General features: G+C 63.2%; 46 protein-coding genes and 3 pseudogenes (1 of these 49 cut by a window edge). 24 read left to right on the top strand and 25 right to left on the bottom strand.

What is annotated here, in order from left to right; translation table 11 throughout:
- Nucleotides 1-715 carry the 5' portion of a hypothetical protein gene (locus VGG89_13785; GenBank protein ID HEY1977618.1) on the bottom strand. The gene continues 353 nt to the left of window position 1, outside the view, so only the first 715 of its 1,068 coding nucleotides appear in the window; the start codon lies at nt 713-715; its stop codon lies off the left edge, out of view.
- Between the two features lie 5 nt (nt 716-720).
- Entirely contained in the window at nt 721-2,106 is a 1,386-nt protein-coding gene (locus tag VGG89_13780; protein ID HEY1977617.1) for an amidohydrolase family protein, read from the bottom strand.
- A gap of 111 nt (nt 2,107-2,217) precedes the next feature.
- Here VGG89_13780 and VGG89_13775 point away from each other — a divergent pair, with 111 nt between their 5' ends.
- Nucleotides 2,218-3,453, top strand: coding sequence for a hypothetical protein (locus tag VGG89_13775; protein HEY1977616.1), 1,236 nt, complete (start codon nt 2,218-2,220; stop codon nt 3,451-3,453).
- Here VGG89_13775 and VGG89_13770 read toward each other — a convergent pair.
- Nucleotides 3,446-3,790, bottom strand: a pseudogene (locus VGG89_13770) (DUF427 domain-containing protein). The gene VGG89_13775 and the pseudogene VGG89_13770 overlap by 8 nt on opposite strands.
- 52 nt (nt 3,791-3,842) lie before the next feature.
- On the opposite strand from VGG89_13770, the gene VGG89_13765 reads away from it, so the two are divergent.
- From VGG89_13765 to VGG89_13755, 3 genes are all read left to right on the top strand, one after another.
- A complete protein-coding gene (locus VGG89_13765) occupies nt 3,843-5,315 on the top strand; it encodes an alpha/beta hydrolase (GenBank protein ID HEY1977615.1) in 1,473 nt (490 codons plus the stop codon).
- Between the two features lie 199 nt (nt 5,316-5,514).
- Nucleotides 5,515-6,900 (top strand): hypothetical protein, encoded by a 1,386-nt coding sequence (locus VGG89_13760; protein HEY1977614.1) that lies wholly within the window; start codon nt 5,515-5,517, stop codon nt 6,898-6,900.
- 14 nt (nt 6,901-6,914) lie between these two features.
- The gene (locus VGG89_13755; protein ID HEY1977613.1) at nt 6,915-8,228 is read left to right on the top strand and encodes a beta-1,3-glucanase family protein; all 1,314 of its coding nucleotides are present in this window, start codon (nt 6,915-6,917) and stop codon (nt 8,226-8,228) included.
- Between the two features lie 105 nt (nt 8,229-8,333).
- Here VGG89_13755 and VGG89_13750 read toward each other — a convergent pair whose 3' ends face one another.
- The gene (locus VGG89_13750; GenBank protein HEY1977612.1) at nt 8,334-9,626 is read right to left on the bottom strand and encodes a GAF domain-containing SpoIIE family protein phosphatase; all 1,293 of its coding nucleotides are present in this window, start codon (nt 9,624-9,626) and stop codon (nt 8,334-8,336) included.
- 91 nt (nt 9,627-9,717) lie between these two features.
- Between VGG89_13750 and VGG89_13745 the strand changes: the two genes are divergently transcribed.
- On the top strand, nt 9,718-11,085 hold the full coding sequence (locus tag VGG89_13745; protein HEY1977611.1) for an FAD-dependent oxidoreductase: 1,368 nt from the start codon (nt 9,718-9,720) through the stop codon (nt 11,083-11,085).
- Here the strand turns inward: VGG89_13745 and selD (VGG89_13740) are convergent.
- The 4 genes and pseudogenes from selD (VGG89_13740) to senA form a co-directional block, all read right to left on the bottom strand.
- A pseudogene (gene selD, locus VGG89_13740) lies at nt 11,069-12,049 on the bottom strand (selenide, water dikinase SelD). The gene VGG89_13745 and the pseudogene selD (VGG89_13740) sit on opposite strands and share 17 nt — an antisense overlap.
- A gap of 82 nt (nt 12,050-12,131) precedes the next feature.
- Nucleotides 12,132-12,803 (bottom strand): annotated as a pseudogene (locus tag VGG89_13735) (permease).
- A 15-nt stretch (nt 12,804-12,818) separates the two neighbouring features.
- Nucleotides 12,819-13,211: a hypothetical protein gene (locus VGG89_13730; protein ID HEY1977610.1), complete on the bottom strand. Its 393-nt coding sequence runs from the start codon at nt 13,209-13,211 to the stop codon at nt 12,819-12,821.
- A gap of 19 nt (nt 13,212-13,230) precedes the next feature.
- Nucleotides 13,231-14,583: a selenoneine synthase SenA gene (gene senA / locus VGG89_13725; GenBank protein HEY1977609.1), complete on the bottom strand. Its 1,353-nt coding sequence runs from the start codon at nt 14,581-14,583 to the stop codon at nt 13,231-13,233.
- Here senA and VGG89_13720 point away from each other — a divergent pair.
- Nucleotides 14,555-15,451 (top strand): glycosyltransferase, encoded by an 897-nt coding sequence (locus tag VGG89_13720; GenBank protein ID HEY1977608.1) that lies wholly within the window; start codon nt 14,555-14,557, stop codon nt 15,449-15,451. The genes senA and VGG89_13720 overlap by 29 nt on opposite strands.
- On the opposite strand, the gene VGG89_13715 is transcribed toward VGG89_13720, so the two are convergent.
- A complete protein-coding gene (locus VGG89_13715) occupies nt 15,432-16,040 on the bottom strand; it encodes a hypothetical protein (GenBank protein HEY1977607.1) in 609 nt (202 codons plus the stop codon). The two genes, VGG89_13720 and VGG89_13715, sit on opposite strands and share 20 nt — an antisense overlap.
- 158 nt (nt 16,041-16,198) lie before the next feature.
- On the opposite strand from VGG89_13715, the gene VGG89_13710 reads away from it, so the two are divergent.
- A complete protein-coding gene (locus VGG89_13710; protein HEY1977606.1) occupies nt 16,199-16,522 on the top strand; it encodes a carboxypeptidase-like regulatory domain-containing protein in 324 nt (107 codons plus the stop codon).
- Here the strand turns inward: VGG89_13710 and VGG89_13705 are convergent.
- Nucleotides 16,519-17,460: a hypothetical protein gene (locus VGG89_13705; protein ID HEY1977605.1), complete on the bottom strand. Its 942-nt coding sequence runs from the start codon at nt 17,458-17,460 to the stop codon at nt 16,519-16,521. The genes VGG89_13710 and VGG89_13705 overlap by 4 nt on opposite strands.
- An 87-nt stretch (nt 17,461-17,547) precedes the next feature.
- Between VGG89_13705 and VGG89_13700 the strand changes: the two genes are divergently transcribed.
- Nucleotides 17,548-18,267 (top strand): hypothetical protein, encoded by a 720-nt coding sequence (locus VGG89_13700; protein HEY1977604.1) that lies wholly within the window; start codon nt 17,548-17,550, stop codon nt 18,265-18,267.
- Here the strand turns inward: VGG89_13700 and VGG89_13695 are convergent.
- From VGG89_13695 to VGG89_13675, 5 genes are read right to left on the bottom strand one after another with little or no spacing between them, the layout of a single operon-like run.
- Nucleotides 18,197-19,747 carry a glycosyltransferase family 39 protein gene (locus tag VGG89_13695; GenBank protein ID HEY1977603.1) on the bottom strand — a complete coding sequence of 517 codons (1,551 nt, stop codon included), beginning with the start codon at nt 19,745-19,747 and terminating at the stop codon, nt 18,197-18,199. The genes VGG89_13700 and VGG89_13695 overlap by 71 nt on opposite strands.
- Nucleotides 19,748-19,792: 45 nt before the next feature.
- Nucleotides 19,793-22,624, bottom strand: a complete 2,832-nt coding sequence (locus VGG89_13690) for a prolyl oligopeptidase family serine peptidase (protein ID HEY1977602.1) — start codon at nt 22,622-22,624, stop codon at nt 19,793-19,795.
- 7 nt (nt 22,625-22,631) lie between these two features.
- Entirely contained in the window at nt 22,632-24,713 is a 2,082-nt protein-coding gene (locus VGG89_13685; protein ID HEY1977601.1) for a S9 family peptidase, read from the bottom strand.
- Nucleotides 24,714-24,748: 35 nt separating this feature from the next.
- Nucleotides 24,749-26,305: a hypothetical protein gene (locus VGG89_13680; protein ID HEY1977600.1), complete on the bottom strand. Its 1,557-nt coding sequence runs from the start codon at nt 26,303-26,305 to the stop codon at nt 24,749-24,751.
- Nucleotides 26,302-27,024 carry an ABC transporter ATP-binding protein gene (locus tag VGG89_13675; GenBank protein ID HEY1977599.1) on the bottom strand — a complete coding sequence of 241 codons (723 nt, stop codon included), beginning with the start codon at nt 27,022-27,024 and terminating at the stop codon, nt 26,302-26,304. The genes VGG89_13680 and VGG89_13675 overlap by 4 nt, the downstream gene beginning before the upstream one ends.
- Before the next feature lie 50 nt (nt 27,025-27,074).
- On the opposite strand from VGG89_13675, the gene VGG89_13670 reads away from it, so the two are divergent.
- On the top strand, nt 27,075-28,028 hold the full coding sequence (locus VGG89_13670; GenBank protein HEY1977598.1) for a nitronate monooxygenase: 954 nt from the start codon (nt 27,075-27,077) through the stop codon (nt 28,026-28,028).
- A gap of 69 nt (nt 28,029-28,097) precedes the next feature.
- Nucleotides 28,098-28,892, top strand: coding sequence for an ABC transporter substrate-binding protein (locus VGG89_13665; protein ID HEY1977597.1), 795 nt, complete (start codon nt 28,098-28,100; stop codon nt 28,890-28,892).
- Here VGG89_13665 and VGG89_13660 read toward each other — a convergent pair.
- Together VGG89_13660 and VGG89_13655 are read right to left on the bottom strand one after the other, a co-directional pair.
- Entirely contained in the window at nt 28,861-30,630 is a 1,770-nt protein-coding gene (locus VGG89_13660) for a GAF domain-containing protein (protein ID HEY1977596.1), read from the bottom strand. The genes VGG89_13665 and VGG89_13660 overlap by 32 nt on opposite strands.
- A gap of 96 nt (nt 30,631-30,726) precedes the next feature.
- Nucleotides 30,727-32,022: a hypothetical protein gene (locus tag VGG89_13655; protein HEY1977595.1), complete on the bottom strand. Its 1,296-nt coding sequence runs from the start codon at nt 32,020-32,022 to the stop codon at nt 30,727-30,729.
- A gap of 1 nt (nt 32,023) precedes the next feature.
- On the opposite strand from VGG89_13655, the gene VGG89_13650 reads away from it, so the two are divergent.
- Nucleotides 32,024-33,778 carry a gamma-glutamyltransferase family protein gene (locus VGG89_13650; GenBank protein HEY1977594.1) on the top strand — a complete coding sequence of 585 codons (1,755 nt, stop codon included), beginning with the start codon at nt 32,024-32,026 and terminating at the stop codon, nt 33,776-33,778.
- A gap of 2 nt (nt 33,779-33,780) precedes the next feature.
- Complete coding sequence (locus tag VGG89_13645) at nt 33,781-35,529, top strand: amidohydrolase (protein ID HEY1977593.1); 1,749 nt, start codon at nt 33,781-33,783, stop codon at nt 35,527-35,529.
- Nucleotides 35,530-35,534: 5 nt separating this feature from the next.
- Here the strand turns inward: VGG89_13645 and VGG89_13640 are convergent, their stop codons facing one another.
- Nucleotides 35,535-36,314: a hypothetical protein gene (locus tag VGG89_13640; protein HEY1977592.1), complete on the bottom strand. Its 780-nt coding sequence runs from the start codon at nt 36,312-36,314 to the stop codon at nt 35,535-35,537.
- A 150-nt stretch (nt 36,315-36,464) separates the two neighbouring features.
- On the opposite strand from VGG89_13640, the gene VGG89_13635 reads away from it, so the two are divergent.
- Both VGG89_13635 and VGG89_13630 read left to right on the top strand, forming a co-directional pair.
- On the top strand, nt 36,465-37,052 hold the full coding sequence (locus VGG89_13635; GenBank protein ID HEY1977591.1) for a lysozyme inhibitor LprI family protein: 588 nt from the start codon (nt 36,465-36,467) through the stop codon (nt 37,050-37,052).
- Between the two features lie 73 nt (nt 37,053-37,125).
- The gene (locus VGG89_13630) at nt 37,126-37,884 is read left to right on the top strand and encodes a cache domain-containing protein (GenBank protein ID HEY1977590.1); all 759 of its coding nucleotides are present in this window, start codon (nt 37,126-37,128) and stop codon (nt 37,882-37,884) included.
- On the opposite strand, the gene VGG89_13625 is transcribed toward VGG89_13630, so the two are convergent.
- Complete coding sequence (locus VGG89_13625) at nt 37,854-39,140, bottom strand: hypothetical protein (GenBank protein ID HEY1977589.1); 1,287 nt, start codon at nt 39,138-39,140, stop codon at nt 37,854-37,856. The two genes, VGG89_13630 and VGG89_13625, sit on opposite strands and share 31 nt — an antisense overlap.
- A gap of 132 nt (nt 39,141-39,272) precedes the next feature.
- Nucleotides 39,273-40,460, bottom strand: a complete 1,188-nt coding sequence (locus VGG89_13620) for an inner membrane CreD family protein (GenBank protein HEY1977588.1) — start codon at nt 40,458-40,460, stop codon at nt 39,273-39,275.
- A gap of 90 nt (nt 40,461-40,550) precedes the next feature.
- Here VGG89_13620 and VGG89_13615 point away from each other — a divergent pair, with 90 nt between their 5' ends.
- Nucleotides 40,551-41,042, top strand: coding sequence for a hypothetical protein (locus VGG89_13615; protein HEY1977587.1), 492 nt, complete (start codon nt 40,551-40,553; stop codon nt 41,040-41,042).
- A 1-nt stretch (nt 41,043) separates the two neighbouring features.
- Here the strand turns inward: VGG89_13615 and VGG89_13610 are convergent, their stop codons facing one another.
- Complete coding sequence (locus VGG89_13610; protein HEY1977586.1) at nt 41,044-44,136, bottom strand: hypothetical protein; 3,093 nt, start codon at nt 44,134-44,136, stop codon at nt 41,044-41,046.
- A 44-nt stretch (nt 44,137-44,180) separates the two neighbouring features.
- Here VGG89_13610 and VGG89_13605 point away from each other — a divergent pair, with 44 nt between their 5' ends.
- Genes VGG89_13605 through VGG89_13595 form a run of 3 tightly spaced genes read left to right on the top strand, consistent with a single transcriptional unit; the run spans nt 44,181 to nt 46,837 of the window.
- Nucleotides 44,181-45,077 carry a YegS/Rv2252/BmrU family lipid kinase gene (locus tag VGG89_13605; protein HEY1977585.1) on the top strand — a complete coding sequence of 299 codons (897 nt, stop codon included), beginning with the start codon at nt 44,181-44,183 and terminating at the stop codon, nt 45,075-45,077.
- Complete coding sequence (locus VGG89_13600; protein ID HEY1977584.1) at nt 45,074-45,694, top strand: phosphatase PAP2 family protein; 621 nt, start codon at nt 45,074-45,076, stop codon at nt 45,692-45,694. The genes VGG89_13605 and VGG89_13600 overlap by 4 nt, the downstream gene beginning before the upstream one ends.
- 6 nt (nt 45,695-45,700) lie before the next feature.
- Nucleotides 45,701-46,837: an alpha-hydroxy acid oxidase gene (locus tag VGG89_13595; GenBank protein ID HEY1977583.1), complete on the top strand. Its 1,137-nt coding sequence runs from the start codon at nt 45,701-45,703 to the stop codon at nt 46,835-46,837.
- On the opposite strand, the gene VGG89_13590 is transcribed toward VGG89_13595, so the two are convergent.
- Nucleotides 46,834-49,380: a SpoIIE family protein phosphatase gene (locus tag VGG89_13590; GenBank protein HEY1977582.1), complete on the bottom strand. Its 2,547-nt coding sequence runs from the start codon at nt 49,378-49,380 to the stop codon at nt 46,834-46,836. The two genes, VGG89_13595 and VGG89_13590, sit on opposite strands and share 4 nt — an antisense overlap.
- A 168-nt stretch (nt 49,381-49,548) precedes the next feature.
- Here VGG89_13590 and VGG89_13585 point away from each other — a divergent pair, with 168 nt between their 5' ends.
- Genes VGG89_13585 through VGG89_13575 form a run of 3 tightly spaced genes read left to right on the top strand, consistent with a single transcriptional unit; the run spans nt 49,549 to nt 53,026 of the window.
- Entirely contained in the window at nt 49,549-51,111 is a 1,563-nt protein-coding gene (locus tag VGG89_13585; GenBank protein ID HEY1977581.1) for an efflux RND transporter periplasmic adaptor subunit, read from the top strand.
- Complete coding sequence (locus VGG89_13580) at nt 51,111-51,812, top strand: ABC transporter ATP-binding protein (GenBank protein HEY1977580.1); 702 nt, start codon at nt 51,111-51,113, stop codon at nt 51,810-51,812. Before VGG89_13585 ends, VGG89_13580 begins: the two co-directional genes overlap by 1 nt.
- Nucleotides 51,809-53,026 (top strand): ABC transporter permease, encoded by a 1,218-nt coding sequence (locus tag VGG89_13575; protein HEY1977579.1) that lies wholly within the window; start codon nt 51,809-51,811, stop codon nt 53,024-53,026. Before VGG89_13580 ends, VGG89_13575 begins: the two co-directional genes overlap by 4 nt.
- Before the next feature lie 5 nt (nt 53,027-53,031).
- Here the strand turns inward: VGG89_13575 and VGG89_13570 are convergent, their stop codons facing one another.
- The gene (locus VGG89_13570) at nt 53,032-53,598 is read right to left on the bottom strand and encodes an inorganic diphosphatase (GenBank protein ID HEY1977578.1); all 567 of its coding nucleotides are present in this window, start codon (nt 53,596-53,598) and stop codon (nt 53,032-53,034) included.
- Nucleotides 53,599-53,649: 51 nt separating this feature from the next.
- Between VGG89_13570 and VGG89_13565 the strand changes: the two genes are divergently transcribed.
- Genes VGG89_13565 through VGG89_13555 form a run of 3 tightly spaced genes read left to right on the top strand, consistent with a single transcriptional unit; the run spans nt 53,650 to nt 55,738 of the window.
- Entirely contained in the window at nt 53,650-53,910 is a 261-nt protein-coding gene (locus tag VGG89_13565) for a hypothetical protein (GenBank protein HEY1977577.1), read from the top strand.
- A gap of 17 nt (nt 53,911-53,927) precedes the next feature.
- A complete protein-coding gene (locus VGG89_13560) occupies nt 53,928-55,385 on the top strand; it encodes a hypothetical protein (GenBank protein HEY1977576.1) in 1,458 nt (485 codons plus the stop codon).
- Nucleotides 55,379-55,738, top strand: a complete 360-nt coding sequence (locus VGG89_13555; GenBank protein ID HEY1977575.1) for a VOC family protein — start codon at nt 55,379-55,381, stop codon at nt 55,736-55,738. The genes VGG89_13560 and VGG89_13555 overlap by 7 nt, the downstream gene beginning before the upstream one ends.
- Here VGG89_13555 and VGG89_13550 read toward each other — a convergent pair.
- Nucleotides 55,638-56,576, bottom strand: coding sequence for a YihY/virulence factor BrkB family protein (locus VGG89_13550; protein HEY1977574.1), 939 nt, complete (start codon nt 56,574-56,576; stop codon nt 55,638-55,640). The genes VGG89_13555 and VGG89_13550 overlap by 101 nt on opposite strands.
- A 22-nt stretch (nt 56,577-56,598) precedes the next feature.
- On the bottom strand, nt 56,599-57,516 hold the full coding sequence (selD, locus tag VGG89_13545) for a selenide, water dikinase SelD (GenBank protein ID HEY1977573.1): 918 nt from the start codon (nt 57,514-57,516) through the stop codon (nt 56,599-56,601).
- Between the last annotated feature and the right edge of the window lie 155 nt (nt 57,517-57,671).

The raw sequence follows: 57,671 nt of genomic DNA, 5'->3' as shown, positions 1-57,671 counted from the left end.
CGTCGGAGGTATGGTCGAACTTCCGATTCAAGACGAACAGCGTGCCGTCGGGCATGACGGCAAGTCCTTCGGGAAATCCGATGCCGTCGCGCACCAGTCGTGACGGCGTGCTTTCTCCGGGCGCGTAAACGGCTATCCACCCTGGAAAGACGGCGAAGTTCTGCACGTATAACCGTCCGGACGCGTCGTAGGCTGGTGCGCCTGCCAAGGCTCCGAGGTCCCGCAGCTCGCGCACCGGCCTTGACGATCCGGCCGCATAGCTCGCGACGCGGCTGCGAAGCTGACAGCACTGGAACACGTACTGGCTTGCCACGTAGGCGTCGCCGGTGCGATAGATCGAAATGGCGTGAGGATCGCCTTTAATATGCGGGATCGTACTTTGCGGCCGTACCCGTCCGGGTGCATAAATCGTCACCGACCCGAACGCTTTGGTGAGATTGTTTCCGACGTACAGTTCCGCGGTCGCGGGGTTCACCGCAATCGAAACCGGATTTTGGATCCCGTTCGTGATGGTCGCGCCGCCGAGAATCTGAACGAAGCCGCCGGCTTTCGGGCAGGTGGTTGAGCGGCGAAAGCACCTTTCGAGCACGTACGCAAGATCGGGCCGCGCTTGCGCCGCGAATGCTCGCGCGGGCACGGTCGGCGAAACGGGACCGCTGCAGGCCACGAGCAACGCCAGAGCAGCGCTCGAGGCGACGGAGAACCGCTCGGCCATAGGTTTTATACCATTGCGCTTGCGGCGACTTTTCGTCCGCCGACCATCACGAGCGCCGGAGCGCTCTCCATCGCCGACATCTGCCGCGTCGGATCGCCCTTGAAAGCCACCACGTCGGCAAACTTGCCGGGCGCCAAAACGCCGCGGTCCGCCGTGCCGAGCAACTCGGCTGCGTTTGCCGTCGCGGAACGCAAGACGTCGATCGGACGCATTCCAAGGCCGGCCATCAACGCAAAGTCCTTGTTGTTCTCGTGATGCGGGAACACGCCGGCATCGGTGCCGTAGGCAATCGTTACGGTCGATGCAATCGCGCGGTGCATACCCTCGTTACGCAACGTTGCGGCGTACTCGGCCTTTTGCACCGACGACGGCGGAATGTGATTCGGATTGCCCGGCTGCAGAATCGAATCCAGCGCCCAAATCGTCGGTACCAAATGCGTGCCGCGCTGCTGCATCTTCACGAGCGTTTTTTCGCTGACCCCGGTTCCGTGTTCGATCGAATGCACGCCGCCTTCGACCGCGATCGCGATGCCGGGATCGCCGTGCGCGTGAGCGGCAACTTTGCGCCCGAACTTCGTCGCCTCTTCAACGACGGCTTGGACTTCGTCGAGATTGAACTGCGGAATGTCCCATGTGTCGCCGTACGACAGCACGCCGCCGGTCGAAAGAATCTTGATGAGATCGGCGTGCAGCTTGACGTTCTCCCGGACTTTTTCACGGAACGCGTATGGGCCGTATGCGATCGCGCCGCCTTTCACGCTGGGATCCTCTTCCACCCAGCCCGGCACGTCGTTGGAATCGCCGTGGCCGCCGGTAATCGAAAGAGCCTGCGCGGCGGCTAAGACGCGCGGACCCACGATCGCGCCGTTGGCGATCGTGTCGCGCACGGCCAAGTCGATGCCGGCACCGCCGCCGACGTCACGGATCGTCGTGAATCCGTTGCGAAGCATCGCCTGCGCGTTGCGTACGGCGTAGATCGTCGCTTCGGGAACGTTGTCGGCAGTCCGGTACTTCGGAAACATCAACGTCATGTAATACGACGGCATGATGAACGGCGACACGTGCGTATGACAGTCGATAAGTCCGGGCATAATCGTCGCGTCGCCCAACTCGATCGTCGTCGCGCCGCTGCCGGCGTCGCCTTCGCTCATCGACGCGATGCGATCGCCTTTGATCACGAGCACGCCCGGCGTTTGGAGCGTCGTGCCCGTAAACAAGCGAGCCGCCTTGAGAACGACGACGTTCGACGCCGCCGACGCTTTCCACGGTACCATCAGTGCTGCGCCGGTCGCGGCCAATGCGGCGAGAAACGCTCGCCGCTCGAGCGAATGTTTGGCCTCGCGATAAACGCGGTGCGAGTACGGCGCGTGAGGACAACGGCAATCGATCATAGTGGGAACTACGTACGCCGAAGCGCGGGCGTCTCCCGCGGACGATCCGTCGCGGGGCGGGAATGTCTACGTCGCCGGCGACAAGAACGTCCGGATCGTGAGGATCGTGCCGTGATTCCGGCCGCCGCAGCCATGGCCGTGCTCCTGCGGGCAAACGCGCTGTGCGCCGCGGATAACGGACGCCTGTGGGGCGTGTCGCTCTGTGTGCCGATCATGCTTGCGGATCCCAACACGCTGCAAGCCGTCGCAAACCGCGACGTCGCTGGAGCGACGCGCGACGGCAAGCTCTTTGGCCTCACGTTACCGGCCGGGACGCAAGTCGCCAACGCGCCGTTTACCTATGCCGGCAGGCATTGGGCACAGATTCAATGGCCGATGTTCGGCGACGCCGACACGCAGGCCGTGACCTTGATGCACGAGTCGTTTCATATCGTGCAGCCCAAGCTCGGTTTTAACGGTAACGCCGATACCGGCAGCATTTCCGGCGACGAGTTCCTCGACACGAAGCCCGGACGAATCTGGCTGCGCGGCGAGCTGCACGCGCTGCGCGCCGCGTTGCAGAGCAGTGGAGAAGCTCGGACGCAGGCTCTGCGCGATGCACTAACGATGCGCCTGTATCGTCACATGCTTTCGGCCACCACGGGATCGCGCGAGCGGCAGCTCGACGTGCTCGAAGGCTTAGCCGAAGGCACGGGCATAGATGCCGGCCTCCCGCCCAATCGCCGCATCCGGTACGCGCTCTACGACATGACCTTTGTCGAAAAACAGCCGAGTTATGCGCGCGCGTTTGCGTACGCAACGGGGCCCGCATATACCGAACTGCTCGACGCCGCGCGATCGGATTGGCGGCGGGGCATCACGCCCGCAAGCGACGTCGCCCTTCTAACGATGCGCGACTACGGACTGGACGTCGAGACGCTGAGCGCCGTACAAGCGCAAGCGGCGCTCGCGCGCTACGGCGGAAAGGCGATCGAGGCGCAAGAAGCGGCGCGCGCCGCGCGCAAGGCCGCGCTCGACAAAACCTACACGCGCGAGCTCGTGGAAGGTGCGACGCTGTCGCTGCCGCTCGTGAAGTTCCACATTCGTTTTGACCCGCGCGATATCGAAACGCTCGATCGCTTCGGCACCGTTTATCACACGGTGAGCGTGGCGGCGCCGTGGGGCTCGCTCGACGTCACCGGCGGCAACGCCCTCGTCACGACCGACTTCAAAACGGTGCGGGTTGCCGTGCCGAACCTGCCCGGCGGTCGCGTCATCGGCGGTACGGGGTGGAGGCTCAAGCTCGCGCCCGGTTATAGAATCGTTGCCGATCCGCGCCGCAGCGGCTCGTATACGGTTCTTAAGTAACGTCGATTGCGTCGACGCGGTCGGGATAGAAAGCCAGGTAATCTTTGATCTCGGCGACCGCCGAGTAGGGGTTCTCGTACGACCAAACGGCGTTCTCGGAGCGTTTGCCGCCGCCTCGAATGCTGTAATACGAGGCTTCGCCCTTATAGGGTCAATACGTCGAGTGGGTAGTACGCTCCAGCTGCGACATGTCGACGTCACCGCGTGGAACGTATTGAACGATCGGATAGTCCATCTCGCGCATTGCGATCGCATTACGCGAATCGGCGATCGTCTGGTCGCCGTGCCGCACGACGACGCGCCCTGCCGCGGGCGTGAGCCTAATCGGGTGATCCATGCGTCTCACGACCGCGCGCGCTCAGCGAAGGTTTCAGTGATACAATCCCGCCATGAGAGCGTCAAGCCTAGCGATTCTGGCAGCTTCCTTTCTCGTCGGCGCGGCGGCTTCACCGTTGCCGCAGGGCGCTGTGGGACTGCATCTTGCCCCGTGCACGATCGGAAAAACGAAGGTGCCCTCGCGCTGCGGCACGTTCGTGGTCTACGAAGACCGCGCCGCACGGTCGGGTCGAACGATCGCGCTGCCGGTGGTGATTCTCAACGCGCGTCATCCCAACGGTCGCGCATTAGTGTGGAACCCGGGCGGTCCGGGTGCAGGCTCGACGCAGTTCGCCTCGTTCATCGCCGACGGTCAGTTCCTCAAGGAAATCGACCGCCTGCGCGACCGTTACGACATCGCGTTTCTCGATAATCGCGGCACGAGCGGACCGCATTACCAGCAGTGCGATCTCGCGCCGCGCGCGCATCCGGATTTGTATTTCCGGCAGACCTGGCCCGATTCGCTGTTGACTGCGTGTCGTGCCCGTTTAGCGCGCAACGCCGACCTCAGCCTCTACACCACGAACGTGGCCGCCGACGATCTCGACGATTTCCGCGCGGCCATGGGCTACCCGAAGCTCGTGCTCGACGGGAACTCGTACGGTACGTATTTCTACTTGGTGTATATCCGCCGTCATCGAGGCTACGTGGAAAGCGCGATCCTCGACGGCGTCGCCCCGCCGCACATCTTGATTATTCCGCTGGAAGACGCCTACGGCGCGCAGCTCGCGATGAACTCATTGGCGGAGTCGTGCAAAAGCGACCTGAAGTGCAACCGAAACTTTCCGGCCTTCGCAGCACATTTTGCGGCGCTCGCACGGCGTTTCGACGACGGCCCCCTCGAGATCACGATTCAAAACCCGGTCACGAAACGGTCGCAAAAGGTTGCGCTTTCAAAGGAAGTCTTTGCCGATCGGCTGCGCCAGACGCTCTATACCGCCGGGCCGGCCGCGTACGTTCCGTATATCGTCGAACGCGCGTATCGCGGCGACTACGTTCCGTTGGGCCGTATGATCGACCAAACCACGCAAGGCCTGGCGTCGATCTTGGGTACGGGCCTCAATCTCTCCGTGACCTGCGCCGAGGATATCCCGTTCATCACCGACGACGAGATCGCGCGCACCAGCGCCGGTTCGTTCGAAGGGGATGCGCGCGTGCGCGCGCAGCAGCGCGCGTGTAAGATTTGGAACGTCGAGCCGGTCTCGGCCGATTTCAATCAGCCGGTTCGCAGCGACGTGTCGGTGCTAATGGTCTCGGGCACCGACGATCCAACCAGCCCGCAACGATACGGCAAGGTGGAGCTGCAATATCTTCCCAACGGCCGGCGCGCCCTGGTGAAGGGAGCGTCACACGGGTTCGAAACGCCGTGCATCGATAAGCTCAAGGTCGACTTCGTGTTGGCCGGCACCGCGAAACATCTCAACGTCGACGCGTGCGGCGGTTCCTTCGCGCGGCCGCCGTTCGCGACGTCGATGAACGGGTTTTAGTACCCGGCCTCCGAAGCATGCAACTTGGCGGGTGAGTGCTTTCGTCTGTGTTGAAGAGGAGCCAAGCGTGCGAGCGGTTTTGAAGCTTTGGTCTGCTTGTATTGCCGTAGCCACGGTGTTCTGCGCCTGCGTGAACCACGGCGGCTCGGTTTTACCGCCGCCCGCTAACGCTTGGAAAGTAGCCCGATCGCAAGCGGCGGTGCCGGCCTACTGCAAAGGCTTCGCGGCAGGCAAAGGCAACAAAAACAGCGCGCCGCAGAACGTTCAGTTTTTCGATCGCAACGCGAGTTTGGGCGCGCAACTCTATCTATATCTCGTCACGGGATTCGATAATGGAGCCGGCGGCCATCAATACCTGACGAAAGCAGGCACGCTCGCGACCTTCCAAAACGGCGTGAGCGCGCCCGCCATTCCCCTCGTGTGCTTTCCCGGCAGCATTGGAGCGGGAAAGGGCTTGACGTTCGCGCTTCCGCCGCCGACGACGGCCAATACGAGCGGTAACTTATACCTCGTGTACGCCACGCCGGCTCCCGGCGGCGGCATCCCCAACCCGTTGCCGTTTAAAGGTACGGGCACGGGCTCGTACGCGGGACCGGTAACGGATTGGAACTCGTCGTTCTTCGTCGCGCTGCCCTACGATTACATCGAATACACGCTTCCACACGGCATTACGGACGTAACGCAAGTCAACAAAGTCGGACTGCCCTTGCAGCTGCAGCAAGGGACGGCGAACATCGGCTTCGCGTCCGGCGCGCAATACAAAGCGCTGCTCGACGGCGTACTCGCCGCCAAACCCTACTGGAGCAGACTGGCGTTTCCGGCCGTCGTCAACAAACATAAAGTGCTTGGCGGCATTCTTGCCACCCAGAACGGCGGCGTGTGGGGATTCCCGCAAGACTACATGTACGCCGCCAAATACACCGGCACCGCCGGCCCGTCGGGTTACGTCGGTTACGTCCTGGCGCAGTACAAGGCCAAGCCGCGGCCGTATACCACGGCACACCTCATCGACGTACCGACCAAAACATTCTGCGCGAGTTCGGACGGCACGGCAAATGTACTGTTCTATACGGTCGCGGGCCCCGCAGCCTGCAAAAAACCGCTCAAGAATCCGACGTACTCCATGCCCATCTGGAATACGCTCAAAGGCACCGGCGTCGTCGATAGCGGCATTTGCCAGAGCGCGATATTCGCGATGCCCTACGGCGGCCCGGGCACGATCTTCAAGGATCAAACAGAGTTCTATCTCTGGAAAGCGATGGTCATCGATTTCAACCGCGGCACGATCCTCTCCGACGCGGTACATCCCATCGGGACGTGGCAAACGGATTTTCCGGCCGGTAAACGTCCGCCGTTCAAGCTCTTCTACCAAGAGAAAGAGGACAGCAAGTATTCCCAGCTCGTGCACGCCTCTATGATCGAGCATTTGTCGTACGCGCTGGCATACGACGAGCCCGGCGGTTACGGCCCGACCTTCACGTCACAACCGTCGCAGGTGCTCAAAGTCACGATTCAGCAGATACCGCCGTTCGCCGGGGCCATCCCCAAGGCGGTGCCGACACCGCTGCCCTGTCCCAAGTCGTAAAGAGGAGTCAACGGATGCTTTTTGATCGCCGTATTATCGTCGCTTCCCTAATCGCGGCCCTGGCTGCCTGTGGCGGGGGAAATCACGTGCTTCCCGGTTCGCCAGCCGGATTTAGCCCGACGTTGCGAGAGCGCGCGGCAGGGTCGTCGACTACGCTGACGTTCGTCGACCAGAACAGCACGCCGCTGACAAAAATCTGGTTTTGCTATTATGGCTTGGACCCGGTAAACGGAACGCCGCTGTATCTGGCCGATGCGAAAGGCGCGCTAAAAAAGAGCGTCCAGTCGAGCAAGCCGTCGAGCGCCATGTGTTTGAACGCCGGCTCTGCCGCGTCGTTCGTCATCCCGGAACTCAACGGCGGACGCCTGTACGTTTCGTTTGCGAAACCGCTGCTCTTGACCGTTGGCGCCGACAAACGGATCATTCCGCCGAATCCTGCCGTTCCGAAGGACGCAAACTACGGAACCAAATGGGATTTCTACGAGCTCACTTACGTTCCCGAAACGGGAGCAACGAGCGGACGGTTCAACCTTAACGTCTCGACCTTGCAGAGCGCAAATCTTCCCATGGATTTTGCCGTCAGCGGCGTGATTCCGGGGACCAAGACCGCCGCGAGCTACAAGCGGGGCTGGAAACCCGGCGGTGCCGCGCAGTTCGTGAAGCAAATTCAGGCGAACGACGCATATAAAAATCTGGTCCTGCCCGGTACGAACCGCGTACTTGCGCCGGGAACCGGAATTGCCGCCTACACTTCAAAGAACATTCCGAAGCCGATTTTCGCGGCAAATTACTACGACAAGTACGTAAACGCCGTCTGGGACAAGTACCAAACTGCGACCCTGACGTTTATCGCCGACCCCCCGCCGAACTCGCAGAAGAAGGTCGCGTGGACCGGTAAGGTCGTCAACGGGCAGTTCATCTTCACACCCGAGAAAAATACCCTCGGTCTCGTCCCGATGGCCTGGAAAAAGCCGGTAACGGTCGACGTCTTCGAAAACAACTTCAAGTTCTGCGTCAAGGGATGCGGCACCGACGGTAGTCTACAGCAGAACTATGCCCTGCAGATCTTCGGCACGCTCATTGCCGCTTTCAACCGATCCGTGATGCTCACGGATACGACGTTCACGACCAATCCGGACGGCGCGTGGTGCAAGAACATGAAGAACTGGTACAAGGATCCGACGACCAACCTATTCTCGAGCTACATGCACGCAAATTCGCTTCAGGGTCTTGCGTATGCGTTCCAAAGCGACGACCACTGCGACGTGAGCAGTTTCGTCGCGGTCTGGAATCCGAGGAACTTTAAGATTACGTTCCTCGCCAACTAACTTTCAGTCCACCATCCCGATTTCGCCACTTCGAGAGACTGACGTTGATTTTGCTTGAGCTCGGTAAACTCGGGAACGATCGTGGATTCGGCCGTAAAGTCGAGGTTAGGTGGAGCGCAGCGTCAGGAGAGCGAGATCGTCGGGATGGGGACCGGGCGTAAGAAGGGCGCGAATCTCGCGCGCTGGATGCGCGGCCTCGCGAACCGAACGGCAACCAATCGCTTCGACGAGTTGCTCTTGTCCGCGCAGATAGTCGTGTTCGGCTTCCACTAGGCCGTCGGTGAAGAATACCGCGAACGTCCCTGGCTCTAAGCCGATCGTTTGAACCGATTGCTGCGACGCGCACAGGTCGCGGTAACCTAACGGCAATCCACGCTCGATAAACGGATCCGTCACAACTTGCTCCCGTTGGTTCCAGCACAGCGGTCCGGGATGACCCGCCGCTACGCAGCTCAACGTGCGCCGGCGCTTGTCGACGACCGCGATGAGGGCGGTTGCAAAGATGCCCTTCTCGGTTTCTTGCGTGATGAGCACGTCGGCGGCGTCGAGCACCTTGAGCAGATCGTGTTCCATGAGCATCGCGATCCGAAGCGCATCGCGCAGGCTTCCCGTAAAGGCCGCCGCATTGACGCCGTGACCCGAGATGTCGCCGATCGAAATGCCCAAGCGATCGTTGGGAAGCTCGAACGCATCGAACCAGTCGCCTCCGACCAGCATCTCATGCGAAGCCGGTTCGTACAACGAATCGAACTCGAAACCCGGCACTTGCGGCACGGATTTCGGAAGGGCCGCCAGTTGAAATCGCGTCGAGACGTTCATCGCGGTCTCGTGCACCTTTGCCGTCGCGATGGCGGCGCCGCAGCGCCGTCCAAGATCTTCGGCCAGATCGAGTGCGTCGGAGTTGTAGTGCAGGTTGCTGTAGTCGGTGTACACCAACGCGATGGCACCGAGCACTTCGTCTTGCGCGGTGAGCGGGACGATGATGAACGACCGAACGCCGGTGTCGAGGATGAACTGAACGTACTGCGCGCCGCCGCCCGCGGATTTCACGGTATCCGCGTCGATGTGTGGTATCAGCAGGCTTTTGGCGCGGCGCACGGCGGCCTCAAACCACGTACGAGGCCCCTGCGGATCGTTCATGAGGGCGACGGTACGGTGGCGCAAACGCTCCGAGCGCTCGGGAAGGACGTGTGCCGCCGCAACCACCTGCAGCTCGTCGTTGTCGTCGAAAAGATACATCGTCGCGGTATCGGCAACGGTCTGGGCGGCCGCTTCGCAAATGCGCTGCAAGGTCGCGTCGTACGGCAGCGCCTCGCCGAAGATCGAGCCCACTTCGGCGAAAAACGTGAGATAACGCCGCTCAAGCGGCGTCTCGTCCGGCCCCGGGGGCGAGTGCATCGTATGAAGTCTTCCTAAGCAGGGGGCGCGGCGCCTTCGACGATTCGGCTCCGGGAGGCCAAGCAAGCGTGGGTTGAGGTATTATTCTTGTATGAAAAAAGCGGATGCGATCGTTATCGGCAGCGGGCAAGGCGGAGTTCCGCTTGCGGTCGAGCTCGCCAAGGGCGGCCGGCACGTGCTGCTTTTCGAGCGCGACGAACTGGGCGGGAGCTGCATCAACTACGGATGCACGCCGTCTAAATCGTTTCTGGCCGCGGCACACAATGCCGGGCGAGCGCGCCGCGCAAAGAATCTCGGCGTACACGCGACCGTCAGCGTCGACTTTCCGTTCGTCATGAACCGCTTGCGCGATATCCGGCAGTCCTTCCGTGACGAGATCAAAAAGAAACTGTCCGATGCCGGCGTGGAAATCGTGCACGCCGAGGCAGCCTTCACCGCGCAACGCACGGTCAAGGGCGGCGACGTCGAAGTGACCGCGCCGCTGATCGTGATCAACACCGGAACTTCAGCTGCCATCCCTAACGTCACGGGCCTCGCGGATACCCCATATCTGACCAACGTGAGCTTCTTTGGCCAGACGGAGCTTCCAAAGCGTTTTCTCGTGCTCGGCGGCGGATACATCGGTCTGGAGCTCGGGCAAGGCATGGCGCGCGTAGGCAGCAAGGTCACGATTCTTCACAACGGCGATCGCGTGCTCAACAATGAAGAAAGCGACGTCAGTGCGTGCTTGGAAGAGTCGCTACACGCTGACGGTATCGATCTGCAGCTCAACGCTGCGGTGTCGAGCGTGACGTTCAAGGACGGCGTCTTTACGGTCGAGCTCGCCGGCGGTAAGCGCTTCGAGGGCGATCGGTTTCTCGTCGCGACCGGTCGAACGCCGAACACCGCCGCGCTCGACTGCCAGCGAGGGGGCATCGCGTTAGATTCCCGCGGATACGTCAATATAGACGAGCAGTTCCATACGTCTTGCAAGGGCGTGTACGCCATCGGCGACGTCAGCGGCCAGCCGGCATTTACCCACGTGTCGTGGGAAGACTATCGCCGGATGGTCGATATCATTGCCGGCGGAAAACGCACGCGCAGCGACCGCGTTCTGGGATACGCGGTCTTCACCGAGCCGCAAGTTGGTCGCGCCGGCCTCACCTACGATCAAGCGATCAAGAAAGGCATCCGTGCCCGGCGGGAGGAGATACCGCTGAGCGACGTCGCACGCGCTATCGAATGGGGTGAAGAGCGCGGATTTTATCGGATGGTCGTCGACGAAGCGACCGATAAGATCGTCGGCGCGAGCCTCGTCGGCTATGAAGCCTCGGAGATCGTGCACGTCTTTATCGCGCACATGCAAGCCGGCTCGACGTGGAAGACGCTCGACGATTCGGTGCACATCCACCCGACGTATTGTGAGGGCTTACCGACCCTCGCGCGAATGTTCGAGTCGTCGATCAAGCGGCCCATGTAACGTCGATCGACCCGGAATCGGTAAGGCTGCCGATGATGGACGCGTCCCGCACTCCGCCTGCGCGCAAAGCATCGAGCAATGCTTGAGCCTGCGAGCCGTCGACGGCGATCAGCAGACCGCCCGACGTCTGCGCGTCGCACAGAACGGTCGCGAGTCCGGCGGGCAGCCGGGCGCCGAAACGAGCGCCGTTTTCTAGCGCTGCGGCGAAGTTTTTGCGCGTGCCGCCCGGCATGACGTCGCGCGCGGCCAAACTCAGGGCGTGCGGCAGCAGCGGAACCGACGCGCCGTCGATCCGCGCGCCCAGCCGGCCGCCGAGCATTTCGCGCAGATGTCCGATCAGCCCAAAGCCCGTGACGTCGGTCATCGCCGTAATCTCGAACGGCAGCGCGATTTCGCTCGCCGCGCGATTGAGCGTCACCATTGACTCGACCGCCGGAGCAAGCGCGGTGTCGTCGACGACGTCGCTGCGGCGCGCGGTCGTAACGATGCCGGTACCCAGCGGTTTGGTAAGAATCAGCGCGTTGCCGGCACGTCCGGTATCGTTACGCAAAACCCGATCGGGATGAACGATGCCCGTGACGGAGAGTCCGTACTTCGGTTCGGCGTCTTTGATCGTGTGACCGCCGACGATCGCGATTCCGGCCGATGCGGCGACGTCGATACCGCCGCGTAAAATCGCTGCGATGACGCTGGGATCGAGGTCTTCCGGAAATGCCGCAATCGCGAGCGCGCATAGCGGCCGCGCTCCCATCGCGTAGACGTCGGACAGCGAGTTCGCCGCGGCGATGCGGCCGTAATCATACGGGTCGTCAACGATCGGCGTGAAGAAATCCACCGTGACGACGAGAGCGCGCTGGTCGTCCAAGCGATACACCGCAGCATCGTCGGCGCTCGCGTTTCCGACGATGACGTTGGGATCCGAGATCGGAGGCAGCCCGCGCAGGACCTGCGCGAGGACGCTAGCGTCTACTTTCGACGCTCAACCCGCGCAGTCGCTGAGGTGCGTTAGCCTCGTGATGTCTGCTTTCGTCACGAACTAAGACGCCTTAGCGGTCGACGAGCTGGGCGATGGTTCCGGCGATCAACCCGCCGGCGAAGATCACGCCGAACGTCATCGCCAGCACATTGGCCGGAAACGCCTTGCGGACGATGAAGAGCGACGGCAAGCTGATCGCGGGAAGCGTGATGATGAGCGCCACGGCGGCGCCGATGCTCATTCCGTGTGCGAGCAGCGTTTGCACGATCGGCACCTCGCCCGCCGTCGGAATCACGAACAACGTTCCGACCAGCGATACGAGCGTCATTCCGGCGACGCCCGAGGCGTGAATGGTAAAATCCGGCGGAAAGAACCACGCGCGCAATCCACCAAGAATGAAGACGATCAGCACGTAGCCCGGTATGATGGCGACGATCTCGTTCCAGAGTTCCTTGAGCCAGGCGATAGCCAGCGTTCCAAACGATCGGTCGGGGCGCTCGATCGCAGCGAGTTCGGGTGCCGGCGCTTCGCCGGACGCTTCGTCGGTCGTCATTCGGTTGGCGATAGCAACCACGATCGCGATGAGCAGCAGGCCCACGACCAGGCGAATCGCGCTGAACTGCCAGCCCAGGATGAAGCCCATGAAGACGAGCGTGGCCGGATTGAGAACCGGATTGCCGAGGAAGAAGGCAAGCCCGCTGCCGACGGCGGCATGCTGTTTGCGAAGGCCGATGACCACCGGCCCGGTGCAGCAGGTTCACATCATCCCGCCGAGCGAGAGCGCTCCGGCGATCGCGGCGGACTTCGCGTTTCGCGCACCCAGCATGCGCAGCAGCCAGCGGCGCGGAACGAAGATTTGAACGCTGCTTCCGAGCAGTAGTGCGAGGACGACGGCCATCCATACGGAGTTGAAGTAGGCGACGGTGTACTGCCACGCCGCGGCGAGCCCGGCGGCGGGAGGCGCGATACTCTTGCCGCTGACGATCGACGACCCGATGGCGTGCGTTGCGGCCGCTACGTGCGCCTTATTCCAATACGGAAACCACTTGACGATGAAGAGGCCGATGACGGCCATAGCCAGGAACGCCAAAGTTCCGTAGAGCAAGCCCGAGTCGGTCGTGCGTTTGCCTTCGATCTCTCGAACGGACACCGGTACCTCCTTCGTTAGGCTAGCGAGCGCAGGTGCGAAAACCCGTGATAATGTCGACGCGTTGCGGGCGATAAAAGTTGCGCCAGCGGTTGGACACCATGCGAGCCCGCGTCGACCACGCGCCACCCCGCAGCGACCGGTGCGTGGCAAACCAGGGCTCTGAATATTCCTTATAAGAATCCGGCGAGAAGCCTGGGTAGGGGAGAAACGTAGTCGCGGTCCATTCCCAGACGTTGCCTATCATTTGAACGCAGCCGAACGGGCCGGCCGAACTCGCGAAGGCGTCGACCTCACAGACGCCGCCGTAGTGCGCGTCGAGGTTGGCGCGCTCCGGCGTCCATGACGTGTCACCCCACGGAAAGCGAAGGTGCGCGGGCCCCGATGCCGCCGCTTCCCACTCCGCTTCGGTTGGCAAGCGGCGACCGGCCCATTTGCAATACGCCTCCGCCTCGAACGCGTTGACGTTGACGACCGGTTCGCGCTCGCGCAGCGCAACGTAGCGATCGAACTGCCGGCGTTCCCACAGGCCGCCGTTTTCGCGCCAGTACGCCGGATGTTGCGCCCGCGCTTGGTTGCGCCACGCTAAACCTTCGTGGCTCCACAGGTCGTCGCGCGCGTATCCTCCGGCTTCGACGAAGGCGGCGAACTCGGCGTTGGTTACGGTGCGCTTTGCGATAGAAAAGGAGTCGACGTAAACTTCGTGCGCCCACTTCTCGTTATCGAAGATGAAACCGTCACCCGGTCGCGCGCCGATCGTGTAGTTGCCGGCGGGCACGTGCGCGTCGCCTTCGATCCGTTCGGCGCTGTGAGGAAGCGGCGCGAAGCCGAACTGCGGTTGCGGGTACGAAAGGATGTGACGCGTGTAGATGAGCGCCTCGTCGTGCATGTCTTCGTGCAATAAAGATAACGTGTTGAAGTATCCGGCCCGCGCGTCGTCGCACGGATGATTGAGCGTGTCGTCGAGTTGGCGCGCCATGAAGTCCATCGTTCGAGCGCGCGACGGTAACGGCAGCGACCAGCGTGCGTCGTGCGCGACCTTCGCCGAATCGTAGAGTTTGTCGGCACCGGCGATCATGGGATCGCGACCGTGCAAGTGGCGCAGCGTCCAGAACTCGGTAAAAGAGGCGACGTGCCCGATTTCCCACAAAATGGGGTTGATGGTATCGAGCATCGGCACGAGCAGGAGATCGTCGCGCAAGTCGTCGACGAGCGCGAGCGTTCGCGCGCGCGCGTCGAGCAGCGCTTCCGCGGGCGGGACCGTTACGTCGGTCGTCATCGCATCTCCCACAAGTCCCAGTTCTCGGTCCGGCAATTCCGTCACCGCGCAGCGGTATTCCCGCATATTGCGTTCGTTGGGATACAAGACGCGCATTGCGGCGTCATCGCAAGCGGTCCCCGATGCCGGCATCCTGGTTGCTTTGCACGCGGATAAGAGCGCGCCGTTCGTTGCTGCCTTTCGCAAGCGCTTCCCGGATCGCCCAATCGTCGTCGTACTGACCGGGACCGACGTATACGGGAAGCTTCCGCACGGCCGGCGGGCGATGCGCGCACTCGAGGCTGCCAACGCCATCGTCACGCTGCAGCCGCTGGCCATCGAGCGGCTTCCCAAACGGCTGCGAAAACGCGCGATCGCGGTGGTACAGTCGGCGCAGCGCGCGAGCGTCAGACGAAGAAGCGTAAAAGGGCGACCGGCGCGCCTCTGCGTGCTCGGTCATTTGCGTCGCGAGAAGGATCCGCTGCGGGCCGCTTATGCATTACGCTATCTCGAAGGTGTCGACGTCGAAGTGCGGCAGGCCGGCGGCACGCTCGATTCCCACTACGCGGCGCGCGTCAAAGCGGTAGAGGCGCGCGATCCGCGCTATCGTTACCTCGGTGAAGTTTCACGATCGCGCGCGCTGCGTCTGCTCGCGGGTTGCGACGCGCTCGTGCTTTCGTCGCGCTCGGAGGGTGGCGCCAACGTCGCAAGCGAGGCGATCGCCAACGGCGTTCCGGTGCTCGCTTCGCGCATCGACGGAAACGCCGGTGTGTTCGGACCCGGGTATGCCGGCTATTATGCGGTCGGATCGAGTGCGGCGCTCGCGGCGCTCATTGACCGTTTCGTGAACGATCCGCGTTTTGCGCGGCTGCTGCGGCGGCAGATTCGTGCACTGGCGCCAAAGGTGAAGCTCGGTAGCGAGCGAGCGGGGCTCGCGCGCGCCATTGCGTTAGCGTCCCGCGGGGTTAGCGGATCGAAAGGGTAAACGCGTAGGCTGCGTCGCGATCGTCGTCCGTGTAGCCGAGATCGACGTCGATCGTGTACGTGCCAGCTGCCGGCAGGATGAAGGAACGTCCCGGCGTCAGCGTTTGATTGACGTCGTTACCCATCAGCCGGATAAGCGTTGGCCGTTTGCCCGCAACCGCGGAGACTTCCAAAGTTTGCCCTTTGGCGGCGACGACGGTGTAGTCGTCGGTCCAGCCGAGACCGATCGTGCCGTGCAATCGCGCGCTCGATGTCCCCGGCGCGAAGCGCACCGGAACGCTGATCGGCTTGCGGTCGTCGCCTCGCAACTTCCACGACTCGGCCTCCACGTACGTGCCGTTGCGGTAGGCGAACCGAACGACGTCCGATACGGCTGCGCTATCGTGAGAGGTTCCGACGACGTCGGGCACACCGCCGTCGGCCGGGACGACCCTTACGTCGTAGGCCCACGACGTCGCAAGCCGCTGGTCCTCGGTTCCGCGCACGCGGTAGATCCAGAACGGGCAGTTGTGCGCTCCGCAGACGCACGTGTCGTCGTACATCTCCACTAAGACCAGCTCAGGGCCGCGGGAAAGGAGCGTCAATTTCACGTTTTCCGGGCGCAGCGAACCAGGTCGCTCCGATGTGCAGGCCGCCACGGTCTCGTCGTCGCGAGCAAGTACCACGAGGGCCCGGTCTGCGTTAAAATTGGGGATAATCACTGCCGCCAACAGGATGCCGATCATTGCGCTACGAGAATTCGACTCCGATGAGGAGTTTCCGCCGCCTGCTTGCCCAAACCGCCGCCCTAGCGCTAGCCGTGCTCGCCGGCCACGTGACCGACGCAACGACGGGGCAGCCGTTGCCCGGCGTCGCGATCGCGATCGGTTCGCATCACACGACCACCGACGCGCACGGTGCGTATCGTCTGACGGGTCTTTTGCCCGGACACTACATACTCAAGGCGAACTCCGACGACGTGCCCCCGCAAAAGCGTGACGTCGTCGTGAAGCAGAGCGCGCAGACGACGCTCGACCTCGTGCTGTGCAGCACGACGCTCGACTACGGCTGCGGCGGTACGGGCCCGGGTTAGCGGATGCTCGCTCGGGAGACCGCGGCATCGTTATAGCGCGTAAACCACAGCGCGCCATCGGGGCCGGTTGCGAGTCCGAACGGATTGTCGTGCATGTCGTCGTGGCGTTTGCGTAAGTAGAAAGTCGTGACGCCGTGGGTCGTGATGCGCCCAAACTCTTGATCGTCGTACGTCGTAAACCACAGCGCACCATCCGATCCGGCGGTAATGGCTTCGGGTGGCGAGTGTTCGCCGACCGTGTAGTACGTGCGCGCTCCGTGCGTCGTAATCCGGCCGATTTCGCCGAGGGTCGTATCGGTAAACCATAGCGCGCCGTCGGGGCCGGCCGCGATCGCAAAAGGATCGCGGTCGCGGGCCTCGAGCGAACCGGTGGGATAGTCGCTGATCTTTCCATCGGTACCGATACGTCCGATGCCGTGATGGCGTTCGGTAAACCATAAGGCTCCGTCGGAACCCGGCGCAATCGCGTACGGCTCGCCGTCGGCGCCGATCGGATATTCGGCAATTTTACCGTCGACGCTTATCCGCCCGATTTTGCTACGCTCGTACTGCGTGAACCACAGCGCACCGTCGCTGCCGACGGCAATGCCGGTCGGGGAAGCCGAGCCGGCATCGTCGGGAATTGCGTATTCCGTATAGCTCCCGCTAGTGGTCATCCGTCCGATCGCGCCGGCGACGTACTCGGTGAACCATAACGCACCGTCGGGACCCGCCACGATCGACTGCAGGCCGAAGAATCGGTCCTTCGGCAACGGAAACTCCGTGAGTTTCCCGTCGGTCGTGACCCGCCCGATGGCGCCGGCCTCGTACTCGACGAACCACAACGCCCGGTCCGGTCCGACCGCGATGCCTTGCAGATCCGGATTGGTGTCGCCCGCGACGGGAATCAGGGTGGCCGAGAAACTCAAGGCGGCAACCAGCACTGCGCAGGCCAACATGGGCTCGTCTTTTCACGCAAAATGCGCGGCGCCCCTCGCCCGATTCGATGCGGTCACAGATTTTAGCCCACGCGCGTTACGGTTTCCATGCAAACGGCGTTGTACGGGCGTATCGTCTTCGGCGCGTCGGCGGTGCTGTTCGGCGTTATCGGCCTGATCTGGCACGACGCCGACACGTGGCAGGCTTTGCCGTACTTCAAACAGCCGATTCTCGCGGACGTTCTCGCGATCGCTCAAATTGCCGGTGGCCTCGGGATCCTTTTCCCGAGCGCAGCGCGTTCCGGAGCAACCCTTCTAGGCGTCACGTACGCGGTGCTTACGTTAGGATGCGTTCCCAGCATCGTCGCCCATCCGGGTACGTACGGTTCGTACGTCCTGTTTTTCGAAATTCTCGCGCTCGTGTGCGGCGCGTTTGCGGCGTACGAGCCGGATCCCTCGCGCATCGGCATGGGCATATGCACGGTCTCGTTTGCCTGGGCGCAGATCGCCTACTTGAAGTTCACGGCGAGTCTGGTACCGTCGTGGATCTTGCCGAACCAGATGTTCTGGGCGATACTCACGACCATCGCGTTCGCGCTCGCGGCAATCGCCATTCTCATCAACGTTCAGGCGCGGCTCGCCTTACGCTTGATGGCGTTGATGCTCGCGCTGTTCGGCTTACTGGTCTGGGTGCCCGCGCTGGTTACTCACGGCGAGCTGCACGGGAACTGGTCGGAGTTCGCGCTGAATTTCCTGATTACCGGAGCTGCGTGGCTGGTGGCCGAGTATACGGACCTTCCCCAAGATTCTCGACGCCGTAGTGCTTGAAGTTCGGCCACATCTGCGCTAGCGGGGGATGCATCCCACGGCAGAGCACGATCGGGCGGTTGCGCTCGAACGGCATCGCGTACGGTGAGTCGCCGAACGTCGCGACGGTGCGCGCCGAGTCGCAGAACTTCGACCAGATTGCGGGATCGACGTTGATCGCGATCACCGTCGAGCCGTCGTAGCCGCGCGGCCCCCACAAATAGTACTGATTGTTTCCACTCAACGCGGGTGGAAGATTCTGTCCATAAACGTCGATGGCTGCCGCTTCGCCGTAGTTCGAAGCGAAGATGGCGGCTTTCGCGCGGTCGACCGGAGGAAGCGCCGCGTAGACACCGCCCGTACGGCGCGCGAGCTCCGGCCATCCGAACTGATCGGCCATCTGGCACATGATGGGCGCGCCGAGGCAGGCGCGTTCGATCGGCGGCGGCTTGAAGGACATGCGATTCATCATGCGCAGCAAGCCGTCGGGAGAAGCGACCGGCAACACCAGCGGCAGCGCGAGCGCAGCATTGACGGCGGCCAGCAGCGACCACCCCGCGACGAGTAAGCGCGGTAGGTTCGTGCAGGCGGCGGCGCCGGCGGCGAATATCGCCGGATACGCGCCGGCGAGATAGTAGTTCTTGCCGTGACTGGCCATCACGAGTGCGGCCGTGACCACAAACGCGATGGAAAGAAATCGAGCCGTCTTGAGACGCGCCAACGTAAACGGAGCGATGAGGCCGGTAATCCAGAGCGGTGCGAGTACCACGTTTACCGAAAATATCTGATCGATCGTAAACGCCGCCGGCGAACCGGTGAGATTGCCGGCGTTATCGTTGCGCACGAGCTCGAGGAAGGGAAGTCCGTGCGCCGCTTGCCACGCGACGTTGGGCAGGGCGATCAGCGCCGCGATGCCGGCGCCGATCCACGCATCGCGCGAGCGCAGCACGCAACGCGGACCCGCGAGCAGTATGCCGGCTGCGAGACCGACGCCCCACATCACGACGCCGTACTTCGTTTCGAACGCTAGACCGGCAACCGCACCGGCCCACCAATACGCCTTGGGTTCGTTGCGAAGAATCGCGCGAGCGATTAGGTAAGCGATCGCCGTAAAATCGAGCGGTTCGAACGTCGACGTCGAGAACGCGGCCGTCATGGCGATGAGCAGCGGCGAGCACGCGGCCGCGACGGCGGCAAGCCACGCCGCGCGCGTGCTCGCGCCTAAAAGCTGTGCGAGCGCGACGGTGAGCGGAACGAGCGCGACGGCGGCGATGACCGCCGGCAGGCGCAGCGCCCACACGTGGGTTCCGGCAAACTGGGTGACCGCCGCCAGCAGTGGCACCAGCGGCGGCTGATCGACGTAGCCCAGGGCCGGGTGGCGGCCGCAGACGATGAAATAGAGTTCGTTGCGGAACGCACCGTAACGATCCGCCGCGGCGAGATGGACCAATCCAACCACGGCCGCCACGCTCCATGCGGCCCAGCGCGCACCTTTGCTCATGGGCGATTCTTGAAACAGTCGTTTCAAGAATCCTGCCGGCCCGCTCTACGGGCCGGGCGATGCGGTGGGGACCGGCTCCCCGTACAGGCCGTCGACGTTCTCCTCGCCGCGGTGCAGGTAATCGATGCCGTCGAACCATGCGGGGCGCGGTGCGTCTTTGAGCCAGTAGTCGAACCACTGATCGAGCCGAACGGTCCAGTTTTTCTGCTGTTCGCGCCAATGCAGTCCGTGAAACTCTCCGTCGTACGAGAAGAGATACGCCATCTTGCCGAGCCGGCGCATTGCGGTGACGAACTCGATCCCTTGAAACTGCGGAACCGCGCCGTCCTGATCGTTGTGGATCGTCAGGTACGGCGTCGTTACGTTCCTGATGCCGAACAGTCCGGAGTTCTCGATATACAAATCGGGACGGTCCCACGGCGTCGCGCCGATTCGCGACTGGGTGTGCTCGTACTGAAACTCGCGCACGATGCCGCTCTCGAGACGAATCCCGCCGTACGAGCTGAACATGTCGTCGACCGCCGCGCCGGCTTCGGCCGCGCGGAACCGATGCGTTTTCGTGAGCATGTAATTGATCTGATACGCCGCCCAGGAATGGCCTGAGATGCCGATTCGCTTGGGATCGACGTACCCGGTCGCCACCGCGGCGTCCACCGCGGGAAGAACGCATTCCAGCGAACTGGGACCGGGATGACCCGTGCGATAACGCACGTCGGGAAGCAGCACAACGTAGCCGTTAGAGACGTAGCGGCTTACGTTCGGCTCCGTTCCCGGACCGGGCCGGTAGTACGTGTGGAACATCGGCGTCCACACTTCGTAGAAGTAAACGATCGCCGGCGCGCGCCGGTTACGCGCTAATCCGTTGGGAACGAGCATGACCGAGCGCATCGGCGTACCGTCTTTGAGGCGATACGAGATCATGCGCTCGGTGCCCCAGCGATACTGTGACTGCTGCGGATTGGCGTCGCTGATTTTGACCGGATGCGCGAACGAATCGTCGCTCGTCCAAAGATTGAGATCTTCGAACGTTTCGACGAGATACGCGTATTGCGGCGCATTGCGGGCCGCGACCGGCGGCAGCGTGAGGTCGTGAAGACTACCGTTGAGCGGTTCGCGTTCGCCGTAGACGACGGCGTCGCGTTTGAGCAGTGTGACCGGCGTACCGCCCGTTGCGGCGACGCGTGCATAGCCGCTGGCGTAGGACCGCTCGTCGATCAGCGAGAGCAGCACGGGTTTCGACGCGTCGAAAGCTCGCGCGCGCGGATCGGGTTGAACGGGGCTGTACACCGTGCGTGACGCGCGACCCGTTCCGCGGGTGAAGTCAACGGCCTCGCCGGTCCGCGGATCGGCCAGCCACACGTCGTAGCGATCGTAAATGAAGACGCCGCGGTCGCCCGTCACCCAGCCGCCCATCCCATACGGCTGCGGCAGTTCGGGGCGATCGTCGTTTTCTAGATCGAACCGGACCGGAGCGTGCCGCGCGAGCACGACGTGCTTTCCGCTTGCCGTATCGACGGTTATCCAGTGGCGGCTCGACTCGTCCCAGTAGATTGCAAAGCGCCCGCCGGGTGAAAGCGACGGATCGTGCGCCCGCGTCGCCAGCGGCGTGCACGCGCCCCCGGCGAGCGCGACGGCGCAGAGATCGTCGTAGGTTTGCCCAAGCCACGATTCGGCGCGCAGATACGGCAGATCGTTTTCCGCCAAAGCCACGTTGGGATTCTGATTCCACTCGACGTCGCGATGCTGCGGCGAGCCGAGTTGCGCAAAGCGCGCGCTCGCAACGTCGTATACCGCCGCGTACGTGCGTTTGCGTTCCGCAGCGGCGTCGTGCTTTTGCTGCGATTGCAGCGAGTCGTCTTTCCAACTCCACAAGTCGACCGGCATGCGCTCGGGAATCGACTCGGGGCGCGGCGTCGGTGCCGCCGCCGTTCCGAAGAATACGCGCTTACCGTCATCCGAAATCGTGACCGTGCCGTTGGCGCTCGGGGCATTGCCGGGCGGCAACCCGTTCGTGCCGGCGTCGACCGCCTTCACCGCGGCCGGGTGTGCCGCGCGTAAGTCGACGACGTAGAGTGCGTCGTGTGGCGCGTCCGACGCATACGACGCGTTATCGCTCAAAAAAGCGAGAAGCGATCCGTCCTTTGCAATTGCGAGGTTGCGATAGCGTCCTTCGCCGTTTGCAACGTCGAGCGTCGCACCGCGCGCGACGTCGTAGATACGAACGCCGTCGCCCGTACCGGCCTGCGTCTGCGTCGCGTAGGCGACAAACCGATCGTTGTCCGACACAACGACGTCGGTCACGCCGGCAGCCTCCGCACGCGTGCCGCCGGCGAGATCTTCGATCGTGAGCGTGCCGCCGGGTTCCTTGATCTTTAGCGGGTCGGGCGACGCGGATGCTTTGGGCGTGGGCGATGCGTACGCGCGCAGGGCGATAACCGATCCGCTATCTTTGGGTACGACGATGTGTTCGATTTGCTCCGTGATTTGTGCCGGCGCGGTGGCGTGAAGATCGAGAACGCCCGCGCCGCCATGCGGCATTTGGTCGGGCGGTTTGTGCGCGCGCGTCGCCGCGTCTATCGCGGCGAACGGTGCGGTGCGCGTGAAGACGACGAAGCGTCCGTCTCCGGCGAAGACGGGATTGCTCGCGCGGGCCTCGCGGCGATCGCGACCGGTCGCAATTTCGCGGACGACGAGCCCCGGGTCGCCGTCCTCGGGTTTGAGAACGTACGCGAGATACCGTCCGTCGTTCGATAACGCGGCCGTCGACGGCACGCTCCACGCATCGTACGCGCGATAATCCAGGGGAACGACGGCCGCGGCGCCCAGCGTCAAAACGCCGGCCGCAATCGAGAGCAGCTTGAGAACAAAGCGCTTCATTTTCACCTTACGGATTCAGCCACCGCGCAAACCAATCGGCGAGCACGTGAAGTCGTTCCACGCGATGCAGCGGGCTCCCGGTTCGGTTCAAATCGTGGTTCTCTCCCGGAACCTCGACGAAAACGGCCGTTTTCCCCAACTGGCGCAATGCGGAGAACTCGTCCAGCGTTTGATCGATCGGCGTCTCGGTGTCTTGCGTCGAGTGCAGCAGCAGCACCGGCGTCACGACGCGCTCGACGTAGGTAAACGGCGAATCCGCCGCATTGGCGCTATGGGGGTCCCAGGGTTTTCCCCACGCGTAATTCCCGCCTAATCCATTGGGGCTGGCGAGAAACCACGTCATCGACTGCGTGGCCAGATCGCTAGCCGGCCGTTCGGAGATTGCCGCTTTGAACCGGTTCGTATGGCCGATCAGCCACAGCACCGCGTATCCGCCGTAGCTTCCGCCCGTCACGCCGATCCGTTTGGGATCCACGCCGGGACGTTTTGCAGCGGCGGCGACCACGGCCATCACGTCGCGTTCCATCGGTGGACCCCAATGGCCCTCGAGCGCGCGCTCGTAGGTGTATCCGTAGCCCGTACTACCGCGCGCGTTGACGAGGACGACGTTGTAACCCAGGCCGCACCAAAACTGCATTTCGTGAAAGAACGTCTCGCCGGCCTCGGTTTGCGGACCGCCGTGAATCGCGACGATCGTAGGGCGCGGTCCACCCGACTTAGGGCCGGCTGCCGGCATGAACCACGCCGGAACCTCGAAGCCGGCTTCGTCGCGTACCGAAAACGGCTGCGGGACGGAGAGTGAGACCGAGTCGAGGTACGCGGAGTTGAGCGACGTCAGCCGCGTGGTCTTTCCGGAACGCGCGTCAAGGACGTACACTTCGGCCGGATGCAGCATGTCGGCGTAGGCGTACGCAATGCGCGTGCCATCCGAGCTTGCGGTGCAATCGGACGCCTCGCCGCCGTGCGTGAGCGCCGTGAAGCGTCCGCTCGCGACGTCGACGCGCACGAGTCGCGTCACGCCCGGACCGCTTTCATCGGTGACGATCGTTTTGCCGTCGGGCGCGACGATCGGTCCGCACACCGCACCGGGCATCTTCAAATCGGCGAGCACCCAGTCGCCGAGCAAGTGGCGGTTCTTGCCGAAAATCGTCTCGCGGCCGCTGCCGTCGAGCGAGGTGCGCACGAGGGCGGGATACTCCGCGCTGTCCTTCACGCCGCCGGCAAGAAAGTAGACGTGCGAGCCGTCCGGAGAAAAAGCCGGCGCCGTATTGGCTTCTTGCGGCGAAGCGACCCGTTCGATGGAGCCGCCGGTCGCGGCGATCGTGTACAGGTCGTTTTCGAATGCGAGCGGCGTCGCGTGCCGCAGCGATGAGAATAGGATTCGCTTGTCGTCCCGAGACCACGCGACCGGCGTCTCCGGCCAGCGATCGTCGCTCAACAGCGCCGCGGCGCCCGATCCGCCGGCGTTCATTACCCACAGATGCTCGTGCACGTCGTAGGTGTAGCCCTCGCCGTTGGCTTCGTACCGTTCGTCGTTGATGACGCGGATGTCGCTCGTCTTCTGCTGCGGCGACGGGGTGAAACCGGCTGCGGTGAAATCGATCTGCGCGGGCGGCCGTGGGTCAACTGAAATGCGCGTGAACGCGATGCGGCTGCCGTCGTGCGAAAACAGCGGCGCGACCGAACTCTGCGTTCCCGTAGTCAACGTAGCGACCGTGCCGCTCGCCGTATCCACCGTCTGAATCTGCGACGTGCCCGATGCGTCGTCGGCAAAAGCGATCGTGTGCCCGTTGGACGACCAAGAAGGCGACGACGCGTGACCGTCGGTCGTCAGTTGCTTCGGTGCCGTACCGCCCGTGGTACTCACGGTCCAAAGGTTGGTGTCGTAGCGGTTTAGGGGACCGTTCATGCGCGACGCGATAAAGACGACGGCACGCCCGTCGGGCGAGATCTGCGGATCGGAGATCAGAACGAGCTTGTAGAGATCCTCCGCACTCACCGGCGGCTTCGTCCCGGCCGCGCTTCCGACGGCGTAGAGACAGCATGCAAGCGCCGTGGCGACGGCGAGCGATTTCGATGCGAACGTCATGCCGCATCTATTCCAGGCGAGAAGACCGAGCCTTTTTAGGCGTGCGCGAGTTGCGAGCGGCGGCCCGCAAATGCGACGATCGCGAGAATCGCGCTTCCCGGCAGCGCCATTGCCATACCGCTGACGGCGGTGAAATCGATGCTGGGAGTTGCATTCATCGGACCAACGTACCACAGCACCAAATACACGATCTCGAACAACCGGCTCGTGCCCGATATGGCACCGCACGCCAGCGCTAGCGTGGGAACGAAGATCGCACCCACGACGACCGCGACGACGGCAATCCAGTTGCCCGCGACCGCCCAATGCAGCAGCGAGCCGCTTCCGGCGGTCAGTGCCAGGACGATGCCGGCGATCCATAGGGCGGCAAACTGCCGGCGCAGCGGGTGCAGCGACGGGAAGACGAAGCCTTCGGTGTCGTTGAGCGACTCGCGCGTTCCCATTTGCGACCACGTCAACATCGGCCACAGCCACGCCAACCCCAGCGCGATGCTTTGGCCCTTCGACGGCGAGGCGATCGTCGCTATCCAGAGACCGGCAGCGACCGCGTACCACCAGAAGCTCGAGCCTTTGAGCATCAAGCGCAGCTCGGCGAGCACCAGCGCGCCGAAGTCGCCGGCGAAGACGAAATCCAAGACCGGGGCGAACGCGCGCGCGACGGCGTTGGCCGTATTCGTCTGCCACGCTTTTGGTGCGCGCTCCCGAGCCGGCGAAACGTTGTTCGCGAACCGGTCGAAGAGCAGCGCGGCGAAGCACACGATTCCGAAGCCGACAGCGCACCACGTTAAACGGGCGGCGAAGTCGGCGCTCGTCCACGCGAAGCCGTGCCACACGAACAGACGCTCGTGTGCCGACGCGCGATCGCTGCCCATGATCAAGTCGAAGCCCTTGGTTACGTGCGTCGCGATCTTCGCGACCGCATGATGGACCTGATTGCCGACCATGAAGAGCCCGAGCGGATCGTTCCAGGGCGCGGGGATTGCTTTCGAGGATTGCGCGCCGATACTCAATCCGAAGATCCACGTAAAGAAGTAGACGACGTTGCCCAGGCCTCCGCGAAGGAAGGGAACGGTTTCGAAGAGCAGCGCCATCGCGGCGACGAGCGCGACGACCGGGACGTACACCATTGCGAACGGCGTCACGATCGCCAGCAAATGGATGCTGCGATCTTCACCGCGAACCAACTGCATGATGACCGCGTCGGCGATGAGGACGATCCCCAGCGAAAGCAGCACGGCGGCGTTTCCAAGCCACTTTCCCGACACGTACTGGAGTTTTCCGGCGGTCGTCGATGCGACGATCTCGCCGACGCGCGTTTCGCGATCGACCGCGATGGCGCTTTTTACGAGGTAGAAACCAAACAGCGAGAGCGCGGTCGTCGCCAGCATCGCCATCATCGCGCCCATCCAGGGCGAGTTATAGATGCCACGATAACCGTCGACGTTAAAGGCCACGTAGTTCGCGCTTTGCGGCGGAACGAAAAAGACGCCGGCGATCAGGGTAACGACCAGCGTCGCGAGATACTGATAACGCCGCGTCCGCTCTAAAAAGTCGGCGCGCGCGATGCTATAGACGATCTGCAGCTGGTTCACGCCGCGGCTTTGTCCGCTTCAATCGTGCGAAGATACGCGTTCTCCAGCGAGCCGGAACCGTTGACGAGCGATGCGGGCGAGCCGCGCTTGAGCAGTTTTCCGCGCGCGACGATCGCGACGTCGTCGGCCGTGGTCTCGACGTCCGAGCAGATGTGCGTCGACAAGATGATGATCCGCTCGCCCGAGAGCTCGCGCAGCATGGTGCGGAAACGCACGCGCTCTTCGGGGTCGAGACCGGTCGTTGGTTCGTCGACGATGAGCAGCTTGGGATCGTTGAGCAGTGCCTGCGCGATTCCGACGCGCTGGCGCATGCCGCCGGAGAAACCGCCAAGCGCGCGGTGTTTCGCATAGCCGAGGTTCACTATCTCGAGCAGCCGATCGATACGCGGACGCGCCGCGCGGCGATCCAGGCCTTTGAGCGCGGCGACGTATTCCAAAAACTCCACCGCGTTGAGGTGCGGATAGACGCCGAAGTCTTGCGGCAGGTACCCGAGGGTTCTGCGCAACGGGTCGGGATGTTTGGCCACGTCGGCGCCGTCGAGCGCGATCGTGCCGGACGTTGGGCGCGTAACGGTCGCCATCATGCGCATGAGCGTCGACTTTCCCGCTCCGTTGGGCCCGAGCAAACCGAGGATACCCGGCTTGAGCGTGAGCGAAAAGTTGTCGACGGCAACGACGCTGCGGTAGCGCTTGGTAAGCGCGCGGATTTCGAGTTCCATCGCCCCAGATACGAGGCGCGGCCGGTTATGTTTCGAACCTTCACCCGGTTATGAAGACGGCGCTAACCGAGTTGCTGGGCATTGCGGTGCCGATCGTCAACGCGCCGATGACGCCGCAGGCCGGCGGCGCGCTCGCCGCCGCAGTCAGCGATGCAGGCGGCTTCGGGATGTTGGGTTTCGACGAAGACGAAGGCGAGGAATCGATTGCGGTACAGGCGGCAATGCTCGGGGGCCGAACGTTTGGAATCGGCATGTCCGCGTGGGCGCTCGACGCGCGCCCGCACCTGATCGATCTTGCGATACGTTCGCGACCGAGACTCGTGAGTATCTCGTTCGGCGATCCGAAGCCGTACGTCGCAAAGCTTCATGCCGCCGGAATTCTCGTCGCATCGCAGGTGCAAAGCCGCGCGTGGGCGCAAACCGCGCTCGACGCGGGCGTGGATTTGCTCGTCGCGCAGGGTCAAGAAGCCGGCGGACACACCGGCAGCGTCGGTACGATGGTGCTCATGCAGATCGTACTCGGGATGACCGCTCAACCGGTGCTCGTGGCCGGCGGGATTGCAACCGGGCGCGGCGTCGCCGCGGTGGTGGCGGCCGGCGCGTGCGGTGCGTGGATCGGCACGCCGTTTCTGTTGGCGCGCGAGAGCCGATCCCCCGACGAAGCTCGCACGCGCATCGCGGCGAGCAACGAAACGCAGACGATCAAAACCCACGTCTACGATCGTCTGCAACACAAGCCGTGGCCCGACGAGTTCGCAGGACGCGCGCTGCAGAATTCGTTCGTGGAGCGCTGGCATGGAAAAGAAGACGAGCTCATGCAGACCCAAGGCGCGGTCGACGAGTTCGTCAAGGCGAAGGCAGAGCGGGATTACACGCGTGCTCACGTCTACGCCGGCGAATCGGTCGGATTGATCGATCGCGTGGAGAGTGCCGCGGACATTCTCGGCCGCCTCGAACGCGAGGCCGAGGAACGGTTACGAGAGGCAGCTCGAGACGTAGGCTAGCGTAGAGGCAAAACGCGTCAAACCCGGGCGGCGGATAACCCGAATTGATAGCCGAACGTTCAAAAGGCCATGAAATTCTCAATTGCGCTGGTCTTGTCCGCGACGCTTGCGTGCGGGGCGGTGGGCTGCTCTTCGACGTCGAGTACCGTAACGCCGAAGCCGGCAAATTGCTCGAGGTTCGTGCTCACCGGGCATCCGGCGTATCCGCCGGTTGCGTGGAAGTCCGGGAACACGCTGACCGGAGGCGGCATCGACGTCGTGCGCCGTTTGGCACAGGCAAGCGGCGTGAAGATGAGCGTGCTCGCGCAACCCACGTGGGACGATGCGCAGAAGGCGGTGCAGAACGGGCACGCCGACGCGATCGTCGGTATCTATAAGACACAGCAGCGCTTGCAGTACTACAACTATCTGTCGCCGGCGTTGGCTCCCGACCCCTCGGCCGTCGTCATTCGAGCCGGCGAAACGTTCGTCTACAAGAACTGGAACAGCCTCGTCGGAAAGCGCGGCGTGGTCGGCGCGGGCGAATCCTACGGCACGAAGTTCGACAACTTTCTGGCGACGAAACTCACGACGTATAGCGTGCCGACCCTGCACGACGTCTTCGAACAAGTCCTGGCCCAAAAGGCGCAATACGGCTTGAGTGGATATTACACCGCGATAACGTCGGCGCCGGCGGGCATCGCGTTTGCGAGCCAAGACTTCGTCACCGAGGGATTGTACCTCGCGTTCGGCAAGCAGTCGGCGTGCGGAAAGGCGCTCGCGAGCTCGTTCTCATCGGGTATCGCGACGATGAAATCCGCCGGAACGATCGATCGGATTTTCGCGCGCGAGCTCAAGCGCTATGAAAAGACGCATCCTCACTAAATGGAGTTGGCGCGGGCATCCGCTGCGAGATGTCCTCGCGTAGTCTGTTGATCGCGTCGGTAAGATCGAGCAACGCGTTTGCCGACGAGCCGCTCACCGTTAGCGCATCGAGCGAAGACCCCACGCCTTGCGCGAGCGTCGAAAGCGCTTCGACTTCGTCCGGCGCGTAGGATTCGCCCCCGGTCCGCTCGTCGAGGAGCAGCACGCCCAAGAGCCGGCCGCGAGCGAGCATCGGCAGCGCGAGCGCTCCCTGCAGATCCGTTCGATAGTGGTGCGGATCCAGTGGCCGATGCCACGCCTTCAGCGCGAGAATCGCCTCGTCGTTCTCGCTCACCGGCACGCGTTGGGAATCGCCGTACGATCGCGCGGCGGTAAAAACGCCGGCACCGTCGACTAGAATCGCGGCACCGCGAGCATCGGTGTGACGTTCCAGCCTCACGATCGTTTGATCCAGCAGGACGGGCACGGCGGTGACGAACGCCGCTTCTTTTGCGTAATCGCGCAGCTGCCGCTCGTCCTCGTGACGTTTGCGGAAAAAAATCGAGTCGACCGCAAGGTCGACGCGCTGGTGGATGAAGTGCAGCGAGAGTCCGAGGACTAGGGCAAGTGCGGCATTAGCAACGATACCGGTCGTGTGGCTGACGCCGGCAACAACGTTGCCCAGCATCCACTCGAGCAGCACGAATGCTGCTACTACGATCAGCGAGATCGTTGCCACGACGATGGTGCGGCTCAAGAAGAATCCCAGATCGAGAACTCGGCGCCGGAGAAGTGCGTAGGTAACTGCGAGTGCCCCGGCAATGTTACAAACGGTGCCCAAGAGAATGCTCGCTTGCGTCGCAGACCAAAAATGCACCAGGTCCAAGCCAATTGTATTAAAGGCAGTGAACGAGAGCATTGCGATTGGAACCGGCAGCAACAGCCACGCCGCGCGCGCTCGTTCGGCCTTAGGTGTTACGGCAACGGCCCAAATCACCACGCCGGTGATCGCCGCCGCGACGACGGTATTGATTGCCGTCGTCCACTCCACGCCGAGCGCAAAATTGTTTTGCCCGAAGAGCATCGGATCGATCTTCAGCGTTTGAAGGCCGTAAGAGAATGCAGTGATACCGATCAGCTGGAGTCCGACGAACGCGTAGGCCACGGTTTCAAAGATTCTTCGAGCCATCGTGCGCGCGCCGAAGCCGGATCCGAGGATCACGAGTAAAATCCACGCGATATCGTAGCAAACGATCTGCGAAAACATGCAGATCGCCCCCGCAGCCTGGGCGCTGGGCAAGGTAAAATAGTTATTGCTCAGACCCATGCTCAAAAGGATGAGAGCGAGAATTCGTGCCTCGCGCAACGAGGCGCGCCTCAGCACGAGAATCGTCGCGCAGCCCACGAACCAAACCGACGAGAGGGTCTGGACGAGTATCGTCAGGATTTTTAGTCGCCAGTCGCCGTCCCACACCGTACTTGGAACGATCGCGATCGAAAGAGGCTTCGCATCGCGACGCAGCTGCAGCGTGATCGGCCGCCCCGCGATCGGCTGAAACGCGAGCCACCAGCGCACCTCGGCCGGCTGCTCGCGAAGATCGAGGAGGTCACCGGCACGAATGCCTGCCCGCGCTCCGGCGCCGTCGGGTTGAGGGGAGTCGAATCGCACCACGTATGGTTGCGTCGTCGCAAACGTGTCGACGTCGTACCAACCGTAGGCGAAGCCGCGCACGCCGAAATTGCTAGCGGCAGCAGCCACGATCCACGCCGCACCGAACGCGCAAAGGCAAAGCAGCAGCCACCTAGACCGCATCAACGGAACTACTCCTCGCTCGGCCCGGGTACCTACGGGCCCCTAATGAAGTTCGCCGCTCCAACCGGCTAATACGCTTGGGCTAAAGCACGTATAGCCGCCTGTCCACGGCTGCGAGGGCTCATCGTAACACGGATCGCCGTACTTTGGCGCAAAGAGCTCCAGCGACGATGCTCCAAAGTGGCCGGCGAGTCGAACCGCCGCATTCCAGCCGCCGCGATTGGTTTGCCAAGCCGCCAGAAGCTTTACCGGCGCTGAGGTTTGAAAGGTGATCGATCCGCCTTGACGCTGCATATAGTTCCACATTTCGTAATACGACCGCGCTATGCTCGGCGTCTGCGACGGGTTGGGAGCGGGCGGCGGCGTGAACTTGGCCATCGTTTCGTTTAAAAGGATGCAGCGGGAGCCGGCAACCGTGCGGCACTCGTCGATCGCCGCTTTGGTAAACGCGAGATCGGTGGCCGGCCTCGCGTCGATTTCGCGGAACGGGTTGAACGAAAAATCGACCGGCGTCTGATGCCAGTACGGGACGTAATCGTTTTTGACCGCGTTGAGAAGGCAGGCTCGATATTTCGCGTCCGAATAATGAGCCGCGATGAGGTGCGCGCGCGAGTACGGATCCTCGGGCTGGACGAACGGTTCGGCCGTCAGCGAGCTGCACGAGCTCAGCGAGAATTCGCTCACGCGGGAATCGGCGTCATACGCCTTTGCGAGCTCGCTTACGAAGGTTCGCCACGCGGTTTCGTAGGCGTTCGCCCAGAATCGCCCGACGGTTCGAATCGACGTCGAAGGGCACGGCACGGCGTTTTGTTCGCAAATCTGAATCGGCGGCCCGCCGATCTTCTTAGCCCATAGCGGAGCGTCGATTCCGGCCCAGATTCGCAGGCGCACCCCGAGGTGACGTCCCGGCTTGCCGTTGTATGCCGCGATTGCCGTTAGTGCCGCATCGATACTCGACATGTCGATGGTTGCTCCATCGGTGGGCTGCATGTGCTCCCACGTATCGTTGACGACGATGCCGGACATCGCGGTTTGGCGCCGGCACACGTAGTAGAGCGTGTTCGAGGGCGGCTCCGGCATGTCGTCAGCGATGACTTGACCTAGGTCAATCAGGCCGTGAATCGGGGTCTTCATCGCGCCGGTTCGAGGACGTTGCGAACTCGCCGTGGGTGCCGGCGAGGGCGGCGGCGTCTGGCCCGTGCAGACGTCGGCCACACTGGGCGTGACGTTGGACACCGGCGGCGAAAGCGAGCGGCCCGCGCACGCTGCGACGGCACACGTCAACGCTGCCGCAAACGCGATAGATGTACGCGCCACGCGGGGGCGTAAGTAGCGCACGATGAGCACAGTACGCGCAGCGGCCGCTGCGGCCCTCGCCATCGTGGTGCTGACCGGCGCGGCGAACGATGCGGTGCGCGGGGATCGGGCCGAAGGATGGCTCCCGCAGAGCCGGTCGCCGGTGATGGCGCGCAACGGCGTCGTCACCACGAGTCAACCGCTGGCGGCGCAAGCCGGATTGCACGTGCTCATGCAGGGCGGCAACGCGATCGATGCGGCGATTGCCGCCGATGCCGTGCTTAACGTTACCGAGCCGATGAATGCCGGAATGGGCGGCGATCTCTTTACGATCGTGTACGTTGCCAAAGAGCACCGCGTTCACGTCCTCAACGCGAGCGGTACCGCGCCGACCGGTGCAACGCTCGCGCACCTCAACGAGCTGGGTTACGCGTACGATCCGAAATCGCCGCGACCGGGCTCGGGCATGCCGGACGGCGGAATACTCGACGTCACCGTACCGGGCGCCGCATGGGGATGGGACGACCTCGAGCGGCGTTACGGAACGATGAAGTTGTCGCGCGTTTTGGCGCCGGCAGTCGATTACGCGCGAAACGGTTTTCCGGTTTCCGAGCGGATCGCGCACGAATGGCAGCTTCCCGAAGCGCTTCCGCTGCGCAAATGCTGCACGCAGCTCGATCCCGATTCCGTGGCGACGTGGTACGTTGACGGAAAGCCGCCCGCGCAAGGGCAAATCTTTCGTAACCCGCGGCTCGCGCACGCGCTCGAACTCTTGGGAGCGCGAGGGCGCGACGTGTTTTATCGCGGAGAAATCGCGCGGGCGATCGTGGCGAAGTCGAGATCGCTCGGCGGAACGATGACGCTTGCCGACCTTGCGGCGTATCGCGGTATCTGGACGCAGCCCGTGCGGACCACCTATCACGGATACGACGTCATGGAGCTGCCGCCGCCGTCGCAAGGCTTTGCGACGATCGAAGCGCTAAACGTTTTACAGCAGTGCGTACCGAAGGTCGCCGGCGGTCAGACGCTGGCGTCGCTTGGACCGGCGAATCCGCTGTATTGGCATCTCCTGATCGAAGCCAAGAAGCTCGCCTACGCCGACCTGTACGCGCACGACGCCGACCCAGGCGTCGAATCGGTTCCGCTTGCGCGCCTGCTCTCGACCGATTACGCGGCGTCGCTCTGCGCGAAGATCGATCCCGCGCGCGCTTCGGCGACGTCGCCGCCGGCAATGGACACCGGGCGCGGCGATACGATCGTGCTGTCGACGGCGGACCGATGGGGCAACATGGTGTCGCTGGTCAACAGCAACTACGACGGATTCGGATCGGGAGTCACGGTGCCGGGGTACGGCTTTATTTTGCACGATCGCGGCGGCCTCTTCACGCTCGATCCAAAGAGTCCCAACGTCATTGCGCCGCACAAGCATCCGTTCAACACGTTGTGCGCGGGATTCGTCATGCGCGACGGCAAGCCGTTTGCCACCATCGGTTTGATGGGCGGCGACATGCAAGCGCAGGGACACGAGCAGGTGCTCGTCGATCTGATCGACCTCGGCGCCAACGTGCAGCAAGCCGGCGACATGGCGCGCTTCCGCCACGACCAAGTTTCCAATCGCCTCTACCTCGAATCTCCGCTCTACGCGCTCGTCGGCGATTCGCTGCAGAAGATGGGCTACGACGTCGTATCGCGCAGTCGCGCGCCGATGGGCGGATATCAGGCGATCGTCGTGCTCCCCAACGGCGCGTATAGTGCGGGGTCGGACTTCGGCAAGGACGGCGAAGCCGTCGGATGGTGACGATGAAGCTCGGTCGACCGGGCTTTCTCCGCTCGCTTCTCGCGCTGCTCGGGCTGCCGATGATGCCGCGTGGCGCGAGCGCGGCCGACGCTCCGGCGGATCTGATCGTTACGGGTGCAACGGTACGTACGGCCGACGATTCGTCGAGCACCGCGCAAGCGCTCGCCGTACGAGGCGGGCGTTTCGTTTTTGTAGGCGATACGAACGGTGCCATGCGCTTGCGCGGCGACGGCACGCAAGTGCTCGATCTCTCCGGTAAAACGGTACTGCCGGGGCTCATCGACGCGCATCTCCATCTCACCGACATCGGACTCGCGCTGCACGAAGTCGACTTGGACGGCGTGCCGTCGTTCGAGGAGTTGATTCGCCGCACCGTTGCCTTCGCCAAAACGTCGCCCGACGCGTGGGTCTTAGGCGAGGGCTGGGACCAAAACCGCTGGCCGCAGCGCGTTTTCCCGACGCATCAGGTACTAAGCGCGGCGATTCCCGATCGCCCGGTTGCGCTCGATCGCGTCGACGGTCACGCCGTGTTCGTCAACGCAAAGGCGATGAAACTCGCCGGCATCACGAAGGCGACACCGGATCCGTTCGGGGGTCGCATCGTGCGCGACTCCGGCGGTGAGCCGACCGGCGTGTTCGTCGATAACGCGATGCAGTTGATCTACCGCGCCGTTCCGCCGCCGACCCACGATCAACTGCGGCGCGCGGCGCTAGCCGCCGCAGCCGAGTGTCATCGCTGGGGTGTCACCGGGATCGGCGAAGCGCGCACGTCGGCCGCGGATTTGGGCGTCTACCACGAGCTGGCGGCTTCGGGCGAGTTGTCGTTGCGCAACTACACGCGGCTCGAAGACGATGCCGAGTTGATCGATCGCGAACTGTCCGCCGGCCCGCGGTCGGCGCTGCACGACGGACGGCTGTGGATTCGGGGCATCAAGTTTTTTGCCGACGGCGCGCTCGGGTCGCGCGGCGCGGCACTGCTCGCGCCGTATTCGGACGATCCCGGCAACACCGGATTGATACGAACCCCGCAAGCGCATATCGAGCGAGTCGCGGAGCGCGCACTGCGGGCAGGTTTTCAGGTGAGCGTTCACGCGATCGGCGATCGAGGAAACCGTATGGTGCTCGACGCATACGAGGCGGCTTTGCGCCGCGTTCCGGTCAAGGGCCATCGCTTTAGAATCGAGCACGCGCAGGTCATGACCGCGCAAGATATTCCGCGTCTCAAGCAGCTCGAGCTGATTGCTTCCATGCAGACGACGCATCAAATCAGCGACATGGGCTGGGCGCAGAGCCGCCTTGGACCCGAGCGGATCAAAGGTGCGTACGCGTGGCGATCGATTCTCGATACCGGAACGATTATTGCCAACGGCACGGACTCGCCGGTCGAGCCCGTAAACACGCTGCGTACTTTCCACGCTGCAATCGCGCGCCAGAACGAACAAAACGAACCGCCCGGCGGATGGTATCCGGATCAGCGCATGACGCGCGACGAAGCCCTGCGCTCGATGACCGTTTGGGCGGCGCGCGCCAACTTCCAAGAGGACGTCATTGGTTCCATCACGACCGGAAAGTACGCCGACTTCGTCGTCATGGACCGCGACTGGATGACCGTCGCCCCCGAAGAGGTCATGGGCACGACGGTCTTAGCTACGTACTTTGACGGTAAGCGCGTGTACGACGCTGCAGATCCCGAGCACGTTTCGCGTGCGACGCTTCGTCCGCGCCGCCGGCGCGGGAGCTGCTGCACCTAGGTCGCTTACTTCTTCTTTGCTCCGGGCAGATTGCACACCAGGCAAGGAGTGACCATGACCGTACCGCTCCAAGCGCCGGTGTAGTCGTTCTTGCCCGCGCTGCGTGCGCCGGGAATCCAGTACTGTTCGTAGTTTTCCGGCGTGCCGGCTTGTGCCGAGTCTGCGTAGACGCTGCCGTTGGGACCGTCGACGGGTTTAATCCCCAGCTCGTCGGGCGTACCCAGTTGCGAGTAAGCCGCTGCGGCCCACTGCCAATGAATGCGCATGCCCGCGTCGGGACTCGTAAAGTGAGCGGACCACGTGACCTTTTGATGCGCTGAGAGTCCACTCGGTAGGTAGACGATCATGCCTGTCATGAACTTTCGCGGGGAGAGCGTGGACGGGTAAGTCGAATCGAAAAAACCTCCGGAATAATTTACGGTAGCTTGCGTTGCGGACGTGGAAACGTTGACGACCGCATCGGGGCCCGTGTAGGTTTGCCCGTCCAGCAGAACCTTGGAGTTGATCACTTGGAACGTCCCGCTGCTCACGCCGTTGAGGAAGAAGCTGCTGATGAACCAGACGTAGCTTCCCGCGGGGATGGTCTTTCCGTTGAAGTGAACCGTGATACTGGCATCGCATTTTGCCGGGCGAAATTTCGGCGAAACGACGGTGGCCGGCGACACGGCTAAGCGCATTTGCGTGGGAACGACCGCCTGCGACGGGCCCGAAGCGCCGCCACCGCAGCCCGCTGCGAAGACCGAACTCGCAGCGAAAATGCAGAGAAGTTTCGTTGGGAAACGCATGTGAGAACCTCCTGGTCCCAATATGCGGCTCGCACGACCGGCGAGTAAGTAACGAGGGTCACCTTCGGCGGAGGCTTTAGCCCATCGGAGTCGTGACTTTAGAATCGGGCCGAAAAGGTTAGGTCCTGGGGACGGGGTAGTCACTCTGCGATGTTTCCTGCCTTCGTACTCGTCGCTACGGTAGAGCAATGCAATACCGGGACGACCTACGATATGCGAACGTGCTGGAGCAAGCGCGCCGATACCGCAAGCGAGGCGCTGGATGCTGCGCAGCAGCGTGTCGCCGCCGAGCTGCAAAAGCTGCACATCGATCCCAAGCCGTTTGCCGCGGCGACGGCTGCGTGGAGGAGCGCTCGCGACGAGACGTGCGCATTCGAATACCGGCAATACTTGCCGGGAACGATCGCGCCGCAGCTGCAGACCGAGTGCGGCTTTCGCATGACGCAGGCGCGGGCGCAGCGACTGGAAGCGTTGACCGAGTCCTTACGTGATCACGGTGCCGTTGCGGCGCAAGCCCCGATATCGACTGATGTCGACACCGAGCTCAGCCGGGTTTACGGTCTCTATCGAACGCGCATTACGCCTGAGCTGCGCGCGCCGTTGGAAGCCTCCCAAAGAGCGTGGCTCGTCTATCGGAAAAAGGAGTGTGCGGTCGAAGGCGGCTCGTGCATTGCCGAGCTCGCAAGAGAACGCGTCACGGAACTCGAGGATTCCTGGGTGGGCGAAGCGTTTTGGTAGGCGGCTAATACACCACGCGAGGCTGGGTCGCGGCGATGAAGGCCTTTTTCACCCTCGTACTGTAGCACACCGCATGTATAAGAGACTCGTTGCAACCCTCTTCGTACTGCTGCTTTGTGCGGGAACCGCCCAGGCCGCGGCGCCCTTCCAAGTCAACGGCGACGTTGGATTGTCGTCGCTGATCGCGCTCTCCGACGGGCGCATGCAATCGATGGCGTCGATACTCGAAGCCATCGCTGAAAGTCCGTCCGTGCAAACGGGTCAATGGAGCCAAATACAGCGACCGTTGCGCGAGGCGGCGGCACTCGGAATCCCGGGCAGTTTGCTCTTTGCGCAGCCCGACGGTACGTATTGGACGCTCGCCGGCGGAAAGATTAACGCCAACGTTGCCGACCGCGACTACTTTAAGACGGCGATGAGCGGACGGATTTCGATCGGCGATTTGATAACGGGCCGTTCGACGGGGAAAGCACAGACGATGGTCGCCGTCCCGGTTCGAAACGCAAGCGGTTCGGTGATCGGCGTGCTGGCGGGATCAGTCTTTCTCGAAGAGCTGAGCGCAGCGCTCAAGCAAGAGCTCGGCATCGGACCGAACGTCATCTTCTGGGCGATCGACGGCAGCGGGAAGATCGCCATTCACAGCGACGCGTCGAACCTTTTCGTCGAGCCGCGCAAGATGTCGCCCGCACTGGCCAAAGTGGGCGACGAAATGCTCGCGAACGATAGCGGGACCATGACGTATTCGTTCCGCGGCGCGGAGCGAACGATCGTCTATCGCAAATCGAACGTGAGCGGCTGGCGCTACGGCTTTGGCATCGTAACCGGCCGCTGACGTAAAGCCGGCGACGGACACGGCGATGGGGAGGGCGGCGGCGACGCCGTCTTCCCCGACCTGCCGAGAATGTCGGCGGCTTGCGACAGCGTTTTTTGCCAAGCACGATGGTACTGGCAATAGGTTGGATACTGCGGATCGTCGGCAGTCAGCCACTCTTGCGGATAGAGTTCGAAAATCTGCGCGTGGTTGAGCATGGCGTACGGCAGCAAGCTCGTCAGCGGTGCGATGGTAATCTTCGTGTCCAACGTGAAGTTGATGGGCTGAAACTCCTCCGGCACGGTTCCCGCGGCGGCGTTGAAGGCGCCGCACCAATACTCCGCATTGGTGCAAGGCTCAGGCGTAGAACCGTAGTTACCCGAACCGAGATTCTCGGTTCCGATTCCGACGCCCACGCCGGCCGCGGCCGATGCCACGGCACTTGCGACCGGATACGGCGACGCTGTATCCATAAAAGGATTGAGCGCAACGATCTGCTGCACCGTCGAGCGGTTTGCGCGCGAGGTTCGGCCGATGTAGCGCGTCAAGTCCGCGCTAAACGTGGCCCAGAAACGCGCTCCCGAAAGTCCGTGTTGCTGCCAAGCCGGGAAGCAATTGCCGTCGGCACCATGCTGCGCAAAGTCCTCGGCACCCGCTCCTAAACCAAAACGCATATAGCCGATGCGCGAATCGCGCCCGTATTTCTTGATGACCGCCGCGATGAACGCGCGCCACGGGCCTTTATACCGTGGATTCCAGTAGATGGGCGTCGGCGGTCCCGGATTGATTCCCGGCCCCGGACTCGTGCACGCCGCGACGGTCGGAACGGGGTTTGGTCCCGTGAGTACGTAACTCGGCGTGGCCGTATCGATCGAGCCGGCTTCGTTGACGCCGATAAACAACATGTTCGCGCGTTTCCCGGCGGCGATCCACGGCGCGATCGTCTTTTCGACGAGCGACCAGTGATATTGGTGCGCCGCGGTGGGGCCCTTGTCGATTCCCGACCAGAGGAAGTCGATGCTCGCGCCGCACAGTTTCGGATCGCTCGGCAGATATTCCAGAATGTCGGGATTCGCCGTGGTTAGGCGGGTGCTGTCGATCCAGACCATGAGACCGTGAACCGCCGTCGGATCCGCGGCCTTCGGCGCGTCTCCACGACACGACGCGCCTCGCGGCGCCATAGCCGCCGGAACAAACGTGGATGGCCCATGCTGCTGCGGCAACACCGAACCGCAGGCCGTCAACGCCACAGTGAGAAATAACGCGCGCGGTTTCATAACGTGTCGCCCCTTTGCAAAGGTACGTAAGACGTCGAGCGAACGTTCCCTTGTGGTCGTTCCCGTGGCGCTCGTGACGGCGAGAATCGTCCTGATGATCGGCGACACCGGATGCATGGCGCGGGGGCAACACTAAGCAAAGCGCTCGCTCCACCGGATCCGGCCGGTGAGCTGCATCGCAACGAAAAGCGTAACGATGGCACCGATGGTGATCGTGAGCCCGCTCCAGCCCTCGTTGAACAGTGCGTACGAGAAGAGGACGAGGTAGACGAACTGGGCAAAGGCGCTTTCGACCGCTGCGAACCGCAGGCCGACCACGAGCCGCAGATACGAGACGGTGAGGAACATCGACACGATCGAACAGATCGCGAACGCGGCCTCTAGTGCGATGCGGTCGACCAAGTACGCGAGCAAAAGGTGGAACGCGAAGAACGCGGCCGCGAGAAAGAAGTAGTTGACGGGATGCAGGTCGATGCCGCGTAGCGTCGTGATCAGAAGCATCACGAAGAAGTAGAAGAGCAAGGCGATCGGCGCCCAGAACGTGATGCGCTCGGCGAGCGGTCCCGGCTGCAGCGGATACGGAATGACCATACCGATGCTGTCGCTCGTCACCAGGCTCTGATAGTTCCACTGGAGGCGCGAACCGCCGCCCGATCGCGTCTCGAGCGTCGGCGGAAGGCTTTGCGTTGGGAAATCGATGGCATCGAAGTTGGTCGTCATCGTCATTGCAAAGTCGCGGACGGACTCGACGCTGGTGGCGCCGGATTGGTCGGCTTTGAAATCGTAAGTCCAGGAGTCCATGCCGTGCGAGCGATACCCTACATCGATGGTCGTCGATTGGCCGGGATCGAGATTGAACTCGACGCGATCCGCGTTGAGGGCGTTGGCATTGTCGATGAGACGGCCGCCGATACGAAAGGCCAAGTCGATGTAGCTTCCGCCCGTAGACGGCAAGGGCAATTCCACGACCAGGTGCGGTGACGTCGAATCGTTGCGTACGACGTAACGTCCGGCGAAGCTGACGTCGTACATGTTGTACCAGAGCAGCCCCTTTCGCCGCTGCTCCACGTTGAGACCCACGTTGATGCGGCTGCTGCGTATCGGAATGAAGACGAGAAGTTCCTTATCTTTCTTCAGCGCGACGCGGCTAAAGACACGCGGCGCCACTTGCGTTTGCGTCGATCCCCACAACGAGCTCAAGCGTTCGCGCTGCGTGCTGTCGGATTGCGACGTGCGCGCGACGAGCGTTTGACCGAGGATCATCCAAGATAGTGCGGCGCCGCAAAAGATCACGGCGATGGCGATCAATCGTTTGAGCACGGAATAACGGTCCCTCCGATTAACTTTGTATCACAAAGTTATTGGGGACGCAAGGCCTGCACCGGCGCACGTTCGAAGCACTCGGGCGCTATGCGTATGAATGCGTTTGTGGTCGTCGCCGGACTGCTGACCCTGGTGGCGGCCGCTCCCAAAGGGTCCGGCTCCAGAATGTGCGTGCTGACGCCGGCCGACTTTGCCGCAGCGGGCGTTTCCGGAACGTCTCATCCGTCGGCGAACGTCGATGACGGCGGCAACAGCGTGTACTGCGTCTACCGCGGCAAATCGGGGGCGACGGGCGGCGTGGAGCTCGACGTCTTCTATCCCGCCGGCGCGGCGACCGATGTCGAGCAGACGTTCAAAACCGTGCTAGCCTCCGATCCGGGAGCTCACTACGATCCCGAATCGGTGCCGGGGAGCAGCGAATCGATGTACTCGCTGAAAACCCCGCAAAGCGGCCATCCCGATTTTGCCGCCAACGCGGTGCGCCGCGGCGACCTCGTCTTTTCGGTCTCGCTCCCGTCCTCGCCGAATGCTAAGGCGCAGTTGCTGCGCCTTAGCTCCATCGTCTTAGAGCGGCTTTAAGCTAGCGCGTAACGGCCGCTAACCGTTCCTCACCGGCCGCCGCAAGGGCTTTGATGTCGGCGAACGCGGCGTACTCCGCGGCGGTCGGCTTCTGGTACGCGCCCTCGAGCGAGTTCATCAGGAATCCGAGCTGTTCGCGGATCATGTCCGGATACAAAACGTCGGACTCGCTGGACCGCATCTTGAGCATCACGAGCTTGGCGATCTCGGCATCGATCGCAGCGCGTTTGGACGGAGTCCGCTTTGCAACGTCCATCGCGCTTGCGATCGCGCGATCGAGCGTGTTGATCGAGTCGAGAATCTGTTTCTCGAGCGCGAGACGCGCTTCCAAATCGCCCGCTCCCGGGTGCAGGCGCGGATCGAGTTCGACGGTGAACGGCGCCTGCATGGTCTGGCCGCCGTACTTGAACACGACGGTGTACTTGCCGGGCAGAATCGTCGGACCGTCCGACACGTCCGGAAAATCGTCGGTTTCAGCGCGACGGAATCCGGGCGGATCGAATCCCGGCTCGTTCTTCATATCCCATTGGAAGACGTTCGTGCCTGGCTCGACCGCGGTGAGGTCGGCGAGGTTGCGCTCACGCGACTGCGTTGAGTCGAGATTGGCGCGCTGTTCGTCGGTGAGTTTCTTTTCGTGTTTGGGCTTGAGGTGCAGGTTAAAGCTGCGAATCGTCGCCCCGTTGGCGTCAACGAACGAGAGCGTCGCGGGCGTGCGTCCGTCGTAGCTCTTGGGAAGGTTGAAGAAGACGGTCGCGCCGTACTTCGGATTCTCCCCGACGTTGGGAATGGGGAACGGTGAGCTGCCGAACTCCGACGTGAGCCATGCGGTGTCGGGTGCAAATACCTGGGCGTTGGCAACCGAATACGACGTCTGACGCGCGAGCTGCTCGAGCAGCGCGAGATTGTCGAGAATCCAGAACGAGCGGCCGTGGGTTCCGGCGACGAGATCGCCTTGACGTACGCTGATCGCTAAGTCGCGAACCTGCACGCCCGGAAGATCCAAGGTCAACGGCTGCCATTGCGCTCCGCCGTCGAGGCTCACGTAGACCGTGCTGCGCGTGCCGGCGAAGAGCAGGCGAGGTTCGCGCGGGTCTTGGCGCACGACCATTACGTACTGATCCGGCGGCAAGCCATTGGTCATCGTCGTCCAATGCGCGCCGTAATCGGTCGTCTTATACAGGTAGGGGTGATAGTCGTCCCATTGGTAGCGCGATGCGCTCAAATACGCAGTGCCTTTATCGGTGTGCGACGGCTCGATCGTGGTGATCTCCGTCCACTGCGGCATCTGCGGCGGGGTGATCGATGTCCAGTGCGCGCCATGATCCGTGGTCACGTGCACCAGGCCATCTTGCGAACCGGCCCACAGAATGTTGCCGTCGAGCGGCGACGCGGCCAGCGACGCGATGTCCGGGAACGTTTCGGCGCCGGTCTCGTCGAGGAAGATCGGACCACCCGACGGTCCCTCGGTAGATGGATCGTTACGCGTCAGATCGGGGCTAATAGCCGACCACGTTTGACCCAGATCGGTGCTCGACCAGACCACTTGCGATCCGACGAGCAGCTCCTTTGGATTGCCCTGACTGAAGAAGATCGGGTGGGTCCAGGCAAAGCGATACTTCTCTTCGCTTGCGTGACTGCCGGCCATGTAGCGCGGCCACGGGCTGACGTTCTTGAACTGTCCCGTATCGCGATTGAGCTGCACCATGGAGCTGTAATATCCGCTTCCGTAAGTCGTATGCGGGCTGTCGGGCTGCGGTGCGACCCACGTGCTCTCGCCGAGCGCGACGGTGTGCACGTGCTGATCGCCGATGCCGTCCCACGCGGCGCTAACGGTTTCGTACGCGCCTTCGTCTTGCTGAGCGCCGTAGACGTGGAACGGGAATTGATCGTCGATGGCGACCTTATAGAACTGGCCGGTGGGCTGATTGTGATCGGTGCTCCAGTTGTCGCCGCCGTCGACCGACACCGTCGCGCCGCCGTCGTCGCCTTCCAGCAAGATCTTCGGATTACGCGGATTGATCCAGACGATGTGGCAATCGCCGTGCGGGGGATTCAGCGCCGTCCACTTCTTGCCTCCGTTGGTCGTCTTCCAGACGCCGTCGACGTTGGGAGCGTACGCAACCTGCGGATTGGTCGGATCGACGAAGATCGCAGTGTAATAGAAGGCACGCTGGCGCAGCTTCATCTCGTCGTTGACCCGCTGCCACGTCGCTCCGCCGTCGGTGGAGCGGAAGACGCCGCCGTCGGCCGCTTGTACGATCGAATAGACGATGCGCGGATTGCTAGCCGCGACGGAAACGCCGATCTTGCCGAGCAGTCCGCGTGCGAAACCCGGATTGGATGAAATCTTCTTCCAGTGCGCGCCGCCGTCGGCGCTCTTGTACAGCGCGCTGCCCGGTCCGCCGCTCGTCAGCGTCCAAGGCTTGCGTTGAACTTGCCACATCGCGGCGTAGAGCACGTTCGGTTGGCTCGGGGCCATTGTAAGGTCGACGGCACCGGTGTTTTCGTCGACGAAGAAGATCTTGCGCCAGGACTTGCCGCCGTCGGTCGTCTTGAAGATGCCGCGTTCGGTGTTGGGAGTAAAGACGTGACCGAGCGACGACGCGTACACGACGTTGGCATTTCGCGGATCGACGACGAGCTTGGTCGTCATATGCGTCTCGCGTAAGCCCGCGTAGTGCCACGTCTTGCCGGCGTCGGTCGTTTTGTAGACCCCGTCGCCGGTGTCGAAATCTTGACGGATGTCAGCTTCACCGGTACCGGCGTAGATCACGTTCGAGTTCGACGGAGCGACCGCCAGCGCGCCGATCGGGTTGGCAATGCCGGGGATCTTTCCGTCGGTGATGTTCGTCCAGTCTTGGCCGTAATCGGTGCTTTTCCAAACGCCGCCTTGAACGCCGCCCATGTAAAACAGGTCGGGATTGGTCGCCACTCCGGCGACCGCGACGACGCGCCCGCCGATAAACGGGCCGATATTTCGCCAGTGCAGCTTGCTCATGAGCTGCTGTGCGGGCGAAGACGAGTCGGCGGCGCGAGTCATCAGCGGCGAACCGACGAGCGATACCGCGAGAGCGGCAGCAAGAAGACGCTTCATACTCGCGATATCGCGCCGAATCGTGGGGAAAATCCTTTCGTATTATGGAGGTTCGTCGTGCGGCGGTTATTGCGCGCCTGCGGTCCCGCCGCGGCGCCGAGGCGCTATGGCGGATTCCCGCCATGCTCGCCGAGCGGGGAATCGACGTCGTCGAAACGTGCGGCGTCGAAACGCGAAAGCAGCTGCGCAAGGCGATCAAACGAGCGCGACGGCGCTCGGGGCTGATCGTTGTCTGCGGCGGCGACGGCACCTTGACGTCCGCCGTCGCGTTATTTGCCCATCGGGACGTGACGCTGGGCGTCGTACCGTCGGGAACGGTCAACAGTTTTTCGCGCAACCTCGGAATCGATCAGACGTTTGAAGGCGCCGCCGACACGATCGCTCACGGCGTCGAACGGCGGGTCGACCTCGGCCGCGTCAACGGCACGTACTTTGCGAACTTTCTGACCGTCGGCATCGAAGCAGACGTGGCGCGAAAGACGACCCGGCCGCTCAAAAAGGTTCTCGGGCCGCTTGCATATGGTGCTGCGGCGCTCGGTCCGTTCTTGAGTCATCGTCCGTTTCGCTGCGCGCTGCGCTGGGGCAAACGCCGGCTTCGGCTGCAAACGCATCACGTCATCGTCGCCAACGGCCGGTATTACGGATATCGTCCCATCGACGAAAACGCGGCCCAGGCGGGCGGCAAGCTGACCGTCTTCGTGCGCGACGAACGCGGCAGGTTGGGGCTGCTCTTCACGTACGCTGCGCTCGCGCTGGGCAAACAGCGATCGATCGACGGCGCCAGGCTGTGGTCGACGTTCGATTCGGTGAAGATTCGCACCGATCCGGTGCAGCGCTTCGCCGTCGACGGGCACGTGCTGGGCAAAACGCCGATCTCGATTCGCGCCGTTCCCGCAGCTCTACGAGTGATGACCGCGTCGGGCGCGCTCGATCGCACGTGACGCTCGAAACGCGGCTGTTCCTGGCGAGCGCGATATGCTTCGTCGCGTTTCTCGCGCTGGGTTACGCCGTTTGCCGCAGGCGGCAGCTTTGGCCGCTCGACGCGCGCGCGCGAGCGCTCATCGGTCAAGCGACGCCGCTCGCCGCGCTGTTTACGTTGAGCGGCCGCGCGTTTGCGCTGGCTGCCGTAGCGATTGCTGCGATCGTAGGGATCTTCGCGCTGCACGGCAATCTCGTCGTCGCCGCGGCGATTCTCGCGGCGCAAACCTGCTCGCAAGGCGTTGCCGAGTTTGCAAAACGGCGTTTTCGACGCGCGCGCCCCGACGATTGGATCTTTCACCAAGAGTTGGGTTTCTCGTACCCGAGCGGTCATGCGTCGACCGCCGCGCTGTTCTTTGGATCCTGGCTGGTTTACGCCGTCTCCGCCGGTGGGTGGAGTCCCCAGGTCATCGCCGCCGTCGCGGTGTTGTCGCTCTGGATCGCCGGTATCGACTGGTCGCGACTGGCGCTGGGCGCGCACTATCCGACCGACGTCGCCGGAGGCACGCTGTTTGGGTGCGGTTGGCTCTGGCTGCTGTGGGGCGCGCTGTTACATTTCGGCGCCCTTCATCCGAAATGAATTTCGATGCAGGCAATCTCGATCGAAGATCTTCGCCGCGGCGCGCGCAGGCGATTGCCGCGGGTCGCCTTCGATTATATCGACGGCGGTGCCGACGGCGAAGTCACGCTCGCTGAGAATTGCAACGCGTTCGACCGCCTGACGTTCCGGCCGCGCATGGCGGTGCCCAGCGGCCCGTGCAATTTGCGAACGACGATTCTCGGCACGCAGATGGAGCTGCCGTTTCTTTTAGCGCCGGTGGGAAGCAGCCGGCTGTTTTACCCGCGCGGCGAATGCGTTGCCGCCGCACAGGCCGGAGCGGCGGGTACGGGCTACGTTTTGTCGACGCTGTCGGGCTGCCGGCTGGAAGACGTTAAGGCCGCGACGCCCGGTCCGGCGTGGTTCCAACTCTATGTTCTGGCGGGTCGCGATGCAGCCGCCGCCGCGATCGCGCGCGCTCGCGCGGCGGGTTACGGCGCGCTCGTCGTTACCGTCGACACTCCCGTTGCGGGTCTGCGCGAGCGCGACGTTCGTAACGGCGCAAAAGAGCTTTCAAGCGGAAATATCCTCGAGATGCTCCCCTACATCGGGCAGCTCGCGATGCGACCCGCGTGGACGATCGACTTCTTACGCGACGGTGGCTTGATGAAGTTTCCCAACGTCGTCGTTCCCGGTGAGGGCATCATGAGTTATGCCGACGTTGCCGCTGCGCTGGAACGCGCGCGGTGCGGTTGGGACGATTTGCGCTGGATCCGCGACGAGTGGAAGGGGCCGATCGTGGTCAAGGGCGTGTTGAGCGCCGACGATGCGCGGCGCGCGGTCGACGAAGGCGCCGACGCGATCGTCGTCTCCAATCACGGCGCTCGCCAACTCGACTGTGTCACGTCCACAATCGCCGCGCTGCCCGAGGTCGTTGCGGCCGTCGGCGATCGAACCGAAGTTCTGCTCGACAGCGGCGTTCGCCGCGGCAGCGACGTCGTCAAAGCGATCTGCTTGGGTGCGCGCGCGGTGCTTATCGGACGAGCTTACGCGTACGGTTTAGGCGCTGCCGGCGGCCCCGGCGTCGCGCGAGCGATTGCAATTCTGCGCGACGGTGTCGTTCGCACGCTGCGGCTGCTCGGGTGTCACGACGTCGGTGCGCTCGACCGTTCCTATCTGGACTAGAGTTCGACGCGGATGTGATTGCCGCAGTTGAAGATATGTTCGACGCGTACGCTTCGCGCGAGTTGGCGCACGATGAAGAGTCCGCGGCCTCGCTCGCTCAGGATATCGATCGGTAAGTGTGCTTGCACGTCGAACGCCGTCCCCGTGTCGATGACGTGCAGCACGGCGTGTCCGCCGGTCCAAAACAGCTGCGTCTCGACGGGTCCGGGAGCGTGGGATACGACGTTTCCGAGCAACTCGCCGAACACGAGCTCGGCTTGCGCGATGCAATCGGGATCGTCCGTGCGCGTTTGCAGGAACTGAACGAAATGCAGGCGTGCGTCGGCGGCGGCGCGCGCGTCTTCGGTAGCAAACGACCACACCGGCGTTTCTCCGAGTACCACCGTTAAGACGGCGACGTCGTCGCGCGGCTTACTCGGCAGACACGTTCGCGCGACGAGTTTTGCCGGCGCCACCGACGCCACGATCGCCTCGCTGGTCAACAGGCGTTCCAACGACGCTTCCCCTTCGAGCACGTCTTGATTCCACTCGACCAATCCGTCGGTATAGAGAACGAGGGCGTCGCCGGCGTCGAGCTCGATCGTCTGCGAAGCCGCCGGTTCGTGCGCGTGCCGAATCCCCAGCGGCAGGCCGCCGCACGCGAGTTGGCTCAGCCCACCGTTGCGGTGCCGCAAATACGGCCACGGATGCCCGGCATTGGCGTAACGGATCGTCTTACGATCGGGACTCACGATGCCGACGAAGGCGGTAACGATGGCCTCCGGATAGCGTTTACGCAAAAACCACTCGGCGGAATCGAGGATTTTCGTCGGATCGGAAACGTGCTTGGGCACGATGCCCATGGCGTGGCGGACTTTGCTCATGATCGCCGCGGCTTCGATACCGTGTCCGGTCACGTCGCCGACGCTCACGACGACCGACCCGTCGTCCAGCTCGACGACGTCGTACCAGTCGCCGCCGACTTCCGCTTCGTCGCCGGCCGGCAGATAGGCGGCATCCAGGCGCATGCCTTGAGGTTTGGGAATGAGCGACGGCAGCGAGGCTTGCTGTAAGGTCGTTGCGATCCGGCGCTCCCGTTCGAACGTCTCGGCGCGCGCCAGCGCGACGGAAAGGCGCGCCGCGATCTCTTCGTGCAACGCGCAATCCCGGTCGCGGTCGAAGGAGCGTTCGGAGTAATACACGATCAGCGCGCCGTACGTCGCCGGTGCCGAATAGAGCGGAACGATGACCGTGGTCTTCGGATCGGTGGCTTCAATCTGCGGCGACAAGTACGGCCATGCGCGAGCGCGGACCGCCTCGATGTCGTCGGGGTGGCGCACGATGCTCTGATGTTTGCGTAAACTCGTCGCGAGCTCGGCCTCGGCCTCGGGCCGCAGCGTGCGTTTTCCGCGCATCTCGCCCACGATTGCATTTTTCGTCGGATCGCGATGCGCCGCGCACGCAACGCGCACCGCGTCGCCTTCCAACCGCACGATCGTGCAGGCGTCGGCGACCTCCGCCGCGACCATACGTGCGAGACGTTCGAACGTGGCACCGACGTCCGAAGACTCGAAGAGCAGCTGATTGACGCGGCCGATGAATCGCAGCGTCTGCGCCGTTCGGCGCTCGCGTTCGAAAGCGGTGGAATTCTCGAGCGCGATGCCGGCCCGCTTAGCGACGCTCGTCGCAATCTCGAGATCGGTCGCGCTGAAAACTCTTCCCGATTCCGACGAGACCATCGTGATTGCGCCGTACGCATTGTGATCGGTAACCAGCGGCACGACCATCAGCGAATGGATCTGCAGACGCTTGAGCACTTCGAGGTGGCGTTCGTCGCGCGCCGCGGCTTCGAGCTGCTCGGGCAAAAGGCGTTCCACGACGTAGCCGCTGCGTTGTGCCAAAACCGCGTCGAGCTGTTCGTCGGGACCGCTCGCACTGCGATCGCGAAACTCTTTGACGTAGCGCACCAAGCGTTTATCTTTGTGCGCGATCGCCACGGTCTTTGCCGCACCGTCCTCACGCAGCACGACGAAGCACCAGTCGGCGAAGCGTTCGATGGTTACTCGGGCCAGCGCGTCGCACACGGCGTAGACGTCCAGCGTCGACGCGAGTGCGTTGCCGGCTTCGACGACGAAGTCGAGCCGATCGCGCGAGCGGCGCTGCTCGTCGATGTCGGTAGCGGTGCCGATCCAACGGGCGATGTGTCCGCGCGCGTCCGTGACGGGCACGGCTCGCTCGAGGAACCAGCGGTAGGTGCCGTCACTCCCTCGCTTGATGCGGTGCTCGATCTCGTACGGTTCGCCGGTGGCCAACGCGCGCTTCCAGCGCTCCCACGTCGCTTCCAGCTCGTTGGCGTGAACGATGCCCAGTGCCGCGCGGTCTTCGAGTGTGTAGTCGTGGAGCGTTACGCCGGTATAGTCGATCCAGCGCTGGTTGAGATAATCGATAACGCCGTCGGCGGTCGCCGACCAGACGAGTTGAGGCATCGCCTCGGCAATCATTCGAAAGCCGACGTCGAGCTCGGCGCCAAGATTCTCCCCTGGGGTGACGCGTCGCTTCTGCATCCTTGGAAAGCGTCTTTTCGACCCGGGCGGGCGCGGACTTTCTTCTTGCCGACGAAGCAAGCAGGCGCTCAAGTGCCCATCCCGACGAACCAAACTAATCTGCCCTTAAACGCGCACCCCGGCTTTCACAGAATACGACTTCGCGACTTACCGTACGATGCTAGCGTCATGTCAACTATAGCGGTGCCAAAACTTACCCCACTGACGCGTACGTTCGGTGCGCTCGGAGCGCGGACGCGCTGGATTCTCGTTGCAGGTCTCGCGCTGCTCTGCATCGCGGCTGCCACGGCGGGATTGGTGCGCGCGAAGTCGCGCGTTTCATACGTTACGGCGCCCGCGACGCAGCAGACGCTGGTGCAAACCGTAACGGCGTCGGGCGTCGTCAACCCGCAAAACAATATTTCCGTCGGCACGCAAGTCTCCGGGACGATATCGGAGCTCGACGTCGACTATAACAGCAAGGTTAAAAAAGGCCAGATCCTCGCGCGGCTCGATCCGAGCACGCTGCAAGCGCAGCTCGATCAGGCGCGGGCGGCGCTGGCTCAGGCCGAGTCGCAAGTCTCGGCGGCAAACGCGAACGTGAGCGGCGCGGCGTCGGCAACCGACGTTGCCGCGGCCAACGCACGCGCTCAATCGGCGGCGGTCGGCGCGGCGCAAGCCGGCGCGCAGAAAACGCAAGCGGCCCTCAAGCTCGCGCAAACGACTTTGACGCGTGACTCGTCACTGCTCTCGCAGGGTTACCTCGCGCAGAGCACCGTCGATTCCGATCGCGCGAACGTCGCTTCGGACGAAGCCGACGTCGCCTCGGCGCAGGCCTCGATTGCGCAATCGCAGGCACTGGCGCAAGCCGGTGCCGCTGGAATCGGTCAGAGCGGCAGCACGCAGGCCGCGCAGGCAGCCACCGCGCAAGGCGCGCAGGCGAACGTCGCCGCCGCCGAGGCGGTCGTGCAGCAGGACGAGCTCAACCTCGAACACACCATCATTCGCTCGCCGGTCGACGGAACGGTCGTGGCACGCGACGTTTCGGTCGGACAGACCGTCGCCGCGTCGCTGCAGACGCCGACCCTATTCGCGATCGCGCAAGACCTCGGCAAGATGGAAGTCGACATCAACGTCGGCGAGCCGGACATCGGCAACGTCAAGAAGGGCGAGAACGTCGACTTCAGCGTGCTCGCCTATCCGAACCGTACCTTCCACGGCTCGGTTTCCGAGGTGCGCATCAATCCGCAAACCGTCAATAACGTGGTAACCTACGACGTCGTGGTTCTCGTCGACAACACGGACAGCGCGCTGCTGCCGGGTATGACCGCAAACGCGTCGATCGACGTCGCGACCGCGAAGAACGCGGTGGTGGTACCGATCTCCGCGCTGCAGTGGAAACCGTACACCGGTGCGCACGGGACCGCCTCGGCGACCGGAGCGAGCTCGGGCTCTCCGTGGGGCGCGGTCAACACCACCGCGGTTACCGCTAGCGCGATAACCGGTGGATCGAGCGGAACGCTCTTCGTCGAGCGCAGCGGCAAGCTGCAGCGCATACCGGTTACGGTTACGCTGGCAACGGCCACGCAGGCCGCCGTCGTGCCGGCACAAGGCAGCTCGCTGCAATCGGGCGATCCCGTCGTCGTTTCGTCCAACGGGACGAGCAAGTCCGGCGGATCCGCGCGGACCTCGGGAACGCGCTCGCCGATGTCGGGCGCGCCGATGGGCGGCGCGATGAGGGGGATCCACTAATGGAACCGGTCCTCAACGTCGCAAGTCTGACGAAGCATTACGTGCTGGGCGACGCCGAAGTGCGCGCCCTCGACGGTATCGACCTCACCTTAGAACGCGGCGAGTTCGTGGCCGTCATGGGTCCGTCGGGCTCCGGCAAATCGACGTTCATGCAGATCGCCGGCCTGCTCGACACGCCGACGTCGGGAACGTACCGTTTCGAAGGCGCCGACGTTTCGTGCCTCGACGGCGACGCGCGCGCGGCGATTCGCAGCCGCCGGCTCGGATTCGTCTTCCAAGCCTACAACCTCTTACCGCGCACGAGTGCGCTCGAGAACGTCGAGCTGCCGATGGTCTACGCCGGCGTGCCCGAAGGCGAGCGCAACCGAATCGCCCTCGAGATGATGGCGCTGGTCGGCGTCGACAAGCTGGCGCAGCACAATCCGAATCAGATGTCGGGCGGTCAACAGCAGCGCGTCGCAATCGCGCGGTCGCTGGTCAACGATCCCGCCATGATTTTGGCCGACGAGCCCACCGGCGCACTCGACACCAAGACGTCGAACGAAGTCATGCGCATCTTCAAGCGGGTAAACGAGGAGCGCGGTACCACCATCATGCTCGTCACGCACGAGCCGGATATCGCGGCATACGCGCAGCGCATCGTGACTTTCCGCGACGGCCACATTGTCGGCGATGCCGTTAACGACAGGAGGGCAGCATGACACCCCGCGCTACTTTACGCTTGGCGCTGCAGGCGCTGGCGCGCAACAAAGGACGCTCGTTCCTGACGATGCTGGGCATCGTGATCGGCGTCGCGGCGGTGATCGTGACCGTTGCCATCGGCGCGGGCGCGCGCATCTCCGTGCAAAACTCGATCAGCAGCCTCGGCTCCAATCTCATCGTGGTGCAGCCGGGAAGCGTGACCTCCGGCGGCGCGCGAAGCGGGTTCGGCGGTGCGTCGACCTTGACGCCGGCCGACGGTCTGGCGATTGCGAGTCTGCCTGGTGTCGCAAGCGTTTCGCCGCAGGTTACCGTGCGGACGCAGGTCGTCGCCGGCAACAACAACTGGCAGACGACCGTCAACGGCGTCGCCCCTACCTATACGTTTATTCGTTCGCAGTCGCTGGCCTCGGGCCGGTTCTTTTCGCAGAGCGAAGCGGCTTCGGCCGCTAAGGTCGCCGTACTAGGTCAAACCGTCGTCTCCGAGCTGTTCCCTAACGGCGGCTCGCCGATCGGCGCCACGGTCATCATCAAAGGCGCACCGTTTGCGGTGATCGGCGTGCTCACGCCGCTCGGTCAAAGTGCGATGGGCCAGGATCAAGACGACACGGTACTCATTCCGTACACGTCGGCGATGGAGCGCCTGACCGGATTGACGACCGTCAACGCGCTGATGGTTTCCGCGACCGACACGCAGTCGATCGATTCGGCGCAAGACGAGATCGTGCGGCTGCTCGAGCAGCGGCATCGCATCGTTCCCCCGCAGAGCGACGATTTCCAAGTTCGCAATCTGCAATCGATCGCGCAAGCCGCTTCGCAGACCAGCGCCGTGATGGAGTTTCTCCTTGCCGGCGTTGCCGCGGTCTCACTGCTCGTCGGAGGCATCGGCATCATGAACATCATGATGGTGTCGGTAACGGAGCGCACGCGCGAGATCGGCTTGCGCATGGCGGTCGGCGCGCCGGGCCGTGTGATCCTGCAACAGTTTCTTACCGAGTCGATCGTGCTGGCGACCATCGGCGGCGTCATCGGGGTCATCTTCGGCCTGATGGGTACCGGCTTCGTATCGCTGCTTGCAAAATGGCCGACGTCGATTCCGTTCGGATGGGTCGGCGCATCGGTCGCGTTTGCCGCCATGGTCGGCATCTTTTTCGGATACGCACCGGCGCGTAAGGCGGCCGCGCTCCACCCGATCGAAGCGCTGCGGTTCGAGTAAGCCGGCTACTTGGACTTCTTTTCGTACGTCTTCATGGCGGCCTCAATGGCCGCCATGGCCTTCTTGCGGGAACGCACCTGTTTGAACTCCACCCGATTGCCCTCTTCCTCGGAGTATTCGACGAGAAAACGGCAGATGTCGCTCATGGTGTCTTTCGGAATGTCGTCTGCATCGGCGAACGCATCGCTGGGTTGTGAAACACCCGGTTGAACGACGGGTGCGGCCAGAACGCGATCGTTCTCGACGCCGTTTTTCTTCAATCGCACGATACCGAGCACGCGCGTTTCGAGCAGGCACCCGGTGAACGTCGGAATCTGGTTGAGAACGAGAATGTCGAGCGGGTCTCCGTCGTCGGCCAGCGTGCGCGGCACGAAGCCATAGTCGTAAGGCCATTGCATCCCTTCGGGGAGCGTGAGCTTGAGCTTGAACAGGCCGAGCTTAGGGTCGAAGGCATACTTGTGCCGAGTATCGCGGGGCGTTTCGATGACGGCGTGCACGCGCCGCTCGCCGCTATTTTTGCCGTCCGGGAATGCCGGGATCGCTTCGAAGTTCGTGGGGTTAATCTGTTTCATCTTAAATGCATCTTAACCACAGTAACGGCGGGGTACAACCAAGCCGTGGCAATGAGGGCAAAACAAAAGCTCGAGGAGCTGCACGTCGAGGCACCGCCCGGCAGCTGGAGCTGGTTCAAGGAGTACACGGGCTACCTGGTGACGATACTGCCGTACGTATCGGCGGGGCTGGTGTTGATCCCTCGGCTGAACGTATGGATCAAGGCAGCGATCCTTTTCTTCTTTGCCGTCGTCGTGTTGTTAATTCGCGTGCTTCACGAAAAGGCGGGCATCGAGGTGACCGCAGGGGCGGAGCGGCAAAAAAAACCCTAGGCCCGAATAGCGTCTAGGTGCTCGCCGGCTTCTTTCTCGCGCCGTTCTTTGCACCGGCGCCGCGCACGACGCCGGTTCCGGCCGGGCTGCTCGGGGCGCCGCCGGCGCGCATGACGCTTGCGACGCAGCCGCTCGGCTTCGATCCCGACGGAAACGCGCGCTGGCTGGTGCTTACGAAGTTCTTCGACTGGCAGGGCAATCCAACGCTGATCCTCGCCAACAGCGATTTCAGCTGGACGTCGCGCGACGGGCGCGTTCAGTGGCAAACGCGCATGCGTTTCGGCCAGCCGGCAGCGATTCTCATCACTAACCGCGACGGACCGCTGCGCATGCGCGTGCACGCAAACCAGCCGAAGCTGGGGACGCTGACGGTGCGCACCGACACGCGGCGGTGGCCGCAGCCGCGCGTCGTTGGCGAAGCGCTCGGTCCGCGAGCCGTTTCGATCGGGTGGTTTCCTCGCGAGCGATACGCGGTGCGCGTCGATCGCTTCGACGCGCGCGGACGACGCACTCGCACGATCGTCTCCGAACCCAGTTCGGCATTCCTCGATACGACCGTCGCCGAAGGGAGGGCGTACCGCTATGCGGTGTACCGGCGCGACCGGCGCCCCGTCGTAGTGGAGGTCGAGACGCCGGCCGGCCCGCCGCGCACGTCGATCGCAAACGTCTACGGCAAAGGGATGTGGCTGTTCTTTACCGACAACCCGGTCGACGACATCTACTACGCTCATCTCGATCCGAACGCCATCGTCGCGCAGGCGGTGCGCGCCGGATTGCATTACGTCGAACTGCGCTTCACGTACGGAGCCTACTGGGAAGTCGCCCCACAAGCCAAACCCACCGTCGACGCGATCGTCGACGGTCTTGCCGCGCACGGCATCGGCACGATTGCTTGGACGGTGCCGCGCGACCGCTCGTTCGAGGACGTGGCGGCGTCGGTGCGCGCGGCGTACTACCGAACGTCCAACGGCACGCCGGTTCGGGGGCTGGCGATCGACGTCGAACGCGGCGACGATTTCATGGGCGACGCGCCCGAGGGCCTTGCGGCGCTGTGGCAATACGTCGCGCTCGTTCGCCAAGCGCTTGGCCCGCGGTATCTCATCGTCACGAACGTCGAAGATCCGTATTTAGAGCATCTCGACGAAGCATCGTATCCGTACGCCCAGATCGCGCGCGCGAGCTCGGTGCTGCAGCCGATGGCGTATTGGGCAATGGTCAAGGGTAAGGCCACGCCCGCGCAGGTGCGCGCGATTCTTCGAGAGTCGTTTTCAACGGTGCGTCGGGAAGCCGGCAGCGACGTTCCGATCAGCATGGGAGGGCAGACGGCCGCCGGTCCGGCCGGCCCTCCCGGACCAACGGAAATTCTCGCGTCGCTCGAAGTAAGCAGAAAGATCGGCGCGCTCGGAGAATGCTTTTTCGCCTGGAACGACACTCGTAACGATCAGTGGGAGGCTTTGGGACGATACCCATGGTGAAAGAGATCGCATTTTTCGCGTACTCGGTGCGCGACGTACCGCGCGCCCAAGCGTTTTATCGGGACGTGCTTGGGTTAAAGCCCAGCAAGATGTTCAGCGAGCACTGGAGCGAGTTCGACGTCGGCAACGCGACGTTCGGCGTGGGCAACGGCGAGCCGCTGGGGTACGCACCGGGTGCGTCCACCGGAGCCGCGTTCGAAGTCGACGACGTACCGGCGATGCGCGAACGTCTGCGTGAAAGCGGCGTGGAGGTTAGCGAGGTGCACGATACTCCGGTGTGCTTTGTGTGCTTTGCGAGCGACCCGGAAGGGAACCGATTCGCGATACACCAGCGGAAGCCGGCGCCGGCCTAATGGCGCCGTGCCGGCGGGCGTACACGTGCGTGAACTCGGCGCCGAGCAGCACGATCTGCGCGGAGTAGTTCGCCCAGATCAAAAACGCGACGATGCCGCCGAGCACGCCGAACGTCGAGGCCATGCCGGTATAACCGAGATACCACGATAACAATGCCTGACCGACGACGAAGAGCACGGCCGACACGACCGCACCGGGCCACACGTGACGCCATTCGATCTTGACGTCGGGCAGGTACTCGTACATCACGGCAAACAGCGCTGCGATGACCGCGATGGAAAGAACGTAATCCCCCAACTTGGCAACGGCCGGAAGAAACGGCGCGATCTGCGCGAGCGCCTGTTCGGCGCCCCCGAGAAATGAGTTCACCAGCAGCGATAGCAAGAGCAGCAGCGCCACGACCACCACGATGCCGAAGGAAACCGCTCGGCTCGCAATGGCGGCGGCCAAACCGTTCTTCTTAAGCGGAACTTCCCAGATGGTATTGAGCGCGTGCTGGAACGCGCTGAACAAACCGACCGCGCCTAACACGAACAGCACCCAACCGACGATCTGTGCGAACGGTCCGGAGTGCTGGCGTGCGAACGTCGCTTGGACGATCGAACGTATATCGTTGGCCGCTTCCGGGCGAGCCGAGCGCGCGAGATAACCGTAGAGCGCGTCGAGCACTTGCTGATGCCGGCCCAGAACCGCGCCCGCGATCTCGACCACGATGATGAAGAGCGGCGCAACGGCAAAAAGTGTAAAGTAGGCCATCGCCGCAGCCGCCCACTGCCCGTTGTGGCGTCCGAAGTCTGCGAGCGTTTCGCGGATATCCGAGTAAGCTTCGTGCAGCATGGTACGTCGACTGTACCCGGCGTTATTGCTTGGCCGGTCTCCAGACGACTTCGATTCCACGCTGCTGCGTCAGCGTTCCAATCGCGCGCGAAGCCGCGGCGCCCGCGCGGAGATCCGCCAAAAGCGCGGCGGCACGATCGGGCGGCACCGCCATCAAGAGCCCGCCCGACGTTTGCATGTCGCACAACACCGCCGCGAGTCCCAACGGAAGCCCGGTCGCAAAGCGCGCTCCGGCCGCGCGCGCGTCGCGCAGATTGGCGCGCGTGCCGCTGGGAATCGCATCGTGCGCGGCCAAAGCCAGCGCTCGCGAAAATAGCGGAACCGTACCCGCATCGACGCACGCGCCCAACTCTTCACCGAGCATTTCGCGAACGTGCGCTAGCAAACCGTAAACGCCGACGGGCGTCATCGCACGTACGCCGTGACGCAACGCCGCTTCGCTTGCGGCGGCGTCGAGCTCCAGCATCGATTCGATCGCCGGTTCGAGCTCGTCTTGCGCGATCGCATCGTCGTGCCGCGCAGTGGTGAGAATTCCCGTGCCGAGCGCTTTGGTTAGAACGAGCACGTCACCGGGCCGGCCGCCGCAGGCGCGTAGGATCGTTTGCGGTGCAACAATCCCGGTAACGGAAAGGCCGTATTTCGGCACGGCGTCTTTGATCGTGTGTCCGCCCACGACCGCGATCCCGGCCTCAGCGCATTTCTCAACGCCGCCGCGCAGCACCGACGCGACGACGTTTGCATCGAGATCTTCGGGAAACGCGGCGATTGCAACCGCGCACAGCGCTGTGGCGCCCATAGCGTAGATGCGATTGAGAGCGTTCGACGCGGCGATGCGGCCGAAATCGTAGGGATCGTCGACGACGGGCGTGGAAAAATCTACTGCGCTGACGAGCGCTCGCTCGGCATCGAGCTCGAAAACGTTCTCATCCGCGACGGGCAGTTCGCGCAGAACCTGCGCGAGGACGCGAGCGTCGAGGTTAGGTGCTCAACCCACGCAAGACGTAAGGTGCGTTAACCGCACCGCGCCGGCTTCGTTCACGACGCTCGCTTTCGCTTAGGACGTTCGGCTCTCCGCCGAAGCGCGCGCGTCTTTTA

The sequence above is a fragment of the Candidatus Baltobacteraceae bacterium genome (assembly GCA_036488875.1).
Lineage (GTDB): Bacteria > Vulcanimicrobiota > Vulcanimicrobiia > Vulcanimicrobiales > Vulcanimicrobiaceae > JAFAHZ01.
This window is presented reverse-complemented; position numbering and strand designations above follow the sequence as displayed.

Excerpts from the sequence above, each read along its gene's own strand:
- VGG89_13780 (HEY1977617.1), bottom strand. The coding sequence starts at position 2,106 with ATGATCGATTGCCGTTGTCCTCACGCGCCGTACTCGCACCGCGTTTAT.
- VGG89_13765 (HEY1977615.1), top strand. The coding sequence starts at position 3,843 with ATGAGAGCGTCAAGCCTAGCGATTCTGGCAGCTTCCTTTCTCGTCGGC.
- VGG89_13755 (HEY1977613.1), top strand. The coding sequence starts at position 6,915 with ATGCTTTTTGATCGCCGTATTATCGTCGCTTCCCTAATCGCGGCCCTG.
- VGG89_13750 (HEY1977612.1), bottom strand. The coding sequence starts at position 9,626 with ATGCACTCGCCCCCGGGGCCGGACGAGACGCCGCTTGAGCGGCGTTAT.
- VGG89_13745 (HEY1977611.1), top strand. The coding sequence starts at position 9,718 with ATGAAAAAAGCGGATGCGATCGTTATCGGCAGCGGGCAAGGCGGAGTT.
- senA (HEY1977609.1), bottom strand. The coding sequence starts at position 14,583 with ATGCGCGTCTTGTATCCCAACGAACGCAATATGCGGGAATACCGCTGC.
- VGG89_13710 (HEY1977606.1), top strand. The coding sequence starts at position 16,199 with ATGAGGAGTTTCCGCCGCCTGCTTGCCCAAACCGCCGCCCTAGCGCTA.
- VGG89_13705 (HEY1977605.1), bottom strand. The coding sequence starts at position 17,460 with ATGTTGGCCTGCGCAGTGCTGGTTGCCGCCTTGAGTTTCTCGGCCACC.
- VGG89_13700 (HEY1977604.1), top strand. The coding sequence starts at position 17,548 with ATGCAAACGGCGTTGTACGGGCGTATCGTCTTCGGCGCGTCGGCGGTG.
- VGG89_13695 (HEY1977603.1), bottom strand. The coding sequence starts at position 19,747 with ATGAGCAAAGGTGCGCGCTGGGCCGCATGGAGCGTGGCGGCCGTGGTT.
- VGG89_13690 (HEY1977602.1), bottom strand. The coding sequence starts at position 22,624 with ATGAAGCGCTTTGTTCTCAAGCTGCTCTCGATTGCGGCCGGCGTTTTG.
- VGG89_13685 (HEY1977601.1), bottom strand. The coding sequence starts at position 24,713 with ATGACGTTCGCATCGAAATCGCTCGCCGTCGCCACGGCGCTTGCATGC.
- VGG89_13675 (HEY1977599.1), bottom strand. The coding sequence starts at position 27,024 with ATGGAACTCGAAATCCGCGCGCTTACCAAGCGCTACCGCAGCGTCGTT.
- VGG89_13670 (HEY1977598.1), top strand. The coding sequence starts at position 27,075 with ATGAAGACGGCGCTAACCGAGTTGCTGGGCATTGCGGTGCCGATCGTC.
- VGG89_13665 (HEY1977597.1), top strand. The coding sequence starts at position 28,098 with ATGAAATTCTCAATTGCGCTGGTCTTGTCCGCGACGCTTGCGTGCGGG.
- VGG89_13650 (HEY1977594.1), top strand. The coding sequence starts at position 32,024 with ATGAGCACAGTACGCGCAGCGGCCGCTGCGGCCCTCGCCATCGTGGTG.
- VGG89_13645 (HEY1977593.1), top strand. The coding sequence starts at position 33,781 with ATGAAGCTCGGTCGACCGGGCTTTCTCCGCTCGCTTCTCGCGCTGCTC.
- VGG89_13640 (HEY1977592.1), bottom strand. The coding sequence starts at position 36,314 with ATGCGTTTCCCAACGAAACTTCTCTGCATTTTCGCTGCGAGTTCGGTC.
- VGG89_13635 (HEY1977591.1), top strand. The coding sequence starts at position 36,465 with ATGTTTCCTGCCTTCGTACTCGTCGCTACGGTAGAGCAATGCAATACC.
- VGG89_13630 (HEY1977590.1), top strand. The coding sequence starts at position 37,126 with ATGTATAAGAGACTCGTTGCAACCCTCTTCGTACTGCTGCTTTGTGCG.
- VGG89_13625 (HEY1977589.1), bottom strand. The coding sequence starts at position 39,140 with ATGAAACCGCGCGCGTTATTTCTCACTGTGGCGTTGACGGCCTGCGGT.
- VGG89_13615 (HEY1977587.1), top strand. The coding sequence starts at position 40,551 with ATGCGTATGAATGCGTTTGTGGTCGTCGCCGGACTGCTGACCCTGGTG.
- VGG89_13610 (HEY1977586.1), bottom strand. The coding sequence starts at position 44,136 with ATGAAGCGTCTTCTTGCTGCCGCTCTCGCGGTATCGCTCGTCGGTTCG.
- VGG89_13605 (HEY1977585.1), top strand. The coding sequence starts at position 44,181 with ATGGAGGTTCGTCGTGCGGCGGTTATTGCGCGCCTGCGGTCCCGCCGC.
- VGG89_13595 (HEY1977583.1), top strand. The coding sequence starts at position 45,701 with ATGCAGGCAATCTCGATCGAAGATCTTCGCCGCGGCGCGCGCAGGCGA.
- VGG89_13590 (HEY1977582.1), bottom strand. The coding sequence starts at position 49,380 with ATGCAGAAGCGACGCGTCACCCCAGGGGAGAATCTTGGCGCCGAGCTC.
- VGG89_13585 (HEY1977581.1), top strand. The coding sequence starts at position 49,549 with ATGTCAACTATAGCGGTGCCAAAACTTACCCCACTGACGCGTACGTTC.
- VGG89_13580 (HEY1977580.1), top strand. The coding sequence starts at position 51,111 with ATGGAACCGGTCCTCAACGTCGCAAGTCTGACGAAGCATTACGTGCTG.
- VGG89_13575 (HEY1977579.1), top strand. The coding sequence starts at position 51,809 with ATGACACCCCGCGCTACTTTACGCTTGGCGCTGCAGGCGCTGGCGCGC.
- VGG89_13570 (HEY1977578.1), bottom strand. The coding sequence starts at position 53,598 with ATGAAACAGATTAACCCCACGAACTTCGAAGCGATCCCGGCATTCCCG.
- VGG89_13565 (HEY1977577.1), top strand. The coding sequence starts at position 53,650 with ATGAGGGCAAAACAAAAGCTCGAGGAGCTGCACGTCGAGGCACCGCCC.
- VGG89_13555 (HEY1977575.1), top strand. The coding sequence starts at position 55,379 with ATGGTGAAAGAGATCGCATTTTTCGCGTACTCGGTGCGCGACGTACCG.
- VGG89_13550 (HEY1977574.1), bottom strand. The coding sequence starts at position 56,576 with ATGCTGCACGAAGCTTACTCGGATATCCGCGAAACGCTCGCAGACTTC.